Annotated in this window: 50 protein-coding genes; 20 read left to right on the top strand and 30 right to left on the bottom strand. The window is 71.6% G+C overall.

Annotation, left to right across the window (positions count from 1 at the left end):
• Positions 1-220: 220 nt before the first annotated feature.
• Entirely contained in the window at positions 221-1,420 is a 1,200-nt protein-coding gene (locus GEV28_RS20005) for an ROK family transcriptional regulator (RefSeq protein ID WP_291413621.1), read from the bottom strand.
• Positions 1,421-1,528: 108 nt separating this feature from the next.
• On the opposite strand from GEV28_RS20005, the gene GEV28_RS20000 reads away from it, so the two are divergent.
• A complete protein-coding gene (locus tag GEV28_RS20000; RefSeq protein WP_291413620.1) occupies positions 1,529-2,881 on the top strand; it encodes a glycogen debranching protein in 1,353 nt (450 codons plus the stop codon).
• A 36-nt stretch (positions 2,882-2,917) separates the two neighbouring features.
• Here GEV28_RS20000 and GEV28_RS19995 read toward each other — a convergent pair whose 3' ends face one another.
• Positions 2,918-3,394, bottom strand: a complete 477-nt coding sequence (locus GEV28_RS19995) for an aldo/keto reductase (protein WP_291413619.1) — start codon at positions 3,392-3,394, stop codon at positions 2,918-2,920.
• Positions 3,395-3,408: 14 nt separating this feature from the next.
• On the opposite strand from GEV28_RS19995, the gene GEV28_RS19990 reads away from it, so the two are divergent.
• The 9 genes from GEV28_RS19990 to GEV28_RS19950 all read left to right on the top strand — a co-directional run bounded on the left by GEV28_RS19990 (position 3,409) and on the right by GEV28_RS19950 (position 11,257).
• Entirely contained in the window at positions 3,409-4,272 is an 864-nt protein-coding gene (locus GEV28_RS19990; protein ID WP_291413618.1) for a LysR family transcriptional regulator, read from the top strand.
• A 32-nt stretch (positions 4,273-4,304) separates the two neighbouring features.
• Entirely contained in the window at positions 4,305-5,174 is an 870-nt protein-coding gene (locus GEV28_RS19985; RefSeq protein WP_291413617.1) for an NAD(P)-dependent oxidoreductase, read from the top strand.
• Positions 5,171-7,999, top strand: coding sequence for a glycoside hydrolase family 2 TIM barrel-domain containing protein (locus tag GEV28_RS19980; protein WP_291413616.1), 2,829 nt, complete (start codon positions 5,171-5,173; stop codon positions 7,997-7,999). The genes GEV28_RS19985 and GEV28_RS19980 overlap by 4 nt, the downstream gene beginning before the upstream one ends.
• 67 nt (positions 8,000-8,066) lie before the next feature.
• Positions 8,067-8,480 (top strand): VOC family protein, encoded by a 414-nt coding sequence (locus tag GEV28_RS19975; RefSeq protein WP_291413615.1) that lies wholly within the window; start codon positions 8,067-8,069, stop codon positions 8,478-8,480.
• A 143-nt stretch (positions 8,481-8,623) separates the two neighbouring features.
• On the top strand, positions 8,624-9,475 hold the full coding sequence (locus GEV28_RS19970) for a hypothetical protein (protein WP_291413614.1): 852 nt from the start codon (positions 8,624-8,626) through the stop codon (positions 9,473-9,475).
• Positions 9,472-10,023 carry a hypothetical protein gene (locus tag GEV28_RS19965; RefSeq protein ID WP_291413613.1) on the top strand — a complete coding sequence of 184 codons (552 nt, stop codon included), beginning with the start codon at positions 9,472-9,474 and terminating at the stop codon, positions 10,021-10,023. The genes GEV28_RS19970 and GEV28_RS19965 overlap by 4 nt, the downstream gene beginning before the upstream one ends.
• On the top strand, positions 10,020-10,301 hold the full coding sequence (locus GEV28_RS19960; protein ID WP_291413612.1) for a hypothetical protein: 282 nt from the start codon (positions 10,020-10,022) through the stop codon (positions 10,299-10,301). Before GEV28_RS19965 ends, GEV28_RS19960 begins: the two co-directional genes overlap by 4 nt.
• A gap of 6 nt (positions 10,302-10,307) precedes the next feature.
• Positions 10,308-10,616 carry a hypothetical protein gene (locus GEV28_RS19955; protein WP_291413611.1) on the top strand — a complete coding sequence of 103 codons (309 nt, stop codon included), beginning with the start codon at positions 10,308-10,310 and terminating at the stop codon, positions 10,614-10,616.
• A complete protein-coding gene (locus GEV28_RS19950) occupies positions 10,616-11,257 on the top strand; it encodes an SEFIR domain-containing protein (RefSeq protein ID WP_291413610.1) in 642 nt (213 codons plus the stop codon). The genes GEV28_RS19955 and GEV28_RS19950 overlap by 1 nt, the downstream gene beginning before the upstream one ends.
• A 1-nt stretch (position 11,258) precedes the next feature.
• Here the strand turns inward: GEV28_RS19950 and GEV28_RS19945 are convergent, their stop codons facing one another.
• The 4 genes from GEV28_RS19945 to GEV28_RS19930 all read right to left on the bottom strand — a co-directional run bounded on the left by GEV28_RS19945 (position 11,259) and on the right by GEV28_RS19930 (position 17,163).
• Entirely contained in the window at positions 11,259-12,509 is a 1,251-nt protein-coding gene (locus tag GEV28_RS19945) for an enolase C-terminal domain-like protein (protein WP_291413622.1), read from the bottom strand.
• 112 nt (positions 12,510-12,621) lie between these two features.
• Positions 12,622-13,995, bottom strand: coding sequence for a ricin-type beta-trefoil lectin domain protein (locus GEV28_RS19940; RefSeq protein WP_291413609.1), 1,374 nt, complete (start codon positions 13,993-13,995; stop codon positions 12,622-12,624).
• Positions 13,996-14,006: 11 nt separating this feature from the next.
• A complete protein-coding gene (locus tag GEV28_RS19935; RefSeq protein WP_291413608.1) occupies positions 14,007-15,899 on the bottom strand; it encodes a ricin-type beta-trefoil lectin domain protein in 1,893 nt (630 codons plus the stop codon).
• An 88-nt stretch (positions 15,900-15,987) separates the two neighbouring features.
• Positions 15,988-17,163: a family 16 glycosylhydrolase gene (locus GEV28_RS19930; RefSeq protein WP_291413607.1), complete on the bottom strand. Its 1,176-nt coding sequence runs from the start codon at positions 17,161-17,163 to the stop codon at positions 15,988-15,990.
• 290 nt (positions 17,164-17,453) lie between these two features.
• Here GEV28_RS19930 and GEV28_RS19925 point away from each other — a divergent pair, with 290 nt between their 5' ends.
• The 4 genes from GEV28_RS19925 to GEV28_RS19910 are packed head-to-tail and all read left to right on the top strand — an operon-like array spanning position 17,454 to position 20,000.
• Positions 17,454-17,723 carry a hypothetical protein gene (locus tag GEV28_RS19925; RefSeq protein WP_291413606.1) on the top strand — a complete coding sequence of 90 codons (270 nt, stop codon included), beginning with the start codon at positions 17,454-17,456 and terminating at the stop codon, positions 17,721-17,723.
• Positions 17,720-18,592, top strand: a complete 873-nt coding sequence (locus GEV28_RS19920) for a MoxR family ATPase (RefSeq protein WP_291413605.1) — start codon at positions 17,720-17,722, stop codon at positions 18,590-18,592. Before GEV28_RS19925 ends, GEV28_RS19920 begins: the two co-directional genes overlap by 4 nt.
• Entirely contained in the window at positions 18,585-19,691 is a 1,107-nt protein-coding gene (locus GEV28_RS19915; protein ID WP_291413604.1) for a VWA domain-containing protein, read from the top strand. The genes GEV28_RS19920 and GEV28_RS19915 overlap by 8 nt, the downstream gene beginning before the upstream one ends.
• A 24-nt stretch (positions 19,692-19,715) precedes the next feature.
• The gene (locus tag GEV28_RS19910; RefSeq protein ID WP_291413603.1) at positions 19,716-20,000 is read left to right on the top strand and encodes a hypothetical protein; all 285 of its coding nucleotides are present in this window, start codon (positions 19,716-19,718) and stop codon (positions 19,998-20,000) included.
• 9 nt (positions 20,001-20,009) lie between these two features.
• Here GEV28_RS19910 and GEV28_RS19905 read toward each other — a convergent pair whose 3' ends face one another.
• The 12 genes from GEV28_RS19905 to GEV28_RS19850 form a co-directional block, all read right to left on the bottom strand.
• The gene (locus tag GEV28_RS19905; protein WP_291413602.1) at positions 20,010-20,441 is read right to left on the bottom strand and encodes a hypothetical protein; all 432 of its coding nucleotides are present in this window, start codon (positions 20,439-20,441) and stop codon (positions 20,010-20,012) included.
• On the bottom strand, positions 20,438-20,800 hold the full coding sequence (locus tag GEV28_RS19900; protein WP_291413601.1) for a hypothetical protein: 363 nt from the start codon (positions 20,798-20,800) through the stop codon (positions 20,438-20,440). The genes GEV28_RS19905 and GEV28_RS19900 overlap by 4 nt, the downstream gene beginning before the upstream one ends.
• On the bottom strand, positions 20,797-21,108 hold the full coding sequence (locus tag GEV28_RS19895) for a hypothetical protein (RefSeq protein ID WP_291413600.1): 312 nt from the start codon (positions 21,106-21,108) through the stop codon (positions 20,797-20,799). Before GEV28_RS19895 ends, GEV28_RS19900 begins: the two co-directional genes overlap by 4 nt.
• A gap of 1 nt (position 21,109) precedes the next feature.
• A complete protein-coding gene (locus GEV28_RS19890) occupies positions 21,110-21,364 on the bottom strand; it encodes a hypothetical protein (RefSeq protein ID WP_291413599.1) in 255 nt (84 codons plus the stop codon).
• A gap of 14 nt (positions 21,365-21,378) precedes the next feature.
• Positions 21,379-21,606 (bottom strand): hypothetical protein, encoded by a 228-nt coding sequence (locus GEV28_RS19885; RefSeq protein WP_291413598.1) that lies wholly within the window; start codon positions 21,604-21,606, stop codon positions 21,379-21,381.
• Positions 21,606-21,863: a hypothetical protein gene (locus GEV28_RS19880; RefSeq protein WP_291413597.1), complete on the bottom strand. Its 258-nt coding sequence runs from the start codon at positions 21,861-21,863 to the stop codon at positions 21,606-21,608. The genes GEV28_RS19885 and GEV28_RS19880 overlap by 1 nt, the downstream gene beginning before the upstream one ends.
• A gap of 141 nt (positions 21,864-22,004) precedes the next feature.
• Positions 22,005-22,598, bottom strand: a complete 594-nt coding sequence (locus tag GEV28_RS19875; RefSeq protein WP_291413596.1) for an SRPBCC family protein — start codon at positions 22,596-22,598, stop codon at positions 22,005-22,007.
• Complete coding sequence (locus GEV28_RS19870; RefSeq protein ID WP_291413595.1) at positions 22,598-24,979, bottom strand: aerobic carbon-monoxide dehydrogenase large subunit; 2,382 nt, start codon at positions 24,977-24,979, stop codon at positions 22,598-22,600. Before GEV28_RS19870 ends, GEV28_RS19875 begins: the two co-directional genes overlap by 1 nt.
• A gap of 1 nt (position 24,980) precedes the next feature.
• Positions 24,981-25,463 (bottom strand): (2Fe-2S)-binding protein, encoded by a 483-nt coding sequence (locus tag GEV28_RS19865; RefSeq protein ID WP_291413594.1) that lies wholly within the window; start codon positions 25,461-25,463, stop codon positions 24,981-24,983.
• Positions 25,464-25,472: 9 nt separating this feature from the next.
• Positions 25,473-26,339 carry a xanthine dehydrogenase family protein subunit M gene (locus GEV28_RS19860; RefSeq protein ID WP_291413593.1) on the bottom strand — a complete coding sequence of 289 codons (867 nt, stop codon included), beginning with the start codon at positions 26,337-26,339 and terminating at the stop codon, positions 25,473-25,475.
• Between the two features lie 9 nt (positions 26,340-26,348).
• On the bottom strand, positions 26,349-26,540 hold the full coding sequence (locus GEV28_RS19855; RefSeq protein WP_291413592.1) for a hypothetical protein: 192 nt from the start codon (positions 26,538-26,540) through the stop codon (positions 26,349-26,351).
• Positions 26,541-26,770: 230 nt separating this feature from the next.
• Positions 26,771-27,739: a LysR family transcriptional regulator gene (locus GEV28_RS19850; protein ID WP_291413591.1), complete on the bottom strand. Its 969-nt coding sequence runs from the start codon at positions 27,737-27,739 to the stop codon at positions 26,771-26,773.
• 96 nt (positions 27,740-27,835) lie between these two features.
• On the opposite strand from GEV28_RS19850, the gene GEV28_RS19845 reads away from it, so the two are divergent.
• Genes GEV28_RS19845 through GEV28_RS19830 form a run of 4 tightly spaced genes read left to right on the top strand, consistent with a single transcriptional unit; the run spans position 27,836 to position 32,477 of the window.
• Positions 27,836-28,720 carry a xanthine dehydrogenase family protein subunit M gene (locus tag GEV28_RS19845; RefSeq protein ID WP_291413590.1) on the top strand — a complete coding sequence of 295 codons (885 nt, stop codon included), beginning with the start codon at positions 27,836-27,838 and terminating at the stop codon, positions 28,718-28,720.
• On the top strand, positions 28,720-29,187 hold the full coding sequence (locus GEV28_RS19840) for a (2Fe-2S)-binding protein (RefSeq protein WP_291413589.1): 468 nt from the start codon (positions 28,720-28,722) through the stop codon (positions 29,185-29,187). The genes GEV28_RS19845 and GEV28_RS19840 overlap by 1 nt, the downstream gene beginning before the upstream one ends.
• Positions 29,184-31,556, top strand: a complete 2,373-nt coding sequence (locus GEV28_RS19835) for an aerobic carbon-monoxide dehydrogenase large subunit (protein ID WP_291413588.1) — start codon at positions 29,184-29,186, stop codon at positions 31,554-31,556. Before GEV28_RS19840 ends, GEV28_RS19835 begins: the two co-directional genes overlap by 4 nt.
• Positions 31,557-31,580: 24 nt before the next feature.
• Positions 31,581-32,477, top strand: coding sequence for an XdhC family protein (locus GEV28_RS19830; RefSeq protein ID WP_291413587.1), 897 nt, complete (start codon positions 31,581-31,583; stop codon positions 32,475-32,477).
• A 61-nt stretch (positions 32,478-32,538) separates the two neighbouring features.
• Here GEV28_RS19830 and GEV28_RS19825 read toward each other — a convergent pair whose 3' ends face one another.
• The 5 genes from GEV28_RS19825 to GEV28_RS19805 form a co-directional block, all read right to left on the bottom strand.
• The gene (locus tag GEV28_RS19825) at positions 32,539-32,973 is read right to left on the bottom strand and encodes a helix-turn-helix domain-containing protein (protein WP_291413586.1); all 435 of its coding nucleotides are present in this window, start codon (positions 32,971-32,973) and stop codon (positions 32,539-32,541) included.
• Positions 32,974-33,133: 160 nt separating this feature from the next.
• Positions 33,134-33,280: a hypothetical protein gene (locus GEV28_RS19820; RefSeq protein ID WP_291413585.1), complete on the bottom strand. Its 147-nt coding sequence runs from the start codon at positions 33,278-33,280 to the stop codon at positions 33,134-33,136.
• A gap of 311 nt (positions 33,281-33,591) precedes the next feature.
• Positions 33,592-34,098: a general stress protein gene (locus GEV28_RS19815; protein WP_291413584.1), complete on the bottom strand. Its 507-nt coding sequence runs from the start codon at positions 34,096-34,098 to the stop codon at positions 33,592-33,594.
• A 101-nt stretch (positions 34,099-34,199) separates the two neighbouring features.
• Positions 34,200-34,415, bottom strand: a complete 216-nt coding sequence (locus GEV28_RS19810) for a ferredoxin (protein WP_291413583.1) — start codon at positions 34,413-34,415, stop codon at positions 34,200-34,202.
• Positions 34,416-34,419: 4 nt separating this feature from the next.
• A complete protein-coding gene (locus GEV28_RS19805) occupies positions 34,420-35,610 on the bottom strand; it encodes a cytochrome P450 (RefSeq protein WP_291413582.1) in 1,191 nt (396 codons plus the stop codon).
• A gap of 223 nt (positions 35,611-35,833) precedes the next feature.
• On the opposite strand from GEV28_RS19805, the gene GEV28_RS19800 reads away from it, so the two are divergent.
• Together GEV28_RS19800 and GEV28_RS19795 are read left to right on the top strand one after the other, a co-directional pair.
• The gene (locus tag GEV28_RS19800; protein ID WP_291413581.1) at positions 35,834-36,004 is read left to right on the top strand and encodes an enoyl-CoA hydratase-related protein; all 171 of its coding nucleotides are present in this window, start codon (positions 35,834-35,836) and stop codon (positions 36,002-36,004) included.
• Between the two features lie 157 nt (positions 36,005-36,161).
• Positions 36,162-37,118, top strand: coding sequence for a D-2-hydroxyacid dehydrogenase family protein (locus tag GEV28_RS19795; RefSeq protein ID WP_291413580.1), 957 nt, complete (start codon positions 36,162-36,164; stop codon positions 37,116-37,118).
• A gap of 157 nt (positions 37,119-37,275) precedes the next feature.
• On the opposite strand, the gene GEV28_RS19790 is transcribed toward GEV28_RS19795, so the two are convergent.
• The 7 genes from GEV28_RS19790 to GEV28_RS19760 all read right to left on the bottom strand — a co-directional run bounded on the left by GEV28_RS19790 (position 37,276) and on the right by GEV28_RS19760 (position 41,785).
• Positions 37,276-38,253: a pirin family protein gene (locus GEV28_RS19790; RefSeq protein WP_291413579.1), complete on the bottom strand. Its 978-nt coding sequence runs from the start codon at positions 38,251-38,253 to the stop codon at positions 37,276-37,278.
• Positions 38,250-38,570: a GNAT family N-acetyltransferase gene (locus tag GEV28_RS19785; RefSeq protein WP_291413578.1), complete on the bottom strand. Its 321-nt coding sequence runs from the start codon at positions 38,568-38,570 to the stop codon at positions 38,250-38,252. Before GEV28_RS19785 ends, GEV28_RS19790 begins: the two co-directional genes overlap by 4 nt.
• Before the next feature lie 20 nt (positions 38,571-38,590).
• Entirely contained in the window at positions 38,591-38,977 is a 387-nt protein-coding gene (locus GEV28_RS19780; protein ID WP_291413577.1) for a DUF4180 domain-containing protein, read from the bottom strand.
• A gap of 59 nt (positions 38,978-39,036) precedes the next feature.
• Positions 39,037-39,762, bottom strand: a complete 726-nt coding sequence (locus tag GEV28_RS19775; protein WP_291413576.1) for a FadR/GntR family transcriptional regulator — start codon at positions 39,760-39,762, stop codon at positions 39,037-39,039.
• 322 nt (positions 39,763-40,084) lie between these two features.
• On the bottom strand, positions 40,085-40,675 hold the full coding sequence (locus GEV28_RS19770) for a DUF402 domain-containing protein (RefSeq protein ID WP_291413575.1): 591 nt from the start codon (positions 40,673-40,675) through the stop codon (positions 40,085-40,087).
• 332 nt (positions 40,676-41,007) lie between these two features.
• Positions 41,008-41,412 (bottom strand): hypothetical protein, encoded by a 405-nt coding sequence (locus GEV28_RS19765; protein WP_291413574.1) that lies wholly within the window; start codon positions 41,410-41,412, stop codon positions 41,008-41,010.
• The gene (locus tag GEV28_RS19760) at positions 41,405-41,785 is read right to left on the bottom strand and encodes a hypothetical protein (RefSeq protein WP_291413573.1); all 381 of its coding nucleotides are present in this window, start codon (positions 41,783-41,785) and stop codon (positions 41,405-41,407) included. Before GEV28_RS19760 ends, GEV28_RS19765 begins: the two co-directional genes overlap by 8 nt.
• Positions 41,786-41,964: the final 179 nt, after the last annotated feature.

Here is a 41,964-nt window from a genome sequence, read left to right as displayed (position 1 = left end):
GGCGGCCAGCGCGTCGCCGAGCGTGGCGGCCGGCGTGGAAGCGGGAGCAGTCCGGGATGGGAGATCGCCATCGACCAGGGTCAGCGTGGTGGCCATCGGACTGTCCTTTCGTGAGCTGCTGTCATGGACACGTCGAAGCAGAGGCGCCCGAATAGACAGGCCGGTCACAGAAAGGCCACGAAAATTTTGGCCGACCCGAGCCGCACGGTCCGTGGGCAGGTCACGAAGGCCGCGACCGGGCCGCGGCCTCGTCGATCGCGGCCGGCGCGAACACGGCCTCCGCCGCCAGGCCCGCCATGCCGACCAGCGGGGCCAGGTCACCGAGTACCGCCGGGCCGACGTCGAGCCCGCGCGCGGCGACCTCGGGTGCCTGCTCGCCCAGCGTCTCCCGCAAGCCCGCCAGGAACGGCCGCAGCGACCCGATCTCCCCACCCACCCGCACCCGATGCGGGTTGAGGATCGTCACCACCGTCGCCAGGACCGTGCCCAGCAGCCGGCCGGCGTCCGTAGCCAACGACACCGCCCGCGGCTCGCCCGCCTCGACCCGGCGCAGCACGTCCGGCAGCGCGCGGACACCGTCCGACCGCAGCTGCCGCACCAGCGCGGTCCCGCTCGCCAGTGCCGCCACGCACCCCCGCCGCCCGCAGCCGCACCGCTCGTCCCGGTCCTCGATCCGGATGTGCCCGATCTCACCCGCACACCCCGTCGCACCCCGGTGCGGCAGGCCGCCGATCACCACGCCCGCGCCGATCCCCGACCCGATCCACACGCCGAGCACCGTCGAGTTGGGTGACCCGGCCGCCAGGTACTCCCCGTACGCCAGCGCGTTCGCGTCGTTCTCCAGCTGGACGGACACCCCGAGGCCGTCGGCGAAGGCGTCGCGCAGCGGCTGGTCCCGCCACGCGGCCATGGTCGGCGGCATGATCGACACGCCCGTCTCGTGGTCGATCTGGCCCGGCACGGCGAAGCCCACCGCCGCGAGGTCGGCGTAGCGGTCGAGCGAGGAGAGCTGCTCGCGCGCGGTGTCCAGCAGCCACGGCAGCACGTGCCGCGGCTCGTGCCCGAGCGGCAGCCGCTCGTGGTGCACGGCCAGCACCGTCCCGCGCAGATCCGCGACACCGACGGTGGCGAGCGACGCGCCCAGGTGCGCGACCACCGCGACCCGCGACGTCTGGTCCGCGCCGAGCAGCGCGGCCCGCCGCCCGCCGCTGGACGCGCGATGACCGACCGTGTCGATCACCCGCAGCCGGGTCAACGTGTCCAGCCGCTCCATCAGCGTCGCCCTGGACAGGCCGAGTCGCGCCCGCAGCTCCTGCCGTGTCATGGGGCCGTCGTCGCGTAACACGGCGAGAACATTTCCCGGCGACGTCGCGGTGCCGGCCGCGATCACGCGGCTGACGTCCTGGTTGACGGTGACCATGGCACCCGCCTAAATTGAGGTCCTACCACTTCTGTCTAAGTATTAGACATAAGTGCTCGGCGGTGCAAAGTGGCACCGTCAGGAACCGGCGCCCTCACTGGAGGTCTCGTGCGTCCCGCCACCCACGTGCCCCGCCGAAGACTCGGTTCGGTCCAGCTCGCCGCCGGCGCGGCCTGGACGTTGGGCGGCAACGACATCGGCTCCATGATCACCGCGGCGCCCCGGCTGTACCCGCACATGTGGAGCTGGGACACCGCGTTCATCTCGATCGGGCTCGCCCACCTCAACGTGGACCGGGCGGTGCGGGAGCTGGAGACGCTGCTGACCGCGCAGTGGCGCAACGGGATGCTGCCGCACATCGTGTTCTCCGAGGGCGGCGGCTACTTCCCCGGCCCGCAGCGGTGGGGCGCCGCGGAGCTCAACGCCGACGCGCCCGACGCGCCGCGCACCTCCGGCATCTGCCAGCCGCCGGTGCACGCCATCGCGCTGCGCCGCATCGTGGACATCGGCCGCGGGTCGCCGTCGGTGGACCGGCTGCTGCGCGAGGGGTGGCCCCGGCTGTACCACTGGCACGAGTGGCTGGTGCGCCACCGCGACCCGCACGGCACCGGCCTGCTGGCGATCGTGCACGGCTGGGAGTCCGGAATGGACAACTCGCCGCGCTGGGACGTGCCCTACGCGGCGGTCGTGCCCGGGGCGGAACTGCCGCCGTACGTCCGGCGGGACCGGGGGCTCGTGTCGCACGACGACGCCGAGCGGCCCAGCGATCGGGAGTACGACCGTTATCTGTGGCTGATCGAGGAGATGCGCAAGGTCCGCTACGACGCGGACCAGGTCGTGCGGACGTCGAGCTTCCTCGTTGGCGACGTGTTCGTGACGGCGTTGTTCGCGCTGACGAGCGAGGTCCTGGCGACCCTGGGCGAGGAGAGTGGCCGGCCGGCGTGGCAGGTGCGGCAGCTGCGTGGCTGGGCGCGCTGCTCCCGGGCCGCGGTGGCCGCCGCGTACGACCCGGTCTCCGGCCTGGCCCGCGACCTGAACCTGCGCACCGACGAGTGGCTCTCGACCAGGACGATCGTCGGGTTCGCCCCGCTGCTGTGCGGCGGCCTCGAGGACCGGGACGAGGAGCGCATGCTCGAGACGATCCGCGGGCCGTCCTGGGCCGGGCACCCGGACCTGTTCGCGGCGATCCCGCCGTCGGTGTCGCCCGACGACCCGGGCTTCCGGCCGCGCGAGTACTGGCGCGGTCCGGTGTGGCCGGTGATCGCGTGGCTGTTCGGCTGGGCCTTCGAGCAACGCGGGTGGACGGCCCACGCGGCGCGGCTGCGCACGGAGTGCCTGCGCCTGGTCGAGGACGGCACGTTCGCCGAGTACTACCACCCGCTGACCGGCGAACCACTGGGGAGCAAGCAACAGTCCTGGACCGCGACGGTCGTCCTGGACTGGCTGCACACCGCCCTGTAGGGCATGCGCGTCACGCGCCCGCGGTGTCCAAGTGGGTCAGCTGGTCCTCACCCGCTCCAGCCGCCACGTCCGCACGTTCGACCAGCCGAGGTGGCGGATCTTCCCGGCGGCGACCAGCCCGGCCAGCGCCTCGAGCGTCTCCTCCAGCGGTGTCGCCGGGTCGTCGACGTGCACGTAGTAGAGGTCCACGTGGTCGGTGCCCAGCCTGCGCAGGCTCTCGTCCAGCTCGCGGCGCAGCGTGCCGGCGCCCGCGCCCGAGTACCGCGTCGCCTCGCCCGAGCCCCGCCAGCGGTCCGGGTCGGTCACCCACGCGCCGCCCTTGGTGGCCAGGAACACCTGGTCCCGCCGGCCGCGGGCGAGCCGGCGGCCGAGCACCGTCTCGCTCTCGCCGCCGGTGTTGCCCGGCGCCGGCCACCAGGCGTAGCAGTTCGCGGTGTCCACGAACGATCCGCCGGCGTCGAGGTAGCGGTCGAGCATCGCGAACGAGGTCGCCTCGTCGGTGGACGTGCCCATCAGCATGGCGGGAGATGCGCCAGGTCCGGGCGTTCGTCGAGACCGCCGACGAGATGCACGTCGGCCGGGCCGCGGTGCGGCTCGGCGTCAACCAGCCGACGCTCAGCCGGCAGGTCGCCTCGCTCGAACGCGTGCTCGGTGTGCCGCTGTTCGACCGGTCCCGCCGCCGGCTCGCGCTCACGCCGGCCGGCGCGGAGTTCCTGCCCGGCGCGCGCGATCTCCTCCGCCGCGCGGACCGGCTCGCCGACGACACCCGCCGTGCCCACCGCGGCGAGCTCGGCGTGCTGCGGGTCGGCTTCGTCCAGTCCGCGACGTTCCAGGCGCTGCCCACCCTGCTCGCCGACTTCGGCAAGGTGTGCCCGGACGTCGAGGTCGAGGTCACCGCGATGACCACGTTGACCCAGCAGGCGGCGCTGCGGGACGGTCGGATCGACGCGGGCCTGCTCCGCCCCACGCCCGGTGAGCCCGGGATCGAGACCCGGACGCTGTCCCGGGACCCGCTCGTCGCCGCGCTGCCGGCCGGCCACCGCCTCGCCGACCGCGCGGAGCTCGCGCTCGCCGACCTCGCGGGCGAGTCGTTCGTGTTCTACCCGCGGGCCGCCGGGCCGTCGGTGCACGACACGATCGTCGGGCACTGCGTCCTCGCCGGCTTCTCGCCGCGGATCGTGCAGCACGCGGTGGACGTGCAGACGATCGTCGCGCTGGTCGCCGCCGACCTCGGTGTCTCCCTGTTGATCTCCCCGACGCCGGCTACCCACGAGCACGCCGTGGTCTACCGGCCACTCTCCGACGACCTCCCGACGTGGCAGCTGGCGCTCGCGTGGTCGCCGCGGAACCGCTCGCCGGTGCTGGCCCGGCTGCTCGCTTCCGCGGCCTGAGGCACACACATCGCGAACTATGCTGATCCACGATGAGCCACACACCGAGCCGTGTCCTGGTCACCGGGGCGGCGGGCCGGCTCGGCCGGGTCGTGCTGCGCGAGCTGGCCGCGCGCGGCGCGACCGCCGTCGGGCTCGACCGGCGGGATCCGGGTGACACCGAGACCGAGCAGTTCTTCACCGGCGACGCCGCGGACGTCAGCCTGGTCAAGGCGGCGCTCGCCGGCGTGGACACGGTGATCCACCTGGCCGCGATCCCCACCCCGGAGTTCCTGCCGGGCGACGAGGTGTTCGTCGGCAACGCGGCGGCCACGTTCGTCGTGCTGAACGAGGCGGCGCGGGCGGGGACAACCCGGGCGGTCATCGCGAGCAGCTTCTCGATCACCGGTCTGCCGTTCGGCCCCGCGGCGCTGCGTCCGGCCCACGTGCCGATCGACGAGGCGTCGCCACTGCAGGTCACCGACCCCTACGCACTGTCCAAACAGGCCGACGAGGCGACCGCCGCGATGGTGGCCCGGCGGGACGGGATGACCGTCAGCGCGCTGCGCTTCCCGCTGCTCGGCTGGCCCGAGGACGGGCAGCTCGCCGAGCAGGCCGAGCTGTACCGCAAGGATCCGGCCGCGGGCATCTCGCACCTGTGGACCTACCTGGACAGCCGGGACGCGGCCCGTGCCTGCTGGCTCGCCGCGACCGTGCCGCTGTCCGGCTACCACCCGATCTTCGTGACCGCGCCGGACACGCTCGCTCCGTACCCGACCCAGGAGCTGCTGGACGGCTGCCTGCCGGACGTGCCGCGCCGGGCGGCACTGCCGAACCGAACGGTGCCGGTCGACCTGACCGCCGCACGCACGCTGCTGGGGTTCACCGCCGAGCACCTCTTTCCCCAGGGACGGACACAGTGACGTACTACGCCGACCACGCGCCGGGGGCCGGCGTGCGGTCGCCGCGTGCGGCTCTCAGCTCCGACGCGCCGTGCATCGACCTCGCCGGCACCTGGCGGTTCCACCTGTCGACCCGTGCGGACGTTCCGGACGACTTCGCCGAGCCGGACTTCGACGACACGGAATGGCCGGTCCTGCCGGTGCCCTCGCACTGGCCGCTCTACGGGTACGGCTCGCCCGCGTACACCAACGTCGTCTACCCGTTCCCGATCGACCCGCCGCACCCGCCGGAGGACAACCCGACCGGCGACCACCGGCGCGCGTTCGACCTGCCGGCGGACTGGGTGGGCGCGGAGGTGCTGCTGCGGTTCGACGGCGTCGAGTCGTGTGCGCGGGTATGGCTCAACGGCACCGAGCTCGGGTTCTTCACCGGCAGCCGGCTGCCCACCGAGTTCGCCGTCGGCCACCTGCTGCGGCCGGGGCGCAACGTGCTCGCGGTGCGGGTGCACCAATGGTCGGCCGGGAGCTACCTCGAGGACCAGGACATGTGGTGGCTGCCGGGGATCTTCCGCGGCGTCACGTTGTCGCGCCGGCCCGCCGAGGCACTCGACGACGTGTTCGTGCACGCCGACTATGACCACACGACCGGCCTGGGCACCCTGCGGGTGGACGCGTCCGCACCGGCGCTGGTTACCGTTCCGGAGCTCGGGATCGCCGACCTGCCAACGGGTTCTTCGGTAACCGTTCCGGTGCAGGCGTGGTCGGCGGAGTCGCCGCGGCTGTACCACGCCACGGTCGCGACCGCGGGCGAGACCGTCCGGCTGCGCGTCGGGTTCCGGACGGTGTCCATCGTGGACGGTGTGCTCCTGGTGAACGGCGCGCCGCTGCCGCTGCGCGGGGTGAACCGGCACGAGTTCCACCCCGACTTCGGGCGTGCGCTGCCGGTCGAGACGATGCGCGCCGACGTGCTCCTGATGAAGCGGCACAACATCAACGCGGTACGCACCAGCCACTACCCGCCGCATCCGGCGTTCCTCGACCTGTGCGACGAGTACGGCCTGTGGGTGGTCGACGAGTGCGACCTGGAGACCCACGGGTTCTTGTTCGCCGGTTGGCGCAACAACCCGTCCGACGTCGCCGAGTGGCGGGAGTCCTATCTGGACCGGATGCGGCGAACCGTCGAGCGGGACAAGAACCACCCGAGCGTCGTGCTGTGGTCGCTGGGCAACGAGAGCCACACCGGCGCGAACCTGGCCGCCATGGCCGACTGGACCCGCGAGCGCGACCCGTCCCGGCCGATCCACTACGAGGGTGACCTCGACTGTGCCTATGTGGACGTCTACAGCAGGATGTACGCCGCACACGAGGAGAACAAGGCGATCGGGGAGCGGACCGAGGAGCCGCCGGCCGACCCGGCGCGGGACGCGCGGCGGCGGGCGATGCCGTTCGTGCAGTGCGAGTACGCGCACGCGATGGGCAACGGGCCGGGTGGGCTGGCCGAGTACGTGGCGTTGTTCGACGAGTACCCGCGCTGTGCCGGCGGGTTCGTGTGGGAGTGGATCGACCACGGACTGCGGCATCCCCGGTTCGAGTTCGCGTACGGCGGCGACTACGGCGAGCCGTTGCACGACGGGAACTTCGTCGTCGACGGGCTCGTGTTCCCCGACCGCACCCCGTCGCCGGGGCTGCTGGACGTGAAGAAGGCCTACGAGCCGGTGCGGTTCCGGTTCGACCAGGAGACCGTGACGGTCGAGCCGGTCCGCGGCGACCTGGCCGGCCTCCGTTTCCTGTGGACGATCGAGGTCGACGGCGAGCCTGCCGTGGACGGTGTGTTCGTCGGCGTGCCGGCCGCCGGTGGGAGCGTGCCGCTGCCCGCACCGCCGGCCGCCGCCGGCGAGGTGTGGCTGACCGTGCGGGCCGTGCTCGCGTCGGACGGGCCGTGGGCGCAGTCCGGGCACGAGGTCGCCTGGGCCCAGCACCGGCTCGCCGAGCCGCCAGTCCGGTCGGCGACGGTGCCACCCGTCCGTCCACAAGCGACGGTCGGCGGGAGCACGCTCGGCCCGGCGTCGTTCGGCCGGGCCGGCCGGCTCGTGGAGTTCGCCGGCCTGCCGGTGACGTCGCCGCGCCTGGAGCTGTGGCGGGCGCCGACCGACAATGACCGCGGGGTCGGCGCACGGCTGCACGAGACCTGGCACGCGATGGGCCTGCACCGGCTGACCCACCGGGTCGACGAGGTCGACGTCGGCGCCGAGGTGCGGGTACGCACCAGGGTCGCGGCCGCCGCCACCGACCGGGGCGTGCGGGTCGAGTACCGGTGGGCGCCGCTGCGTGAGGGGGTGGCGCTGAGCGTCCTCGTCGAGCCGGAGGGCGAGTGGCCCGAGCCGATCGCGAAGCTGGCGCTGACGATGTCGCTGCCCAGCACGCTCGACCACGTGCGCTGGTTCGGCCGCGGCCCCGGTGAGTCCTATCCGGACACCGGGATCGCCGCCCGGCTGGGCACCTTCCACGCGATGGTCGACGAGCTGCAGACCCCCTACCTCCGCCCGCAGGAGAACGGCCGCCGGGCCGACGTCCGCTGGGCGACGCTGACCGATGCCTCCGGGCACGGTCTCCGGATCAGCGGCACGCCGGTGTTCGGGCTGGCCGCCCGCCGCTGGACCGACGCCGACCTGGCCGAGGCGAAGCACCGCAACGAGCTCGAGCCGGGGCCCACCGTGGAGCTGACCGTCGACCTGGGACAGCAGGGCATCGGCACCGCGTCGTGCGGTCCCGCCACGTTGCCCGAATACGAACTCTTCCTGCGGGAGACGAGTTTCGTCCTGCTGCTCGAACCGGTGAGTCCGTAACTCGCGTTGTCGGCACCCCGCCGGTCTGCGAGGATGCTTGCCTCGATGCGACAAGGGAGTGTGTGCGATGGCGTCTCGACTCAACCCGTATATCAGTTTTGCCGGAAATGCGCGCCAGGCCATGGAGTTCTATGCACGCGTGTTCGGTGGCAACCTGGCGTTGAACACCTTCGGCCAGATGGGTGACCAGGACTCCCCGGAGGCCGACAAGATCATGCACGGCATGCTCGAGACGACCCACGGCTTCACCATCATGGGCGCCGACACGCCGCCGGGAATGGCGCACCACCCGGGTGACAACATCTCGGTGAGCCTGAGCGGCGACGACGGCGCGGAACTGCGTGGCTACTGGGAGAAGCTGACCGAGGGCGGCACGATCTCGGTGCCGCTGGAGAAGCAGATGTGGGGCGACGAGTTCGGCCTGTGCGTCGACCAGTTCGGCATCAACTGGATGGTCAACATCACTCAGCCGGCGTCCTGACCGAGCCGAATTCATGCGATAGACGACCCCCGGACCAGTTATCACCTGAATTATCTCCCACCCCCCCGGTAACGGTGGCGAGCAGGCTTTCGCTAACCTGCTCACGCCGTTACTGGGGGACATTTTGTTAGGAGATCATTTCGATGACTGTTCCATTGACGCCGCTGCCCGGATGGCGTGGCGGGGACGGAAACGCGGCCTACCTCGACAAGACGCTGCGACATGGTCCGGTCGAGGCCTATTTCGACGAGTCCGTCAGCTGGCCGACCATCAAGGCGCTCTGGTTCAAGGCCGCGGTCAGCTCGCTGGTCTTTCTCGTGTTCATGCTGCTGGTCGCCGCAATGGCCGGCTCGGCGGGGCCGGTCGTGGTCGGCGCGATCGGTTGTTTCGTCGTGTTCTGGCTGGTGTTCCTGGCGGCCAAGCTGGACGAGCCGATCGGCGAGTGGCGGGTCGTCCTCGCGGACCGGGCCGCGGCCGGCGACTCGGTGTACAGCGCGATCCGCGGCAAGCTCGTCGAGCGTGAGCTCCCAATCCAGAGCCTGCGCGCCCGCCGGACCTACAGCGGGTTCGGGGTGAACAACCGGCTGATCCTCATGGACGGCTACTACCACACCTACGTCAGCGTGTTCTCCTACGGCACGAGCCTCTACCTCGGCTGGATGATGTTCCGGACCCGGCGCGGGGCGACGATCGTCGGCCGGTTCGTCGCCGACCTGGTCGCGAGCCTCGCCGGTCGCCTCGACGAGATCGACCTGATGCTGCGCACCGAGCGGCCGCGGGCGATGCGGGAGGTCGTGCACGCGCTGTGCCGGGAGGGCCTGCACGTGGCGGTCGAGCGGATCGAGGTGCCGGTCGGGTACGGCTTCCCGGAGGGGCTGCCGCCGGTCGAGGCGCTGCCGGGCGCCGCCGCGCCCTCGCCCGGCCTGTCGGCCCCCGGCTACGAGCACCAGGTCACCGACCAGGTCACGGACCAGGCCACGTGGACCGCGCGGTGACCTCCGCCGGCATCGTGGTCAACGGCGGGGCGCGGCGGTGGTGGGCGTGGGCGGCGCTGCGGCTGACCCCTGCCGCTCCCGAGCCGGCCGCGCCGGCGCCGGTGCCGGCCGGTGCGACCCACAACGTCTTCGCCGGCATCGCCACGAACGTCGTGCAGGCGCACAGCATCGACACGGTGTACCTCCCGGAGCCCGCGGCGCCGGACGACCGGCCGTGGCTGCGTGCGCTGTGGGACCTGGCCGACGCGGCCGGCGCCGTGGTCGAGCTGCGCCACCTGCGCACCGACCGCCTGGCGACGGTCCTGCTCGTGCGCACCGTCGGCGTGGACGAGCGGGCCGCGCGCGGCGCGGCGGACCGGCTGCGCCACGCCTGCTGGTGGCGCTGCCGCCGCGGCTGGTGGGCGAGCCGGTCACCGTGGACCGCGAGCTGCGCGAGCTCCTCGAGCCGTTCCGGCCGGACCCGGCCGGGCTGGTGGAGATCCGCAAGACGCTCACCGCCGCGCGCACCACCCGCGGCGGCGCCAGCAGCCCGTGGCTCGCCGCGGTGACCCCGTGGCGGCCCGGCGCCGGGCCGGTGCTCGGGCGGACGTTGGCCGCGCTGGACTTCCGCGCCGCGCTTTCGGTCGGGTTGGCGCCGTACCGGATCGGCCCGGGGCTGCGCCACCACCTGGCCGGCCGCAGCGGCCTGCTGGCGATGCTGGCGGTGCCCGGGCCGTCGCTGACGCACAGCGTGTTCGGCGGGCCGCAGCCACCCGACCAGTTCGCCGTGCACGCGCACCCGCTGCTCGCCGACGCGGTCGGGCGCTACACCGACCGTGCCTTCTAGGTCCGGGTGTCGCTGGCCGCGGAGCGCCCGCTGGCCGACCACGTGGCGACGGCGGTGGCCGAGTCGATCTCGCCGCGCCTGGCCGGTGGTGGGATGGCCGGGGCGCCCGCGGTCGCCGTCCGGCCGGCCGCGGCCGAGCTGGAAACCGCGTGGCGCAACATGACCGGCCTCGACTTCACCCCGCTGCCGACCGCGCACCTGCAGGGCTGCGCGCCGGATGCGGTGGGTGACGTCGAGCGTACGCTGGGTTCGATCGTGGACATCGACGAGGCGGCCGCGGCATTCCGGTTCCCGGACGCCACCTGGAGGTCGTGATGGCGCCCCGAGTGTTCGTGTCGTACACGCACGACTCGCCGAGGCACAAGGACGAGGTGCTGGGGTTCGCGGAGTTCCTGCGCGGCCAGGGCGTCGAGGCCGTCCTGGACAGCTGGCACACGGGGGTCCGGCAGGACTGGTACGCCTGGGCGATCCGGGAGATGACCGACGCCGACCACGTCATCGTCGTGGCCTCGCCGAAGTATCGCGAGATGGGCGACGGCAGCGGTCCGAACGAGCAGCACAAGGGCGTCCAGTCCGAGGCCGCGCTGCTGCGCGACCTGCTCCACGGGGACCGGGCGACGTGGACGGCGAAGGTCCTGCCGGTGGTCCTCCCCGGGCATCGCACCGACGAGATCCCGCGCTTCCTCTCGCCCGCCACCACCAGCTTCTTCGAGGTGACCGCCTACACGACCGATGGTGCGGAGCTGCTCCTGCGGGTGCTCCACCGGAAACCGGAGCACATCGCCCCTCCGGTCGGTGCGGCGCCGGACCTCCCGCCCCGTTCGGGCCCGGCCGCGGCCGAGCCCGACGCGCGGGACCCGGCCGAGGACGGCGGGTCGGTCCAGAACGTGATCACCGGCAACGTCAGCGGCCGGGTCGCCCAGGCCCGCGACATCCAGGGCGGTGTGCACTTCTGAGCTACGGCGACTCGAGGCCGCCGTCCGGGCGGCGGACCCGCGCGGCCCAGCGTTCGTGCTGGCCGGTGACCGGCGGGTACTTCGCCGCCTCGCCCTCGTCCAGGTCGACGCCCCAGCCCGGTGCGTCGGACGGGTACAGGTAGCCGTCGACCGCGATCGGGGTGCCGGGGAACACCTCCTGCGTCGCGTCGTTGTAGAGGTGGCCCTCCTGGATGCCGAACGCCGAGGTCGTCACGTCCAGCGCGATGTTGGCCGCCACGCCGACCGGGGACACGTCGCCCGGGCCGTGCCACGCGGTGCGGACGCCGTTGAGCTCGCACAGTGCCACGAGCTTGCGGCACGCGGACAGCCCGCCCACCGTGGACACGTGCACCCGCAGCAGGTCGACGGCGCCGGTCTGGACCGCCCTGGCCGCGTCGGCCAGCGACGAGAACTGCTCGCCAACCGCGATCGGGACCGGGGACGCCGCGGTGACCGACGGCAGCCGGTCGTAGTGCTCGGGCGCGACCGGGTCCTCCAGGAAGAACAGCCGGTAGGGCTCAAGGGACCGGGCCAGCACCATGGCCTGCTTCGGGGTCAGCCGGGAATGCACGTCGTGCAGGAGCTCGACGCCGTCGCCCAGGACCGTGCGGGCCGCCTCGAACAGCGCGGGCGTCACCGCCAGGTACCGGTTGACGTCCCAGCCGTCCGGGTACGGGGCCAGCGGGTAGCCGCCAGGCGTCCCGGGCGCGCCGTAGGTGCCGAGCCCCGGGCCGCCGGTCTGCAGCCGCACGTGCCGGTAGCCCTGCTCGACAAGGAAAGCGGCGTGCCCGATCGTGTCCTGAATGGACTCCCCGGAAGCGTGCAGGTAGACCTCCGCCGCCGCGCGTACCCGGCCGCCCAGCAGCTCGTACACCGGCATCCCGGCCCGCTTGCCCGCGATGTCCCACAGGGCCTGGTCCACTCCGGACAGTGCGTTGTTGAGCACCGGCCCGCCCCGCCAGTACGAGGACAGGTGCACCAGCCGGTTGATGTCCTCGATGTCGGCGGGATGCCGGCCGATCAGCATCGGCGCGACGTGCTGGTTCACCGCGGCCACCACGGCGTGGAACCGCTGGGTGAACGTGGCGCAGCCGAGGCCGTACAGCCCGTCCTCGGACGTGTCGACGCGGACCACCACCAGCGGGATGTCCTCGGGCGCGGTGACGATCGCGCGCACCCCGGTGATCCGCAACGCGTCACGCGCCGGCCACGGCGCCAGGGTCTCGGGCATCACGGGGACAAACCTAGTGCCTCGGTGCTGAACCTTCCGCGACGAGGCACCAGCGGGTGAGGGCGGCCGCCGGGGTCCAGACTCCCCGGGGCCGCCCTCCGACACGGATCCCTCAGCCGGCGTAGGCGGCGAAGATCCGGGTGAACTCCCAGTCCGACTGCGGAACGCCACCGCACGAGTCCGCGCCGCCACCGGTGCACGGCCGGTCGCGGTTGAGCGACCAGAACGTCAGCCGCGCGAGGTGGTGCTGCTGCGCGTAGGCCAGCATCGTGCGGAAGTGGTTCTGGGTCACGACCTCACCCACGTCGGTGTTGCCGTTCATCGACGAGATGCCGATGTGCCGGTAGGCCTGGTCGTCGGAGTACCCGTAGGCGTTGCGCACGGTGTTCTTCAGCCCGTCGGCCGCACGCGTCGAGAGCGCGCCCATGTCCTGGCCGTTGCCACCGAAGTTGAAGGGCATGATCGTCCAACTGTCCACGGTGAGTCCGGACGACGCGGCCCGGTTGATCATGCCCGCGTCCGGCCCGTTCTGCCCGGTCCCGATCGTGACGTACACCGTGATGCCGGGGTTGTTGCCCTTGATCGTCTTCAGCGCGTCGATCGTGCGCTGCTGGACGGTCGGGTTGTCGTAGGCCGACGCCTCGATGTCGATGTCGATCGCCCGCAGGCCGTACGCGCTCACCACCCGCTGGTAGGCGTTGGCGAGCTCACCCGTGCTGCCGCACGACTCCTCGAGCTTGTTGCCGCTCCACCCGCCGAACGACGGGATCACGTCGCCGCCCGCGCCGCGCACCGAGTTGATCGTGTTCTGGTCGACGCCGCCGGTCAGCGGCCGCTGACCGTCCCACATCGGGTTGCAGTAGCCGTTGGACAGCACGAACGCGAGCGTGAACCACTTGACACCGGTCTGCTGCATCACGGTCACCGGGTTGGGCGGGCTGCCCCACCCGTTGTAGAGGTACGGCGCGACGGCCTGCGCGCCGGGGCCGGGGCCCGGACCGGGGTCGCCGCCGCCCACGGCGGGCGCGGTCCACTTCTGGTTCGCCGCGCCGGTGCAGGTCCAGATCTGCAGCCGGGCGCCGTCGGCCGAGCTGTTGTCGGTCACGTCGAGGCACTTGTCGGCCGAGACGTTCACGATGTCGCGGGCCGCGGTGATCCGCCAGCTCTGCGCGCCCGTCCCGTTGCAGTCCCACAGCTGGATCTTCGCACCGTTCGCGGTGGACGCCGAGGTGACGTCCAGGCACTTGCCGAGCGCGCGGATCGTGCCGTCGGAGTTGGCCGACCACTGCTGGGCCGCGGTGCCGTTGCAGGTGTAGAGCTGCACCGCCGTGCCGTTGGCGCTGCTCGCGGCGGCCACGTCGACGCACTTGCCGGCGAGGCCGGTGATCTGCCCGGTCGCCGCGACGGCGTTCGGGGCGGCCACGACCGCGGTGAGCGTCATGGCGAACAACGTCCCGGCCAGCAGGCCGGCGAGTCTCTTCTTCATCGGGTGTCCCTTCACGCCGCCGGGGCGGTCCACTTCTGGTTGGCGGCGCCGGTGCAGGTCCAGATCTGCAGCCGGGCGCCGTCGGCTGAGCTGTTGTCGGTGACGTCGAGGCACTTGTCGGCCGCGGCGTTCGTGATGTCCCGCGCGGAGGTCACCTGCCAGGTCTGCGCGCCGGAGCCGTTGCAGTCCCAGAGCTGGACCTTCGCGCCGTTGGCCGTGGACCCCGAGGTGACGTCGAGGCACTTGCCGAGCGCGCGGATCGTGCCGTCCGACCCGACCGTCCACTGCTGGGCGATCGTGGCGTTGCAGGTGTAGAGCTGCACCGGCGTCCCGTTGGCGCTGCTGGCGCCCGCGACGTCGACGCACTTGCCGGCGAGGCCGGTGATCGGGCCGGTCGCCCCGCCACCGCCGCCGGTGCCCTGGGTTCCGCTCCAGGCGAACGTCGCCGAGGTCCGTGCCGGCAGGTTGTAGGTGAACGACTGGTTGCCCCAGTTGACCCGCACACTCTGGGTCGAGCCCGTGGTGTTGTAGGCGATCAGTGCCTTCGAGCCATCCGGGTTGCGCCACGCGACGTTCTTGACCGAGCCGTTGTCGTTGGACTGGATGCGCCGCGCGCCCGGCTTCACGAACTTGGTGAGGTGCCCGAGCGTGTAGTACTCGATCGTGAGGTCCACCTGGCCGTGCCGGTCGTCTCCGTTGTGGACGGTGACGAGGCCCGTGCAGACGTCGCAGCCACCGTTGTGCGGGTTGTGCGCCTGGTCGATCGCCAGGCTCCACTTGGTGACCGTGCGGCCCCAGTTCCGGGTGTAGTCGATGATGTTGTTCATGTCGTCGGAGTGCTGGTTGCCGACCCAGGTGCCGCCGGACATCTCCGTGTCGTACTGCGGGATCCCGGGGTACTGGTTCTGCACCGCGGTCTGCTGCGCGACGTTGCCGCCGTAGCCGTGCCACGCGACACCACCGAAGTTCGGGTGGTTGCGGATGGCCGCGTCGTCCACCGTCGGCGCGCCGAACGAGGCGTACTGGTCCCAGTTCCAGTCCAGCGCGAGGACCTTTGTGGACAGTCCGGCGCTCTGCAGGGCGGGCAGCAGGTCGGTCTTGGTGAAGTACTGCAGGCCCGAGCCGTTCCAGTTCGCCGACGGGTAGCTCGCGCAGCAGGTCGGCTCGTTGTTCACCGAGACGAAGCTGATCGGGATCCCTTGCGCGGCATAGGCCTGGACGTACTTGACGAAGTACTGGGCGAGGGCGGGGTAGTACTGTGACTCGACCCAGCCGAGCTTGTAGTCGTCGTTGTCCTTCATCCACGGCGGCGGGGACCACGGCGTGCCCATCACCTTGATCGCCGGGTTGAGCGCCACGGCCTGCTTGGTCAGCGGGACCACGTCGGCCATGTCGTGCGCGATCGAGAACCGGGTGAGGTTCGGGTCGGTCTGCCCGGCCGGCATGTCGTCGTAGGTGTAGCTGAACCGGGCGAGGTCCGAGCCACCCATCGGGTTGCGGATGAACGACAGGCCGATGCCGCTGTTCGGGTCGAACAGCTTGCGCATCGTGTCGTCGCGGGTGGCCGCGGAGATGATGCCGGACGAGTTCATCAGCCAGGCCGCGGAGTCGGTGAAGGACGCGCCCGCGCCCTCGAACGGCTGGTACTGGGTGTTCTCGTCGACGGTGATCGTCACCTGGCCGGACCCGTTGCCGGGCTGGAAGTTGACCGGGGTCTGCTGCTGCAGCCCCCGGGTGACGTTCAGGCCGTCGGCGTCGTCGGTGGTCGTCAGCCAGATGTCGACCTGCTCGCCGGCCGCGAGGGCCGGGGTGGCGGGAATCGCCAGGGCCGCGGCCGTCAGCAGGGCGGTGCCGACCAGGATCGATGTTCGCCGCAGGGTTCGCGGGCGCGCCGAAATAGGCATCGGTTGCTCCTCAACGAATGCAGGGTTGTCGTGGGGAGTGGTGCGGCGCCGCCCCCGTCCCGGGGGGCGGCACCGTGTTCTGGTCGGCTCAGCCGACCGTCCACTTCTGGTTGGCGGCGCCGGTGCAGGTCCAGATCTGCAGCCGGGTGCCGTTGGCCGAGCTGTTGCCGGTCGCGTCGAGGCACTTGTTCGCGGCGATGTTGACGATGTCCCTCGCCCCGGTCACCGTCCAGCGTTGGGCGCCCGTCCCGTTGCAGTCCCAGAGCTGGATCTTCGCGCCGTCCGCCGTGGACGCCGAGGTGACGTCGAGGCACTTGCCCAGCGCGCGGATGGAGCCGTCGCCGTTCACCGACCACTGCTGTGCCGCGGTGCCGTTGCAGTCGTAGAGCTGCACCGGGGTGCCGTTGGCGGTGTTCGCGCCGGCGACGTCGACGCACTTGCCGCCGATGCCGGTGATCCGGCCACCACCACCGCCGCCATCGCTGTCGTTGGTGACCCGCACGTAGTCGACGGTCAGCGTGTTCGGGAACGGCGTGCTGCCGTTGGGGTCACCGGGCCAGTAGCCGCCGACGGCGAGGTTGAGGATGAGGAAGAACCCGTGGTCGAACACCCACCGGTTGCCGTTCAGGTCGGCGGGAGTCCTTGTCTGGTAGACGTTCCCGTCCACCGACCAGACGATGCGGTTGGGCGACCAGTCGACCGCGAACGTGTGGAAGCCGTCGGCGAACGGGTTGCCGATCGAGTAGCCGGCGCCGATGCCGCCCGCGCCCGAGTAGCCGGGGCCGTGGATCGTGCCGTGCACCGTGTTGGGCTCGAAGCCGACGTTCTCCATGATGTCGATCTCGCCCGCGTCCGGCCAGCCGCCGCCGGTGCCGAGCATCCAGAACGCCGGCCACATGCCTTGCCCGCGGGACATCGTGAGGCGGGTCTCGAAATGACCGTAGGTCTGGGTGAACTTGCCGGAGGTGTTGAGCCGGGCCGAGGTGTACTCGCACCGGCCGTACCAGCAGTTGTAGTTGCCGGGGTTCTCCCGCCGGGCGGTGATCACCAGGTTGCCCTGGCCGTCGTGCACGGCGTTGCCGGTGCTGTTCGTGTAGTACTGCCGCTCGTGGTTGTTGACGTTGTCGCCGGTCTCCATGTTCCACCTGGAACCGTCGACCGGGGTGCCGGCAGGCGCGTTGAACTCGTCCGCGAACGTCGTGGCGGCGATCCCCACATCGGGGGCGGCCGCCGGGGCGGGTTCGCCGGCGGCAGGGGTGCTCATCGCCACCGTGGTGCTGAGTAGGGCTGAGGCCAACGCCGCCAGGACGGCGGTGTATCTGAATCGTCGTGAGCAGGGGTGTGTGGACATCATTGTCTCCACCGACGAGTAGGTTTGTTGTCCCTAGCAACAAAGAATGCCATGGTCTAGACCATGGCGACAAGAGTTGGGCGATAACTTTCGAAACCGGTTCCGGACCCGGTTCCGGTCGCCGGGTTTAAGTGATCGCTTAACGGAGAGGTTCGCCCTGGTCACGGTCCGCGTAGCGTGGACGGGGTCAGGAGGTGGTCGTGATGAGCGACGAGGCTCTGTCCGTTTTGCACGACATCTGGCGCGCGCGGGAGCAGTCCGCCGCCGATCTCGATGCCACGCTCGGTCACGGCAAGACCTGCAAGGCGATGAAGCACGTGGGATTCGGCGCCGGCTTCGGCGGGGACGCCGAGCCGGTGGACGACGACCTGCGGGCGGCATGGCGGTCGAAGCTCGAGCGCGAGGGCAAGCTGCGGTCGGACAGGCAGAGCATGCGTGACCTGCTCTCCTCGCGCGACGCGCCTCGCTCGTGACGTCCCCCGGGCTCGGGTCCGTCGCCGAGCTGACCGAGGTCCTGCGGGGTGGTTCCTACCTGGCCGACCGTGGGCTCGCGACGGCGGTGTACGTGGCGTTGTCGTTGCGCAGGCCGTTGCTGCTGGAGGGCGAGGTCGGGGTCGGCAAGACCGAGATCGCCAAGGTGCTCGCCGCGGTGCTGAACCGCGACCTGATCCGGCTGCAGTGCTATGAGGGGATCGACACCAGCCAGGCGCTGTACGAGTGGGACTACGCGCGGCAGCTCCTGCACATCCGGGCGCTGTCCGCGCCCGGTGCCACCGAGGTCTCGGAGCTGTTCGGGCCGGAGTTCCTGCTGGAGCGGCCGCTGCTGTCGGCGGTGCGCGCGGGTGACCGGGCGGTGCTGCTGATCGACGAGGTCGACCGGGCCGACGACGAGTTCGAGGCGTTCCTGCTGGAGGTGCTGTCGGACTTCCAGATCAGCATCCCGGAGATCGGCACGGTCGCCGCGGCGTCGCCGCCGCTGGTGGTCCTCACGTCGAACCGGACCCGCGAGCTGCACGACGCGTTGAAGCGGCGCTGCATGTACCACTGGATCGACTACCCGCCGGCCGAGCGCGAGGTGGAGATCGTGCTGCTGCGGGCGCCGTCGGTGTCGGAGACGTTGGCGCGCAAGGTGGTCGCGGCGGTCACCCGGCTGCGCGAGCTCGACCTGGCGAAGCCGCCAGGGGTGGCGGAGACCATCGACTGGGCGCGGACCCTGGACTTCCTGGGCGAGACGGTCCTGTCGCCGGCGGTGGCGTCGGACACGCTCGGCGCGGTGGTCAAGGAGCGGGACGACCTGGCGCTGGTGCGGGAGTCGTTGGGGGAGATCGTCCCCGATGGCTGAGTTCGTGCGCCTGCTGGTGGACTTCGGGCGGGCGTTGCGTTCGTCGGGGGTGGCGGTGGGGACCGGCGACGTGCTGACGTTCTGCGGTGCGATGGCGCCGTTGGACCCCACGGATCTGGTGGACCTGTACTGGGGTGGGCGGACCACGCTGGTCCGCAGGCACGACGACATCGCGGTGTACGACGAGGTGTTCCGGCGGTTCTTCCTCGGCGCCTCGGCGCCCGCCGACGACCTGCTGGAGCTGAAGGCGACGCCGGCGGGCGCGGTGGCGGAGTCGGCGTTCGTGGTGCCGGCGACCGAGCCGGGCAGCACGGAGACCGAGGAGGCCCGGCTGGGACTGATGGCGTCCACTGTGGACGTCATGCGGCACCGCTCGTTCGCCGGGTGCACCGACGAGGAGCTGGCGCTGCTGCGCCGGATCATGGCCCGGCTCCGGCTCACGCCGCCGCGCAGGCGTACCCGCCGCACCCGCGCCGCATCGTCGGGTCGCGCCCCGGACCTGCGGCGGACCGTGCGCCGGTCGCTGCGCACGCACGGCGAGCTGGTCTCGTTGTACTGGCGCCGGCGCAAGCTCCGGCCCAGGCCCTTGGTGCTGATCCTGGACGTCTCCGGCTCGATGGCGGACTACTCGCGGGCGCTGCTTCAGTTCGCGCACACCGCCCGGCGGGCGGCCCGGCGCGTTGAGGTGTTCTGCTTCGGCACGCGGCTGACATGCGTCACCCGCGCCCTTCGCTCGCGGTCGCCGGACGAGGCGTTGCGCGAGGCGGCCGACGTCGTCGTGGACTGGGAGGGCGGGACGCGGATCGGGGCGTCGCTGGACGCGTTCGTCCGCGGCTGGGCCCGCCGGGGCGTGTGCCGGGGCGGGATCGTGGTGATCTGCTCGGACGGCCTCGACCGGGGTGACCCGGAGCTCTTGGCCACGTCGATGGCGCGGCTGTCCCGGCTGTGCCACAAGATCGTGTGGCTCAACCCGCACGCCGGCTCGGCCGCGCCGTCGCTGGGCATGATAGTGGCCGAGCCGTACATCGACGAGCTGCTGACCGGCCACGACCTGGCGAGCCTCGAGGACTTCGCCGCGTTGTTGCCCACCCTGTCCTGAGAGGCTGTCCCGAGAGGCGTGCCGATGACCCGCTGGAGCGTAGGACTGGAGGCCGAGGGCGACCGCGTCCTGACCCACGACGAGATCCTGGAGCTGGCCGACGCGGTGGCCGGCAGCGGCGGCATAGCGACGGGCATCGGCACCCCGCGCTACGGCGCGCGGCTGGTGGTGGAGGCCGACACCCGCGACGAGGCCGTCGACAAGGCGAAGGCCGAGTTCGAGGCGGCAGCCCGCAAGGCCGACCTCCCCGAGTGGCCGATAACCCGCGTGGAAACCACGAACGAGCACGACGACCTGATGCCCGACTAACCCCGCGGGTCAGGTGGGGTCTTTGGGGGTGGTCAGGGGGTTCGTGGTGCGGGTCTTGTACTCGCCGATCCAGTGGTCGCGCCATGCCTTGTCGTACTGCTGGGGGTTGCAGCTCGGTTTGTAGATCGCGATCAGCTCCCGGGCGATCTGCTCCCTGTGCGCCCTCGTGCCGCCGGGGACCTCGAACGTCGCGATGTGCACCTTCCACTTCGAGCCCGCGCGTTTCACCCAGCAGCCGGCGCGACCGTGCTGGAACGGGAAGCGCTCGCCGGACAGGTCGTCGCTGTGGTCCACATAGGACACGGCGTACCGGTCGGGCCGCGACTCGGCGTCGGGGCGGTACAGGATCACGTACACCGCGGCGCTGCTCGGCGGCGTCCAACCGCCGAGCAGCCGCGGGCCCTCGAAGAGGTATCCCGCCAGGGAACCCAGCCGGATCATCCGGACTTGAAGCCGACCGTCTCGTGCAGCCTGGACCGGCGGGTGCCCGACACCGGCCGGGCGACCCGGGAGGCCTCCGGCGCGGCCGCCGGGGTCACGTTCGACACGATCCGTTCCGCGAAGCCGTACAGCAACGGCAGTGCGGAGGCCACCACCTTGCCCGTCCGGTTGATGTGCTCGACCCCGGGCACGATGTCGGCCGCGTGTTGGTTCACCGTCTTGACGTGCTCCGAGCACCTCTCCAGGCTCGCCGCGATCCGGGTCAGCAGCGTGCCGATCCAGAACAGGAAGAACGCCAGCCCGGCGATGAGGACGACGATCTCCACGACCGTCAGCACCACCAGCGTCGTCGTACTCATGAAGGCTCCCCGGCAGCGGTGGACGCAGCGGTGGACGGAGCGGTGGCCAGCGCGGCCCGACCCAGGAACAGGTGGTGCTGCAAGCCTTCCGCGAGCACCGCGTCGACCCGCACCGCCGTCTGGGGGATCAGTGCCGCGTGTCGGGTGTTCTCGGTGACCGCCTCGAGGGTGTCGCGGACGTTCGCCACGCGCTTGTCGACCAGCTTCACGTAGTACACGAGCAGGCTGAGCAGCGCGACCACGGCCACGATCACCACGAGGCCCAGCACCAGGATCACCGTCCAGTAGGTGATCTCGTTGTCCGCCATGTCAGCCTCCCAACCTGTGCCGGCCGCGCTCGAGCCCGGCGACGATGGTCTCCGCGTGGTCGATGGTCGTGGTCAGCGCGGCCAGCGGCGCGGTGTTGGTCTCCGCTCGCCGCAGCGCCGCGTCGATCCGCGGCGCCTGCTTCCCGATCCGGTACGCCAGCACGATGATCGGGGTCACCAGCGCCACCACGGCGACCACGACCACCAGGCCGATGATCAGACCGACGGTCCAACCGGTGAGGTCGGCGTCAGGCATCGGACGAACCTCCCTCAGACCGTCTCGGTCCAGTCGCGCACCGGCTTGAGCGTGGCGTTCACCGAGATGAGCCGCGCCGGCACGGTGCCGGTGCGATCGGCGATCGACTCGACGCCGCCGATGAGCGTGTCGAGCGTGCCGGTCACGTGTTTCAAGTGGACGATCACGCGGAGCAGGGCGACCGCCGTCAACGCGATGACCAGCGTGGCGGCCACGAGCGTGACCCAAGCGACGACAGGCATTACCCCTCCAAGAGCTTCTGCACGCTGCCGGCGTACCGCACCGCGCCGACCTGGACTTCCTTGATCGTCTCGTCGGTCGTGGCCAGCAGACCCGGTACCGGCTCGAGGCCGTCGTTCAGCGCGACCCCGTCGACGAGGATCTCGTCGGCCGCGTCCCGGATCCGTTCCACCGCGGCGAGGATCCGGTTCAGCAGCGCGATCACCACCGGCAGCACCACGAGCAGCAGGACGAGCGCGCCGATCCACCACAGTGCCATCACTGTTCCGCCTCTCCGGAATTGACCCTTGTGGTCGCCTCGTGCTGATGTCGTCCGGTTCGGCACGTACTTGTGGCTGGGTTGCGTCCCGTTCCCCTTAGGTGCGGTTGGCAGACACGCGGCTTGTCCATTGCGGTCATGTCAGCCTCCCATCGCCGCGCGGCGCCGCGCGTTGGACCCGAAGAACCGCCAGAACACCCGCTTGAGCGCGGTCAGCGCGGCGGTGATGCCGATCGCGAGGCCGCTGGCCGACGTCGCCGGGCCCGCCTGGCGTTCCTCGCCGCGAACCCACCTGGGGATGTCCTCGGCCGCGTTCCTGGAGAACTGCTGCACCAGGACGTTGGTGACATCGCTGATCATGCCGCGGCCGTACTGCGCGGCCGCGCCGGAGATCTGCAGGTCCTGTGCCACCTTGACCCTGGTGCCGCCGCCCTCCCGCACCAGCGTCGCGGTGAGCACCAGCGCGGCCTGGCCCCGGCCGCGCTCGTCCGCGCCGGCCGCGTTGATCACGGCGCGGTGGTTGGCCTCGTCGCGTTCGACGATCTCCACGTCGCCGGCGAAGCGCATGGACACCGGGCCCATCCTGATGGTGACCCGGCCCTTGTAGTTGTCCTCGTCGATCACCTCGGTGAGCTCGGTGCCCGGCAGGTTCGGCGCCATTCGCGGCACGTCGAGCAGGTAGCGCCAGACCTGGTCCACCGGCGCTTGCACGTCGAAGTCACTGTTGATGAGCATCAGTCGGTCCTCACTGGAGGCGCGCCGGACACGTCCGAACCGGTGTTGATGGCCTCCCACACGCGGTCCGGCAGCAGCGGCATGTCGATGTTGCGCACCCCGGTGTCCGACAGGGCGTCCAACACCGCGTTGACGAACGCCGCCGGCCCGCCGACCGCCGCGCACTCGCCGACGCCCTTGGCGCCGATCGGGTGGTGCGGGCACGGGGTGACGACCTCGTGCAGCTCGAAACCCGGTGTCTCCCATGCGGTCGGCAGCAGGTAGTCCATGTAGTTCGAGCCGACGCAGTTGCCTTCGGTGTCGAACGTGATGAACTGCATGTTCGACACGGCGTAGGCCTCGGTGAGCCCGCCCATGATCTGCCCTTCGACGATCATGGGGTTGATCCGCACGCCGCAGTCGTCCACCGCGACCACCCGCAGCACGTCCCACACCCCCGTCTCCGGGTCCACCTCGACGGTCGCGATGTAGCAGGCGAACGGCCAGGTGAGGTTCGGCGGGTCGTAGTAGGCGTTGTTCTCCAGGCCCGGCTCCATTCCGTCGGGCATGTTGCCGTACGCGGCCATCGCGCACTCCTGGATCGTCACGCCGCGGTTCGGCGCGCTGCGCACGTAGAACCGGCCCAGCTCCCACTCGACGTCCTCTTCGGACACCTCCAGCAGGTGCGCGGCCAGCTTCCGTGCCTTGGCGCGGATCTTGCGGGACACCATGGCCACCGCCGCGCCGGCCACCGGGGTGGACCTCGACGCGTAGGTGCCCATGCCGAACGGCGCGGTGTCCGTGTCGCCCTCCTCGACCAGGACGTCCGCGGCCGGGATGCCCAGCTCGTGGCTGACGATCTGGGCCCACGTCGTCTCGTGGCCCTGGCCCTGTGTCTTCGCGCCGGTGCGCAGGATCGCCTTGCCGGTCGGGTGCACCCGCAGCTCGGCCGAGTCGAACATCTTGATGCCGAGGATGTCGTACTCCCGGCTGTTACCCGCACCCAGCGGCTCGGTCATCGTGGAGATCCCGATGCCCAGCCTGCGCCCGCGCTTGGCCGCCTCTTCCTTGTCCCGCAGGAAGTCCTGGTACCCGATCGCGTTCAGCCCGATGTCCAGGCACTTGAGGTACTGGCCGGAGTCGGTGAGGAAGCCGAACGGCGTGCGGTACGGGAACTGGTCGTCGCGCACGAGGTTGCGCCGGCGGAACTCGGCGGGGTCCAGACCGAGGTCCGCGGCCGCCGTGGCGATGATGCGTTCCTGGAAGAACATCGCCTCGGTGACCCGGAACGAACACCGGTAGGCCACCCCGCCAGGTGCCTTGTTGGTGTACGCCCCGCGCGCGGTGATGTGCCCGACGGGGATGTCGTAGCAGGCGAACGCCGAGTGCACGAGCCCGATCTTGAACTTGCTCGGCTGCGCGTCGGAGAAGAACGCGCCCTGGTCGGTGTCCGCGTGGAACCGGGCGGCGAGGATCTTGCCGTCGGCGCGCAGGGCGAGCTCGCCGTCGAAGTACATGTCCCGCGCGAACCCGGTCGAGATCAGGTTGCCGGACTTGTCCTCGATCCACTTGACCGGCTTGCCCAGCAGGATCGAGCACAGGATCGAGCACACGTACCCGGGATACACCGGGACCTTGTTGCCGAACCCGCCGCCGATGTCCGGCGAGATGATCCGGATCATGTGCTCGGGCAGCTCCGCGACGAGCGCGACGGCGGCGCGGATGATGTGCGGCGCCTGGGTCGTCATGTAGACGGTCAGCTTCTGGGTCGCCGGGTCGAAGTTGGCGATCGAGCCGCAGCACTCGATCGGCGACGGGTGCGAGCGCGGGTAGTGGAGCTTGAGCCGGGACACCAGGTCGGCCTCCGCGAACGCCCGGTCGGTGCCCTCCTTGTCGCCCACTTCCCACTGGTAGCAGACGTTGTCGGTCTGCCCCTCCTTGTCGTCGCGGATCAGCGGCGCGTCCGCGGCGAGCGACTGCTCCGGGTTGACGATCGCGGGCAGCGGCTCGTACTCGACCACGATGGCCTCGCAGCCGTCCTTGGCGATGTACGGGTCGTCGGCCACCACGCACGCGATCTCCTGGCCCTGGAAGCGGACCTTGTCGGTGGCGAGCACCGCCTGCGTGTCGTAGGACAGCGTCGGCATCCACGCGAGGTTGCGCTGCGCGGCCATCTCCCCGGTCAGCACCAGCCGCACGCCCGGGATCTCCCAGGCCTTGCTGGTGTCGATCGACTTGATCCGCGCGTGCGCCAAGGGGCTGCGCAGGATCTCCATGTGCAGCATGCCGGGCAGCGTGATGTCGTCGGTGTAGTTGCCGCGGCCGCGGATGAACCGGTCGTCCTCGACCCGCTTGCGGCTGGCGCCGAGGCCGCCGATCTTGACTTCGTCCAAAGCGGTCATGTCACGCTCCCACCGGCTGCATCTTCTTCGCCGCCCACAGCACGGCCTTCACGATGTTCTGGTATCCCGTGCAGCGGCACAGGTTCCCGGACAGCGCCCACCGGATCTCCTCCTCGGTGGGGTCGGGATTGCGTTCCAGCAAGGCCATCGCGCTCATCATCATCCCGGGTGTGCAGTAGCCGCACTGGAGTCCGTGCTCCTCCTTGAAGCCCTCCTGGATCGGGTGCAGCTCGCTGGCCCGGGCCATGCCCTCGACCGTGCGCACCTCGTGCCCGTCGGTCTGCACCGCGAGCATCGTGCAGGACTTCGTCGCCCGGCCGTCCACGAGCACGGTGCACGCACCGCAGTTGGTGGTGTCGCAGCCGATGTGCGTGCCGGTGAGCCCCAACCCCTCACGAAGCAGGTGCGCGAGCAGCACCCGCGGCTCGACCTCGACCACCCGCTCCTCGCCGTTGACGGTGACCGTGACCCTTCGCTTGTCCATCGGATCTCCTTACGCAGCAACGGGAACGGAAGACTCGAGCGCGCGTTTGACGAACGTGCGCACGACGTGCCGCTTGTACTCCGCGCTGCCGCGATGGTCGGTCCTGGGCCTGGCGGCCTCGGCGGCGAGCCGCCCGGCCTCCTCGACGGTCGCCGCGTCGAGCTCGCAGCCGACGAGCACCCGCTCGGCCTCGACCGCCTTGATGTTGTTGGCGCCCACGCCGGTGAGCGCGATGCCGGCCCGGACGACCTTGCCGCCGGACGTCTCCACGGCCACCGCGACGCCGACCGTGGCGAAGTCGCCGACCCGGCGCTCCAGCTTGAGGTAGCGCCCGGACGGGGTGCCCTTCGGCGCCGGCACTCGCGCCTCGACCGCGAGCTCACCGGGCAGCAGCGCGGTCTGGAACGGGCCGGTGACGAAGTCCGCCATGGGGATCACCCGCCGGCCGGTGGCGCCGGCCGCGACGACCTCGCCGTCCAGCGCGAGCATCACCGATGCCCAGTCGCCCTGGGGGTCCGCGTGGCAGAGCGACCCGACGAGCGTGCCCCGGTTGCGCACGATCGGGTCGGCGATCAGCGGCGCGGCGCTGGCGACCAGTGGGCGCCGGTCGCCGAGCAGCACGGAGTACTCGAGGTCGACGTGGCGGCACAGGGCGCCGATGGCGAGCGTGCCGCCCGCCTCCTCCCGGTGGTAGTCGAGCACGGGGATGTTGTTGATGTCGACGAGCAGCTCGGGGTTGGCGAAGCGCAGCTTGACCATCGGGATCAGGCTCTGGCCCCCGGCCAGCACCTTCGCCCCGTCGCCGTAGGTCCGCAGCAGGTCGAGCGCCTCGTCCAGCGAACGCGGTGCCTCGTAACGGAACCGAGCGGGGTACATCGAGGCCCCTTACGTGGTGGGAGGTTCGGGGATCGCGACCGGCAGCGACTCGTCGGTCGGGTCCGGACGGGGTTCCTGGTGCGGCGGCCACGGTCCCTGCACGGGCTGGCCCGCGACCTTCAGCCAGTCGACGACCGCGGGAAAGGCCCAGATGGTGGGGCTCTTCCCGGTTCTGGGCGCGTGCTCGATGAGCTCGTACATGCGAGGGTTGCCAGCGTCGGTGCGAGGCTCCATATGGTGATCGTCGTGACCCGGGTCACCGCCAGCAAGCCGCGGGTAACCGAATGCTTAATCGCGCTGTTCCGCCTCCCCGGGATTTCTATGTGTTGGCCGCGTTCCGGCGGATGGTGCGGTTGGCCACGTACTTGTGGCTGGGTTGCGTCACGGTGCCCCTGAGGTTTCTGTTGGTCAGTGCGGGGCTGTCCGGACTGCTAGCTCCAGAGCGTCACGTACACCGGCGGACGGAACTTCGAGGGCGGCACGCCCGCGCCCGGCTCGCGCATCACCCGCAGCGCGGCGGCCGAGGACAGGTAGTGCCGGAACGTCTCGGCCGCGATCGACCGCCGCTCCGGCATGAGCGTGGTCAGGTACCAGGTGGCGTCGGCCGGGGTGGCCGCGGTGTTGACCACTCGCAGCTCGCCGCGGCGCAGCCGGGCGGTGACCAGGTGGGCGGGCGCGACCGAGACCCCGGCGCCGTCCGCGGCCGCGGCCCACGCCGCGGTGAGGCTCGCGAACACCCGGACCCGCGACTCGGCGACGTGCAGCCTGCGCAGCAGCCGGCCCGAGTCGCTCGCCGGGTCGGTGGCCGTCGAGTCGACGAGCCACGACCAGTGCGCGGGGCCGCCGGGCAGCGGCGCGGCGCCGGCGACCACGACGAGGTGGGTGCGGAACACCGGCTCGGAGATCAGCTCGCTGCCCCGCTCGGGGTCGGCGGTGTCGCCGACCGACCGGCCGAGGTTGGGGCCGAGCGCCACGTCGGCGAACCGGTTGGCGAGCAGCACCGGCATCTCGGCGGTGGCCGCCATGCCGACCGTGGTGTCGATCTTGCGGCCGGACCGCTCGGCGAACGCGTCGACCAGCGGCGTGGCGACGAACTCCATCACGGTGCCGGACGCGACGACGCGCAGCTGGCCGGGGGCGCCCTTGCCGGCCCGGACAGCGGCCTCGGCGTCCGCGCCGAGCGCCACCATCTGGGAGGCGATCGGCAGCAGCCGGGTGCCGGCCGCGGTGAGCCGCATCGTGGTGCCTGCCCGCACCACGAGCTGATCGGCGAACTGCTGGCGCAGGGCCGCGAGGGCCTGCGAGACGGCCGGTTCGCTCACGCCCAGCGCGGTGGCCGCGGCCTTCACCGACCCGAGCTTCGCGACCAGCACGAACGTGCTCAGCTGCGTGAGCGTCATGCACACATTGTGGCTGAGCTCACGATTAAGTGAATACTTAGCCCTGGATTGCCCGGTCACGACCGGCCGACCGACCATGCCGCACAGGGAGGGCCAATGCAGGTACCCGCCTCGTTCCAGTACCGGAAGGCGACCAGCGTGGAGCACGCGCTGGCGCTGCTCGCCGAGTACGGTCCGGAGTCCGCGGTGGTGGCGGGCGGGCACAGCCTGCTGCCGATGATGAAGCTGCGGCTCGCCCACCCCGAGGCCTTGATCGACATCAACGACCTCGGCGAGCTCGCGGGCATCCGGGTCGAGGACGGTGAGCTGGTCATCGGCGCGATGGCCCGGCACGCCGACCTGCTCCGCCACGCCGAGGCGGGTGAGCTCTTCCCGATCCTGCACGACGCCGAGCGGGTGATCGCCGACCCGATCGTGCGCAACCGCGGCACGGTCGGCGGGTCGCTGTGCCAGGCCGACCCGTCCGAGGACCTGTCCGCGGTGTTCGCCGCGCTCCGGGCGTCGCTCGTGGTGCACGGGTCGGACGGCCCGCGGACGGTTCCCGCCCGGGACTTCTTCGTCGGGCCCTACCAGACCGTGCTCGCCGGCGGGGAGCTGCTCGGCGAGATCCGGGTGCCGATCCGGGCGCGGGACACGAGTGGGTCCAGCGCGTACGTGAAGGTCGACCGGCGGGCGGGGGACTGGGCGGTGGCCGCGGCAGGAGCGGTCGTCTCGGTCGAGAACGGCATGGTCGCCGATGTCGGCATCGGGCTCACCGCGCTGGGTGCGGAGAGGTTCGTCGCCGCCGAGGCCGAGGACTTCCTCCGCGGCGGGCCGCCGACCGAGGCCGGGTTCGTCGAGGCCGGCCGGATCGCCGCCGAGCACTGCCGGCCCGCCGCCGACCAGCGCGGACCCGTCGACTACAAGCGGCATCTGGCCGGCGAGCTCGTCACCAGGGCGCTGAGGCATGCGGTCGGCCGCGCGGCCGGGCGGGTGAGGTGATGCAGATCGTGGTCACCGTCAACAACACCGAGTACGTGCGCGAGGTCGAGCCCCGGCTGCTGCTCGTCCACTTCCTGCGCGACGACCTCGAGCTGACCGGCACCCACTGGGGCTGCGACACCTCCAACTGCGGGGTGTGCGTGGTGCACCTGGACGGCGTGCCGGTGAAGTCGTGCACCGTGCTCGCGGTGATGGCCGACGGGCGCGAGGTCCGCACGGTCGAGGGACTTGCCCACGGCCCGGCGCTCGACCCGGTGCAGCGCGGGTTCGTCGAGTGCCACGGGCTGCAGTGCGGGTTCTGCACGCCGGGGATGATGATGACCGCGCGCTGGCTGCTGGACCAGGACCCCGATCCGTCCGAAGAGGACATTCGGGAGGCGCTGTCGGGGCAGCTGTGCCGGTGCACGGGGTATGAGAACATCGTCCGCTCGATCCGGTGGGCGGCCGAGCACGAGGCGGCGTCATGACGACGACCACCCCGCCGCCCATGGGCTTCGGCCGGATGCAGCGCAAGGAGGACGCGCGGTTCGTGCGCGGCCGGGGGACCTATGTGGACGATGTGCGGCTGCCGGGCATGCTGCACTCCGCGGTGCTGCGCAGCCCGTTGGCGCACGCGCGGATCGTCTCGATCGACACGTCCGCGGCCGAGGCGCACCCGAAGGTCCGCGCGGTGCTCACCGGCGCCGACCTGGCCGAGCGGGGGCTCGCGTGGATGCCGACGCTGTCCGCCGACCGGCAGGCGGTGCTCGCCACCGACAAGGTCCGGTTCCAGGGCCAGGAGGTGGCCTTCGTCGTCGCCGAGGACCGGTACTCCGCACGCGATGCGCTGGCGCTGATCGACGTCGAGTACGAGCCGCTGGACCCGGTCGTCGACGCGCGGACCGCGCTCGACGCGGACGCCCCGGTGATCCGGGACGACCTCGACGGCAAGCAGGACAACCACATCTTCGACTGGGAGGCCGGCGACCGAGCGGCCACCGACGCGGTGTTCGCGGCCGCGGACGTGGTGCTCGCCCAGGACGTGCTGTACCCGAGGGTGCACCCGGCGCCGCTGGAGACCTGCGGCGTGATCGCGGACCTCGACCCGGTGACCGGCAAGCTCACCATGTGGTCGACGACCCAGGCCCCGCACGCGCACCGCACGCTGCTCGCGATCGTGTCCGGGATCCCCGAGCACCGGATCCGGATCATCTCGCCGGACATCGGCGGCGGTTTCGGCAACAAGGTCGCGATCTACCCGGCGTACGTGTGCGCGGTGGTCGGCTCGATGGTCACCGGGGTGCCGGTGAAGTGGACCGAGGACCGCTCGGAGAACCTGATGACGACGGCGTTCGCCCGCGACTACCACATGCACGGCGAGATCGCGTCCACATCGGACGGTCGGGTCCTGGGTCTGCGGGTGCGGGTGCTGGCCGACCACGGGGCGTTCAACGGCACCGCCCAGCCGTCGAAGTATCCGGCGGGCTTCTTCCACATCGTCACCGGCTCCTACGACCTGTGGGCCGCGCACTGCGCGGTGACCGGCGTGTACACCAACAAGGCGCCGGGCGGGGTGGCCTACGCGTGCTCGTTCCGCATCGCCGAGGCGTCCTTCCTGGTCGAGCGGCTGGTGGACCTGCTCGCGCGCGAGCTGGGCCGCGACCCGGCCGAGCTGCGGCTGCAGAACCTGTTGCGGCCCGAGCAGTTCCCGTACGTCTGCTCGACGGGCTGGGAGTACGACTCGGGTGACTACCCGAAGGCGCTGCGGCTCGCGATGGAGATCGCCGGCTACGCCGAGCTCCGGGAGGAGCAGGCGCGGCGCCGGGAGCGCGGCGAGTACGTGGGGATCGGCCTGAGCTTCTTCACCGAGGCAGTGGGTGCCGGGCCGCGCAAGCACATGGACATCCTCGGGCTCGGCATGGCCGACGGCGCCGAGCTGCGGGTTCATCCGACCGGCAAGGCGGTGCTGCGGATCTCCGTGCAGTCGCAGGGGCAGGGGCACGAGACGACGTTCGCGCAGATCGTGGCGCACGAGCTCGGCATCAGCCCGGACGACGTGGACGTGGTGCACGGCGACACCGACCTGACGCCGTTCGGCCTGGGGACCTACGGTTCACGGTCGACCCCGGTGTCCGGCGCGGCGGCGTCGGTGGCCGCGCGGAAGGTGCGGGAGCGGGCGAGGCTGGTGGCGTCGGCGATGCTCGAGGTGAGCCCGGCGGACCTGGAGTGGTCGCCCGGCCGGTGGTCGGTGCGGGGCGACCCGATCGCCGGCGCGTCGCTGCAGGAGATCGCGATGGCCGCGCATTCCAGCCTGGACCTGCCCGACGGCGTCGAAGGGCACCTTGACGCGTCCTGTGTGTACAACCCGCCGAACCTGACGTTCCCGTTCGGGGCCTACATCTGCGTGGTCGAGGTGGATCCGGGCACGGGCAAGGTGCTGGTGCGCCGGTTCGTGGCGGTCGACGACTGCGGAGTGCGGATCAACCCGTCCATAGTGGAGGGTCAGGTGCACGGCGGCCTGGCCGACGGGGTCGGGATGGCGTTGATGGAGCTGATGGCGTTCGACACGGACGGCAACTGCCTCGGCGGGTCCTTCATGGACTACCTGCTGCCGACGGCGGTGGACTGCCCGTCGTGGGAGCTGGGTGAGACGGTCACGCCGTCGCCGCACCATCCGTTGGGGGCCAAGGGAGTCGGGGAGAGCGCGACGGTCGGCTCGCCGGCCGCGGTGGTGAACGCGGTGATGGACGCGCTGGCCCCGTTCGGGGTGCGGCACGCCGACATGCCGCTCACACCGGCCGCGGTGTGGCGCGCGATCCAGGGCCGGCCGCTGCGGGGCGACCTGGCGATCGAGTGACTCTGTTCGGAGGAGGTGGCCGGAATGTCCGTGCTGACGAGGGTCGACGCGCTGCGCTCGGGCCGGACGCCGTTCGTGCTGGCGACGGTCGTGCGGGCGGAGCGGCCGACGAGCGCCAAGCCGGGCGACCGGGCGCTGGTGTTGCCGGACGGGTCGATGGAGGGTTTCGTCGGTGGCACGTGTGCCGAGTCCACCGTGCGGCTGCAGGGTCTTCGGCTGCTGGCGACCGGCGAGTCGACGCTGCTGCGGATCACTCCGACGGCCGTGTCCGAGACGGTGGCCGAAGGGCTGGTGACGGTCGGGAACCCGTGCCTGTCCGGCGGTTCGCTGGACATCTTCCTGGAGGCGATGCTGCCGCCGATGCTGGTCCACGTGCACGGCGATGCACCCGTCGCCCGCGCGCTGGTCGAGATCGGCCGCGCGCTGGGCCACGACGTGCGCCGGCCCGTCCTCGGCGACCCGGCGCCCGACGACGCGCTGCCCGACGACCTGGGCGCGCTGATCGTCGCGTCGCACGGGCGGGACGAGGAACCGGTGCTGGTGGCGGCGTTGCGGGCGGGCGTGCCGTACGTCGGGCTGGTCGCGAGCCGGCGGCGGGGGCAGGCGGTGCTGGCGTCGCTGGAGGTCTCCGAGTCGGAGCGGGCTCGCGTGCACACCCCCGCCGGGCTGGACATCGGCGCGCGGACGCCGCCCGAGGTGGCCCTGTCGGTGTACGCGGAGCTGATCTCGTCCCGGGTCTGGGTGCCGGCACCCGGCGAGCCGGTCGTGCTGGCGGCCGAGGCGGTGGACCCGGTGTGCGGCATGACGGTCGCGGTCAGCGAGACCGCACTGTCCCTTGTGGACGAAGGAGTGACGGTGTACTTCTGCGGCCCCGGCTGCCGCGCCGCCTACGCCGACGCCCCCGAGCGCTACCGCCCCTGACCCCGCGAGTCCAACGCCCAGGACCCGCGAGTCCAACGCTCGGGACCCGCGAGTCGTGCGTTCAGGTCGGGACCCGACCGAGCCGGATCGGGCGAAGCGTGGTCTCCTCGACCGACCCGCCGCACTCCGCGCACACCGTCGCCGGATGCAGTTCGGCGCCGCACTCGTGCTCCCACACGGTCGGCGGCTCGCCCTCGGTGACATAGCGGTCGCCCCACTCCGTCAGGCCCATCAGCACCGGGCTCAGTGCCCGGCCGGACTCGGTCAGCACGTACTCGAACCGCGGCGGGCGCGTCGAGTACTGCTGGCGCGCGAGCACACCGGCGGCCACCAGGGTGCGCAGCCGCACGGCCAGGATGTCGCGGCTCGCGCCGGTGTTGTGCGCGAACCGGTCGAACCGGCGGACGCCGAACATCGCCTCGCGCAGTACGAGGAGGCTCCAGCGCTCGCCGACCACGGCCAGCGCGTTGGCGATCGAGCACTCGCGACCCGTCATGCCCGTCACGCTAGCCCGGGTTAGTCTTGAAATCCAACCTACTCGGTGAGATGGTTGGATTATCAAACCTGACATCGGAGGTGGGTGCCATGCGGGACGCCGTCATCGTCGACGCCGTGCGGACCCCGATCGGCAAGGGCAAGCCGGACATCGCCGCGCGCTACCCGGACGGGCTGGTGCCGCAGGGGATCAGCGCGGAGCTCAGCGCGGCGAAGTGGGGATCAGCCGGGCGGCGATGGACGAGCTCGCGGCCGAGTCGCGCCACCGCGCCGCCGCCGCGCACGCGGACGGCCGGTTCGCCGGCCACCTGGTGCCGGCCACCTGGTGCCGGTCGGCGACGTCTCGACGGACGAGTCCGTGCGGCCATCGACGACGCCCGAGATCCTGGCCGGGCTCCGGCCGGCGTTCACCGATCCCGCGATGGCGCAACGGTTCCCGCAGATCGACTGGTCGGTGACGGCCGGCAGCTCGAGCCCGATCAACAATCGCCGACGGTCCAACAGGTTCGCGACCACGCCATGGCCTCGCCCGCACAGTGATCAACTCACGTGAGGACGAGGTAACCAGGGCATTCTTGCCATCCCGCGACTCGGTGCTGAACGTCGCGGAAAGTGTCGGTCAACGTGCCGGGTTCGGCCGCATCGACAGGGATGCCAGCAGGTTCCGGCCCTGCTCGGCGTTGCGCGGCTTGCTGAGGACGTCGTAGCGCCGAGCCACGAGTTGGCTGTGCGAGACGAAGTCGCGCTGCCCACGGGTGGCGCCGTAGCGCACCGCGGCCGACGCGAGGCCGAACACGACCCCGGAGCCCAGCCCGATGAGGATCGGGAACAGGCCGGCGCCGGGCGTGAACAGGCTCAACAGCAGCCCGACGAACAGACCCAGCCACGCGCCGGACGCGGCACCCGCGCCGAGCACGCGGCCCCAGGTCAACCGGGCCGCGACTCGTTCGACGACCATCGGCTCGACACCGACGATCGTGACGTCGTGCACGGGGAACTCGCTGTCGGCCAGGTGGTCGACGGCCCGCTGGGCCTCCTTGTACGTGTCGTAGGAGCCGATCGGCCAGCCGTCGGGCAGGGTCGGCAGGTTGGTGGTCGACGGGTTCGTCGCGAACGCTGCCGTCATCAAGGTCACCTCCAGGTGAAGTGGTGCTACCCGGATCAACGCGGCGGGAAACCGCGCTGTGCCCGTTACGACCGGGTTCACAGGGACTTCTCAGGGGCCTCTCAGGGGCGGGGTCCGATCTCCTTGCCGCCGTCGGTGACCGTGATCGCCACGGTCGGGCAGGAGTCGGCCGCGTCCAGGGCCAGCTCGTCGGGCTCGATGTCCGGTGCCAGGGGGCGCGCGTGGTCGTCGTCCAGCGTGAAGAGCTCCGGGGCCAGCCCTGCGCACATGCCCGATGCCATGCACGTCTGCTCGTCCACCTCGAGATGCCAGGTCATGCGTTCACCATCCCACCGGCATCGTGACCGCGCCACGCACCAGCATCTCCGACTTCCACTCGACGTCGCCGGCCAGGTGCAGCCCAGGCAGCCGCGTGAAGAGCACCCGCAGCGCCTCCTGCAGCTCCATCCGGGCGAGCGCCGCGCCGAGGCAGTGGTGCACCCCGTGGCCGAAGCCGAGGTGCTGGGCGGCCGGCCGGTCGACGCGCAGCTCGTCGGCGTCGTCGAAGCGCAGCGCGTCCCTGTTGGCCGCCCCGATCGCGACGATCACGGGCTCGCCCGCCCGCACCAGCACGTCGCCGACGAGCACGTCCTCGGTGGCGTAGCGGGGAAAGCCTGCCCCGGCGCCCAGCGGCACGAACCGCATCAGCTCCTCCACCGCGCCGGCCAGCAGCGACGGGTCCTCGCGCAGCCGGGCGAGCCGGCGGGGGTGGTCCAGGAGGGTGAGCACGAAGTTGGGGATCTGGCTGGCGGTCGTCTCGTGCCCGGCCACCAGGATGCCCGCGCACAGGTCGACCAGCTCCAGCTCGCTGAGCCGGTCGCGCTCGTCGCGCGCCTCGATCAGCGCGGTCATCAGGTCGTCGGCGGGCTCGGCGCGGTGCCGGGCGATGAGCCCGGACATGTAGGCCCGCATCTCCTCCCGGCTCGCCGCGAACTGCTCGGCGGTGAGCCGGCTGGTGGACAGCGCGTCGTCGCTCCAGACACGGAACCGGCCGCGGTCCTCGACCGGCACGCCCAGCAGCTCACAGATCACCGCGACCGGCAGCGGCAGCGCGAACGCGTCGACGAGGTCGACGGGAGGACCGGCGGCGACCATGTCGTCGACCAGCCCCTCGGCCATGTCCCGCCCGCGGGGTCGCAGCTCCTCGACCCGGCGCACGGTGAACGCCTTGGCCACCAGCGTGCGCAGCCGGGTGTGCTCGGGCGGGTCCATCGAGAGGATGCCGGAGTCGAGCTGGCCGTCGCGCATGCGCGGCGCGTCGTGCGTGCGCGCCTCGGCGCGGCTGAACCGGTTGTCGCCGAGGACGAGCCGCGCGTCGGCGTAGCGGGTGGCGAGCCAGGCCGGCTCGCCGTGCGGCAGCTGGACGCGGATCATGCCCGGTTCCCGCTGCGCGGCACGGTAGGCGTCGTGCAGGCCGAGGCTGCCGGGCTCGTTGAACGGATAGGTGACCGGTGTCGGATACGTGGCGGTCATCGGCGTCTCCCCAGAGTCGTGGTCCCTCCGAACCCACGCTAGGAAGCGTCACCCAACGCGTCAAGGCGATGACCGTGGGTGCGCCTGCCTGGCAGGTGCCTACGCTCTCGGCACCTGGACATTCCTCGTTGGGAGCGTCGATGGACGAGCTGACCGGCACCGACTCCGGAGCGGCGACGCGCACTCGATCCTCGACGCCATCGCGAACGCCGACGAGCGGGGGTTGCTCGGCCTGATGCGGGCGTTCCACCGGCTCGTCGAGGAGGTGTGGAGCTCCGCGCTGCCGGTGGTCGCCGCGGTGTCCGGGGTGGCCTACGGCGGCGGGTTCAACCTCGCGCTCGCCACCGAGCCGCCACCAGGCTCGCCGACGGCCCGCGCCTGGCCACGTCGCTGACCAAGAAGCTGGTCAACGCCAGCACGACCGGCGACCTGCACTCCTCGCTGGAGCTGGCGGCGGTCACCCAGGCGCTGGCCCTGAACGGCAAGGACGCCCGCGAGGGATTCGAGAGGTTCCTGCGCAGGTCCGAGTGATCGCCCGTAACCTCGGCCGGGTGAGAGTTGCCGTACTAGATGACTACCAGCACGTCGCACTGTCCTATTCGTACTGGTCGGAGCTGCCGGCCGACATCGTGGTGGAGCCGATCCACGAGCACGTCGCCGACGTCGGCGAGCTGGCCGCCCGGCTCGCGCCGTACGACGTCGTGGTGGCGACGCGCGAGCGCACCGCGCTGCCGCGGGAGCTGCTCGAGCGGCTGCCGAACCTCAGGCTGATCGTCACCGCCGGCATGGCCAACGCGTCGATCGACACGGCCGCGGCGGCCGAGCGCGGCGTCACCGTGTGCGGCACGGCCTCGGTCGGCACCTCGACCGTCGAGCTGACCTGGGCCCTGGTTCTCGCGGTGCTGCGCGGGATCCCGTCCGCCGAGGCGACGCTGCGCCGGGGCGAGTGGCAGGCCGGGTCGCTGCCGGGCGGCGACCTCGCCGGCGCCACCCTGGGCGTGCTCGGGCTCGGCCGGATCGGGGCCCGGGTGGCCGCGGTCGGGCAGGCGTTCGGCATGCGCGTGGTGGCGTGGAGCCAGAACCTCACCGCCGAGCGGGCGGCCGAGGTCGGGGTCGACCTGGCCTCCTCGAAGGAGGAGCTGCTGGCCTCGGCCGACGTGGTGACACTGCACCTGCGGCTGAGCAACCGCACCCGCGGCCTCCTCGGCGCGCCGGAGCTGGCGCTGATGAAGCCCACCGCGTACCTGGTCAACACCTCGCGCGGGCCGCTCATCGACGAGCGGGCGCTGATCGACGCGATGACCCACGGACGGCTCGCCGGGCTGGGGCTGGACGTGTACGGCAGCGAGCCGCTGCCGGCCGGTCACCCGCTGATCGACCTGCCGAACACCGTGCTCACGCCGCATCTCGGGTACGTGTCGCGGAGGACGTTCGACGTGTTCTTCCGGGACATGGTGGCCGACATCGCCGCCTTCCACGCCGGCGCGCCGGTCCGGGTCATCTCCTGAGCCGGCCCAGCGGGAGCCCGGCGAGGGTCCGCCACGAGCCGGCGGCGTCGGTGCCGGCGATTGGTACAGCGGCGGGTCGAACGACGCGGTGTCGTACCCGGAACGCGTGCGGGTAACGCGAACCCGCGTCGTGTCACCGGATCCCGTAACCCGCTCGTCAGCCCCGGTGCCCGTGCCGACGGGGTGTCAGTCGGACGTTCGGCAGCTCAGGGGCGGGAATTCGCGCGCCGCCGTGCCCGGCTACCCGGCCGAACCTGGTCTGGCCCTCGGTCTCCCAGTCCGCGCGCGCGGCGGCGATCTCGTCGTGGCTGCGGCCCACGAAGTTCCACCACATGACCAGCTCGTCCGGGAACGGCTCGCCGCCGAGCAGCACCGCGCGCACCGCCGTGCCGTTGGTGGACAGGGTGAGCTCCGCGCGCCCGGTGCCGAGGTAGAGCAGCCGGCCGGCGGGCACCGCGACGCCGGAGACCATCAGCGTGCCGTCGACGGCCAGCAGCGCGTGCTCGAAGTCGGGGCGCAGCGGGACAGTGGTGCCGGCGTGCGCGGCCACCTGGAGGTCGGCGCCGACCAGCGGGGTGTGCACGGTGGCCGGCGACACCGCGTCGCCGAAGGTGCCGACGAACACCGTGGCCGTCACCCCGCCGTGGGCGTACACCGGGAGGTCGAGGTGCTGCTCGAAGTCGGGCGCCATGCCGGCCTTCTCCGTGGGCAGCGCCACCCAGAGCTGCAGCCCGTGCAGGACCGAGCCCGCGGTCGGGTCGGGGTCGGCGGAGATCTCGGAGTGTGCGACGCCGCGGCCGCCGGTCATCAGGTTGAGCTGACCCGGCCGGACGAGCACGTCGCTGCCCACGCTGTCCCGGTGGTGGATCTGCCCCGCGAGCGGCCAGGTGACCGTCTGCAACCCGGTGTGCGGGTGGGGGAGCACGCTCATCCGCGTCCGGTTGGGCCCGAACAGGTCCAGGAAACACCACGCGCCCACGGTCGGCAGCGTGCGCTGCGGCAGCACCCGGTCGACGCGCATCCCCCGCAGGCCGCCGAGCGGCACGTCTCGCGGCGCGAACAGCAGCGCGACCGCGTGGTCGTCCGCCGCGGTCTTGCAGACGAGCACATCAGGATGCGTGTCGAGATTGCTCAAGACCGACCGCCCTCCGGGGGCGCCTCGATGTGTCCCTTGTACGTGTCGAGGTTCTTGCGCAGGTAGGCGGCGATGAACGGGCACAGCGGCACGATGACCTTCTCCCGCGCCACCGCGTCGTCGAGGGCGCCCCCGGCCAGCACCTTGCCCAGACCCCTGCCGGCGAACGCCTCGTCGACCTCGCTGTGCGTGAACACGACCCGGTTGCCGCTGTCGTGATACTGGGCGAACCCGGCGAGCTTGTCGCCGACGTACAGCTCGTACCGGTACTTGTCGGCGTTCAGCTCGACTCGGGCGTCTGCTGAGTCCTGCGCCATGGCACCTCTTCTCGTGGGCTCTACCGTGATCGTCCCAGAGTTTCGTCAGATGCGCGCAGCCGCTCGTCCAGCGCGGCGCGGTCGGCGAGGAACCAGATGTCGGTGCCCTTGTTGATCTCGTGCACGAACGCCCGGAACGACTCGCTGGCCAGGTGCGCGGTGATGTCGCCCAGCACGACCAGCCGAACCTGGTAGATCTGGAACTTGCGCACGACCTCGCCGGCGATCCGGGTGCCGAGCGTGAAGAACCGCTCGTCCACCTGCTCCACCGGCACGACGACGACCGACGCGTCCGCACCGTACGCGGCGCCGATCAGCTCGACCGCGTCGTTCTCGTCACCCAACGTCGGCGTGTCCGGTTCGACGGTCAGCACCCGCACGCCGTGCGCCTCCGAGACCGTGTTCATGCGGGCAGTGTGTCCGGCTCGCCCGGCCGGCGCCACAACTATTCGCGAGCCGCGTTCCGTCAGGGCCGGCTCGAGCGGAGCTGGGCCACCCGGACGTCCAGGTTGCGGAAGTGTGCCACCATCGCCTTCTCTGCCCGGTCGACGTCCTGCTTCCGTAGCGCGGTGACGATCGCGCGGTGGCGGCGGACCGTCTGGGCCGGGTTCGGGTCCGTGCCGCCCAGGCGGTGGCTCACCCGGTGGAAGACGTCCCAGAAGGCGCGGAGCAGCTGGGTCACCAGCGCGTTGTCCAGCGAGCGGTACAGCAGCTCGTGGAACTCGCGGTCCTCCTCGGCGAAGGTGTCGCCGGACTTCGCGCGCTCGTTCATGCGGCGGCACACCTCCTCCAGCGCGTCGAGGTCGGCGGCCGGGACCACCGCCGCCACGCGGCGGATCAGCGCGCCCTCCAGGGCTTCGCGCACCTCGAGGATCTCGTCCAGCGAGCGCAGGTCGTGGCCGATGTCGTGCAGTGCCCGGAAGGTGAGGCCGTCGGCCAGGGGGTCCAGGGACAGGCGGCCGACATAGGTCCCGTAGCCGTGCCGGATCTCCACGATGTCCAGGGCCTGCAGTGCCTTCAGCGCCTCGCGCACGGAGTTGCGGCTCACCCCGAGCGCCTCGGCCAGCTCGGTCTCCGTCGGCAGCGGGTCGCCCGTCGTGAGGCCGCGGCTGAGGATCAGGCTGGTGATCTCGTCCCGGATGGCCCGGCCCATCCGGGTGGCCAGCCGGGCCGGGGTGTGCGCATCCGTCACGAGGACCTCCCACGTCCGACGGCCAACACCAGAGCAACCCGGCACCGTACGGCCGACCCTTGCGGACCGGGCTCGGTCACGCGTACGGTCCGCAGTCATCCTACGTCCCATGTCCGATGTTGGTACCGGAGACGCCACCGAGAGGTGCATGCGGGGGATGACGTCGATCATCCGAACGAGACTCGGCGGGTTCGCGTTCGGCGCCGACTACAACCCGGAGCAGTGACCGTGCGCGGGCCGGCCGGAGCGCGCGACGCGCTCACCGGGGACCGGCTCGCCGAGCATGTGCCGCTCGCCACGCGTGGCGTATTGGTGGCCCGGCTCAGCCCGGCACCGTGACGACCGGACCCAGCGGGCCCGGGAGTCCCGAGAGCGCCCGTACCCGCTGGGGTGGGAAGTCGGTCCACCGGGCGGCGGGGTCGCGGCCGCCGTGCAGGTGGCGGTCGAGGAACTGCTGCCAGCGGCGCAGCGCGTCGACGGCGGTGGGGATGTCGAGCCGGTCGTCCTCGACGGCGTCGGCGAACTCGTGGAGGTCGAGGAGCCGCTGGTGGCGGCCGTCGGTGGGGACCATGACGTCGATGTAGAGATCCCGGAGGACGACGCGGTCCTGCTCCTGGGTGACGTGGATCAGGTCGACGTACCACGTGGCCGGCTCGTCGAGGCCGGCGTCGATGCCGGCGATCTCGCCGCCGTCCGGCGCGCGCATCCGCCGCCAGCACGGGCGGGCCATGCTCACCCCGAGGTCGAGCAGCACGAACACCCGCTCGAGGAGCGTGCGGCCGGGCCACGGCTCGAACCGGTCGGGCAGCTGGAACTCGTAGGCGAGTGTGTCGCCGAGGCGTACACCGGGCAGCGGCCCGAACGGCGGCACCGGGTCCCCGTGGGCGCCCCGCCAGACCTCGACGTGCTTCATGGCCCATTCCTACACCGGTCAGCCGCCCGCGAGCACCGCCGACCGACGTGCCACGTGGCCGAGTCGGCGTGCCACGTCGGTGAGTCGACTCGCCGCGTCGGTGAGTCGGCGTGCCACGTTGGTGAGTCGGCGTGCCACGTCGATGAGTCGACTCGCCGCGGCGTAGCGTGGCCGGTCGCATGGGCGCCGCAACCGGTCGACATGGCTGCCTGGTCGGTCGACATGGCGACGTGAGGGGTCGACATGGCGACGTGAGGGGTCGACACGGCGACGGTGGGGGGGCGACACGTCTGCCTGGTGGGTCGGGTCGGCGGGGTGAGGGCGGGTCGGGGCTAGTTTGTGCGGGCCGTGACGCGCAGCCACCACAGGCCGAGCAGCGGCAGCACGGCCGGCACGTAGCCGTAGCCCTGACCGTAGTCCGACCACACGGTGGCGTCCGGAAACGCTTGCGGGTCAACGAGACTGAGTGTGCCGACGGTGAGCACGCCGACCAGCTCGACCACGATCGACACCGTGGCCACCCGTCGCGAGGTGCGGTTGCCGCGGGCCAGGCTCACGGTCGCGACGATGTAGACCACCGCGGCGAACGCGGACAGCAGGTAGGCGAGCGGCGCCTCGTCGAAGCGGGTGCCGATCTGCACGGCCGACCGCGCCGTCGCGGCGAGCGCGAACACGGCGTAGACGGTGATCAGGATCCGCCCGGGGCCGGACCGGGTGCGGGTGGCGAGGTCAGCCATGCGCGTCCCACACCTGGCCCAGCCGCAGGATCATCACCGGAATCGTGAGGCAGCCGATCACCAGCACGCCCGGGCCCCAGCGGGTCCGCTCGGCGAGCGACCAGAGCGCGGCGAGCGGGACCACCAGCAGCGGCCCGATGAGGTAGCCGACGAACGCGAACTCCGCCACCTCGCGTTCGGTGGTGAACAGCTGGACGAGCCCGACGCTCGCCTGCCCGAGCAGGCCGAGCTCGAGCAGCGCCATGACGCCGAGCAGCCCCACCCCGTGCCAGCGGTCGGGCCGCACCGGCGTGCCGGCGATCATCAGCACGACGGCCCACAGCGCGGCGCCGAGCGCGACGAAGGTGAGCGTCGTCGAGAGGGCACTGATCACGCGCCGATCCTAGTGTCGTGAGTTCGAGGTTGTTTGATGTTTGCCGGGGATCCAGATCGTTCCTGGCGAGGCGGAGGGAATCCCTCATACCGGGTCGTATTCGGTTTTCCCGACAACGCGGCCAGGGGCGATCTGGGCCCCGGCAAACGCAAACGTTCCTCGGACTCACGACACTAGGT

It is taken from the genome of Actinophytocola sp., from assembly GCF_009379765.1.
Taxonomy (GTDB): Bacteria; Actinomycetota; Actinomycetes; order Mycobacteriales; family Pseudonocardiaceae; genus Actinophytocola.
Note: the sequence above shows the minus strand (reverse complement) of the source record. Positions and strands in the feature narration are given on the sequence as shown.

Bases quoted from the DNA above. Each gene is read 5' to 3' on its own strand.
- GEV28_RS19770 (WP_291413575.1), bottom strand. From the start codon at position 40,675: ATGAAGCACGTCGAGGTCTGGCGGGGCGCCCACGGGGACCCGGTGCCG.
- GEV28_RS19910 (WP_291413603.1), top strand. From the start codon at position 19,716: ATGACCCGCTGGAGCGTAGGACTGGAGGCCGAGGGCGACCGCGTCCTG.
- GEV28_RS19880 (WP_291413597.1), bottom strand. From the start codon at position 21,863: ATGGCACTGTGGTGGATCGGCGCGCTCGTCCTGCTGCTCGTGGTGCTG.
- GEV28_RS19870 (WP_291413595.1), bottom strand. From the start codon at position 24,979: ATGACCGCTTTGGACGAAGTCAAGATCGGCGGCCTCGGCGCCAGCCGC.
- GEV28_RS19905 (WP_291413602.1), bottom strand. From the start codon at position 20,441: ATGATCCGGCTGGGTTCCCTGGCGGGATACCTCTTCGAGGGCCCGCGG.
- GEV28_RS19850 (WP_291413591.1), bottom strand. From the start codon at position 27,739: ATGACGCTCACGCAGCTGAGCACGTTCGTGCTGGTCGCGAAGCTCGGG.
- GEV28_RS19915 (WP_291413604.1), top strand. From the start codon at position 18,585: ATGGCTGAGTTCGTGCGCCTGCTGGTGGACTTCGGGCGGGCGTTGCGT.
- GEV28_RS19895 (WP_291413600.1), bottom strand. From the start codon at position 21,108: ATGGCGGACAACGAGATCACCTACTGGACGGTGATCCTGGTGCTGGGC.
- GEV28_RS19765 (WP_291413574.1), bottom strand. From the start codon at position 41,412: ATGGCTGACCTCGCCACCCGCACCCGGTCCGGCCCCGGGCGGATCCTG.
- GEV28_RS19845 (WP_291413590.1), top strand. From the start codon at position 27,836: ATGCAGGTACCCGCCTCGTTCCAGTACCGGAAGGCGACCAGCGTGGAG.
- GEV28_RS19990 (WP_291413618.1), top strand. From the start codon at position 3,409: ATGCGCCAGGTCCGGGCGTTCGTCGAGACCGCCGACGAGATGCACGTC.
- GEV28_RS19945 (WP_291413622.1), bottom strand. From the start codon at position 12,509: ATGCCCGAGACCCTGGCGCCGTGGCCGGCGCGTGACGCGTTGCGGATC.
- GEV28_RS19970 (WP_291413614.1), top strand. From the start codon at position 8,624: ATGACTGTTCCATTGACGCCGCTGCCCGGATGGCGTGGCGGGGACGGA.
- GEV28_RS19830 (WP_291413587.1), top strand. From the start codon at position 31,581: ATGTCCGTGCTGACGAGGGTCGACGCGCTGCGCTCGGGCCGGACGCCG.
- GEV28_RS19865 (WP_291413594.1), bottom strand. From the start codon at position 25,463: ATGGACAAGCGAAGGGTCACGGTCACCGTCAACGGCGAGGAGCGGGTG.
- GEV28_RS19930 (WP_291413607.1), bottom strand. From the start codon at position 17,163: ATGAGCACCCCTGCCGCCGGCGAACCCGCCCCGGCGGCCGCCCCCGAT.
- GEV28_RS19985 (WP_291413617.1), top strand. From the start codon at position 4,305: ATGAGCCACACACCGAGCCGTGTCCTGGTCACCGGGGCGGCGGGCCGG.
- GEV28_RS19975 (WP_291413615.1), top strand. From the start codon at position 8,067: ATGGCGTCTCGACTCAACCCGTATATCAGTTTTGCCGGAAATGCGCGC.
- GEV28_RS19925 (WP_291413606.1), top strand. From the start codon at position 17,454: ATGAGCGACGAGGCTCTGTCCGTTTTGCACGACATCTGGCGCGCGCGG.
- GEV28_RS19860 (WP_291413593.1), bottom strand. From the start codon at position 26,339: ATGTACCCCGCTCGGTTCCGTTACGAGGCACCGCGTTCGCTGGACGAG.
- GEV28_RS19785 (WP_291413578.1), bottom strand. From the start codon at position 38,570: ATGGCGCAGGACTCAGCAGACGCCCGAGTCGAGCTGAACGCCGACAAG.
- GEV28_RS19810 (WP_291413583.1), bottom strand. From the start codon at position 34,415: ATGACCTGGCATCTCGAGGTGGACGAGCAGACGTGCATGGCATCGGGC.
- GEV28_RS19875 (WP_291413596.1), bottom strand. From the start codon at position 22,598: ATGCTCATCAACAGTGACTTCGACGTGCAAGCGCCGGTGGACCAGGTC.
- GEV28_RS19900 (WP_291413601.1), bottom strand. From the start codon at position 20,800: ATGAGTACGACGACGCTGGTGGTGCTGACGGTCGTGGAGATCGTCGTC.
- GEV28_RS19840 (WP_291413589.1), top strand. From the start codon at position 28,720: ATGCAGATCGTGGTCACCGTCAACAACACCGAGTACGTGCGCGAGGTC.
- GEV28_RS19835 (WP_291413588.1), top strand. From the start codon at position 29,184: ATGACGACGACCACCCCGCCGCCCATGGGCTTCGGCCGGATGCAGCGC.
- GEV28_RS19825 (WP_291413586.1), bottom strand. From the start codon at position 32,973: ATGACGGGTCGCGAGTGCTCGATCGCCAACGCGCTGGCCGTGGTCGGC.
- GEV28_RS19935 (WP_291413608.1), bottom strand. From the start codon at position 15,899: ATGCCTATTTCGGCGCGCCCGCGAACCCTGCGGCGAACATCGATCCTG.
- GEV28_RS19805 (WP_291413582.1), bottom strand. From the start codon at position 35,610: ATGACCGCCACGTATCCGACACCGGTCACCTATCCGTTCAACGAGCCC.
- GEV28_RS20005 (WP_291413621.1), bottom strand. From the start codon at position 1,420: ATGGTCACCGTCAACCAGGACGTCAGCCGCGTGATCGCGGCCGGCACC.
- GEV28_RS19950 (WP_291413610.1), top strand. From the start codon at position 10,616: ATGGCGCCCCGAGTGTTCGTGTCGTACACGCACGACTCGCCGAGGCAC.
- GEV28_RS19940 (WP_291413609.1), bottom strand. From the start codon at position 13,995: ATGAAGAAGAGACTCGCCGGCCTGCTGGCCGGGACGTTGTTCGCCATG.
- GEV28_RS19855 (WP_291413592.1), bottom strand. From the start codon at position 26,540: ATGTACGAGCTCATCGAGCACGCGCCCAGAACCGGGAAGAGCCCCACC.
- GEV28_RS19780 (WP_291413577.1), bottom strand. From the start codon at position 38,977: ATGAACACGGTCTCGGAGGCGCACGGCGTGCGGGTGCTGACCGTCGAA.
- GEV28_RS19815 (WP_291413584.1), bottom strand. From the start codon at position 34,098: ATGACGGCAGCGTTCGCGACGAACCCGTCGACCACCAACCTGCCGACC.
- GEV28_RS19995 (WP_291413619.1), bottom strand. From the start codon at position 3,394: ATGGGCACGTCCACCGACGAGGCGACCTCGTTCGCGATGCTCGACCGC.
- GEV28_RS19885 (WP_291413598.1), bottom strand. From the start codon at position 21,606: ATGCCTGTCGTCGCTTGGGTCACGCTCGTGGCCGCCACGCTGGTCATC.
- GEV28_RS19890 (WP_291413599.1), bottom strand. From the start codon at position 21,364: ATGCCTGACGCCGACCTCACCGGTTGGACCGTCGGTCTGATCATCGGC.